Below are 57671 nucleotides of genomic sequence, written 5' to 3'. Positions count from 1 at the left end.
AAGAGGAAGAGCCAGAACGCGAACGCGTTCAGACGCGGGAACGCCACGTCGGGGGCGCCGATCTGAAGGGGCAGCAACGCGTTCGCGAAGCCCGCGAACAGCGGCGTCGCGAACATGAGCAGCATGATCGTGCCGTGCATGGTGAACAGCTGGTTGTACTGCTCTTTGGTCGGGATGATCTGCATCCCGGGCTCGAACAGCTCGGCGCGGATGATGAGCGCCATCACTCCACCGAGCATGAAGAAGATCACCGAGGCGATCAGATACATGTACCCGATGGTCTTGTGGTCGGTGGAGGTGATCCACTTGACGACCAGGTTGCCCTTCTGCTCCACACGCGTGGTGCTCAGCAGTGCGGCTTGACGCGGCGGGAGAGTCGTCGGGCGCGAGGGCCCGGTCCCCTGGAGCGGAAGCGTCGTGGCCATGATCACTCGTTCCCTTCGACGCCGGTGGTCAGGTTCTGCAGACGCGACAGGTCGCTGATGTCGCCCACGTCGCCGGCGCGGCGCAGGGAGTTCAGGTAGTCGTTGTACTCGGTCTCGCTGACGACCTTGACGTTGAAGAGCATCGCCGAGTGGTACTCGCCGCAGAGCTCCGCGCACTTGCCTTCGTAGGTGCCCTCGCGAGTGGGCGTGAAGGACCACTCGTTGTCGCGACCGATGTACATGTCTTTCTTGTAGAGGAAGTCGATGATCCAGAAGGAGTGGATGACGTCGCGCGAGCGGAGGTCGATCTTGACCGTCTTGTTCACCGGCAGGTACAGCGTCGGCACGTCGTCGAGGTCGTAACCGTCGGCGGTGGCCTTCGCCTGGACACCCATCGAGTAGACGGCGTCGGAGTTGTCTTCCTTCTCGCCGTTGTACTGGAAGTCCCACGCCCACTGCTTGCCGTAGGCCGTGATGGACACGTCGGGGTCTTCGTACTGGGTCTCGAGCGTGTTCTGGTCGCGCGCCGTGAAGGCGAAGAAGCCGACGACCAGGATGAGCGGCACGATCGTGTAGAAGATCTCGATCGGCATGTTGTACCGCAGCTGGACGGGCAGACCCGACTGGCCGCGACGACGGCGGTAGGCGATGACCGACCACAGCATCAGGCCCCAGGTGACGACACCCACGGCGAGGAGCACGATCCACGAGTTGACCCACAGTCCGGCGACCATGTCGGTGTGGTTCGTCGCGGCCGGGCCGTCATCGACGAAGCCGGGCAGGAATCCGTGCAGCTGGGAAGTGGTGCAGCCCGAGAGGAGTGCGACGGACGCGATCCCGAGAGGGAGCGCGGCCCAGCGAAGGCGACGTTTGGAGGGCACAATGCACCTTTCCGGGTCGTGGATAAAGCTTTGACAGTCTACGGCAACCTCTCACCGTTCTCTGGCCATTCGTCCAGTGCCGAGACATCGGAAACCCCCGGGTTCCACGGTGCGAACCGTGGCCCCGGGGGTCCGTGACGCCGACGTCGGAGGACGCCGACCGAGCTCAGTGGAAGCTGTCGCCGCAGGCGCAGGAGCCCTGCGCGTTGGGGTTGTCGATCGTGAAGCCCTGCTCCGAGATCGTGTCCTTGAAGTCGATGTTCGCACCGTCGAGGTACGGGACGCTCATGTCGTCGACGATGACCTCGACACCGTCGAAGTCGACGACCTTGTCGCCGTCGAGGTAGCGCTCGTCGAAGTAGAGCTGGTAGATGAGGCCGGAGCAGCCGCCGGGCTGCACAGCGACGCGCAGGCGGAGGTCGTCGCGGCCTTCCTGCGACAGCAGGCTCTTGACCTTGTCGGAGGCGGCCGCGGTCAGGCCGACGCCGTGCTCGCGGGTCTCGGCGGAGGACGACAGAGTGGTGTCGGTCATGGCGATGCCCTTCGGGTTGATCGGTCGCGGGGACGAGGCAAGTCTACGCCTGTCCCGTCCCCGCGGCCCCGATCAGACGGTCCGGTCGTTCAGTCGCGCCAGCAGCAGCGCTTCCGAGACCAGGGCGTTGCGGAACGTGTCGAGGTGCAGCGACTCGTTCGGGCTGTGCGCGCGCGCGTGCGGATCCTCGACGCCCGTGACGAGGATCTGCGCGGCGGGGAACTCGCGGACGAGGTCGGAGATGAAGGGGATGGACCCTCCGATTCCGACGTCCACCGACTCGACGCCGTAACCGTCGGCGAACGCCGCGCGTGCTTCTTCGACGGCCCACCCTCCGGTGTCCACGAGGAAGGAGTCGCCGCAGTCCACGTCGCTGAAATCGAGCTGCGCGCCGAACGGCGCGTGAGCACGCAGGTGCGCCTGGACCGCGGCGAAAGCCTCTTCGGCATCCTGACCGGGGGCGACGCGCGCGCTGATGACGACGCTCGTCTGCGGCGCGAGGGTGTTCGACGCGGCCTCGACGGGGGTGGCGTCCCAGCCGGTGATGGTGATCGACGGCTTGTTCCAGATGCGGCTCAGGATCGAGTCGCGTCCGATGGGGCTGACGCCCTCGAGCAGGCCGGACTCGGCGCGCAAAGTGGCCTCGTCGTAGTCGGGCGTGTCGGCGTCGCGGGTGGCGAGACCCTCGACGGCGACGGCGCCGTCGTCGTCCCACAGCGTGGCGAGCAGCTTCACGGTCGCGAGCATGGCATCGGGGACGGCTCCGCCCATCATCCCGGAGTGCGAGGCGTGGGCCAGCGTGCGCACGGTCAGCGTGAAGCGCGCGTTGCCGCGCAGCGACACCGTCAGGCCGGGCGTGCGCTCGTCCCAGTTGCCCGAGTCCGCCACCACGATGACGTCGGAACGCAGCGCTTCGGCGTTGTCGGAGAGGAACTGGCCGAAGGAGCGCGAGCCGTACTCCTCCTCCCCCTCGATGAACACGGCGAGGCCGAGGTCGAGGTCGTCGCCGAGGACCTCGGACACGGCCCGGATCGCGCCGACGTGCGCCATGATGCCGGCTTTGTCGTCGGCGGCACCGCGTCCGTACAGGCGCCCGTCGCGCAGCGTCGGCTCGAAGGGCGGCGAGTCCCACAGCGCCTCGTCTCCCGGGGGCTGCACGTCGTGGTGGGCGTAGAGCAGCACGGTCGGTCGGCCATTGCGGGCGGCGCGCGTGGCGAGCACGGCCGGCTGCCCCATCTCGTCGGTGCCGGGGATCCGGGCGCGGGTCACCGCGACGGAATCGAACACGCCGGTGCCCTGGAGGAGGGCGGCGACCGCGTCGGCGCTCTTGACCAGAGCGGTCTGATCGAAGGCCGGCCAGGCGATCGACGGGATGCGGACGAGGGAGCCGAGATCGGCCAGGGCGGAGGGGATGCCGGCGTCGGCTGCTTTTTGCACAGCCTCCTGCCGGGACAGGTCGAGGGTCATGCGGGTAATCTTAAGTCTCCCGACCAGCGAATCACCGAGGTTTCCCGTGGCCAAGTCTCCCGCACCCGCCCCCAACGACACCCCCGTCGACTCGACGGCGCTCGGATCGGGCAAGGGCCGAGCGACGCCCTCGCGCGCCGAGCAGGAGGCCGCCCGCAAGCGCCCCCTCGTCCCCGACACCAAGGAGGCGAAGGCCCGCGCCCGCGCCGAGTTGGCGGCGCAGCGCGAGAAGGCCCGCATCGGCATGGCAGCCGGCGAGGAGCGCTATCTTCCCGTCCGCGACCGCGGGCCGCAGCGTCGTTTCGCTCGTGACTTCGTGGATGCCGGCTGGCACCTCGGCGAGGGCGTCATGCCGTTCATGGTGCTCGTGATCGTCGCGACGCTCATCCCCGTGCAGTTCTTCCAGTACTGGTCGTTCGTCGCGCTCTGGATCTTCATCCTCTTCGTCATCGGCGACATGATCATCACCTCGATCCGCGTCAAGCGCGCGGCGAAGGAGAAGTTCGGCGAGAGCCGCCTCGAGAAGGGTCTCGGGTGGTACGCGGCGATGCGCACCGTGCAGATGCGTTTCATGCGCCTGCCGAAGGCTCAGGTCAAGCGCGGTCAGTACCCCGCCTGATCCCCCGCTTCGCGGAACGGCGCACCGGAAGGTGCGCCGTTTCGTCGTTCTCGGGTCGGATGCCGTGTCGTCCTCCGCGCGCAGGCGGCCGACCGGCGCCTACGCGCGGTGCACCGCCACGTCGACGAGCCAGCGGCCGGTCAGGAACGGGTCAGCGCGAGCGGGCGAGACCGCGATTGATCTGACGCGCCCAAAGGGGTCCGCGGTAGAGGAACGCCGTGTAGCCCTGCACGAGGGTGGCACCGGCGGCGAGACGATCGCGGACGTCGTCGGCGGTGTCCACTCCCCCGGCGGAGATCACGACGAACTCGGCCGGGACCGCCTCGCGCACCAGGCGGAGCACCTCGAGCGCGCGCTGCTTCAGCGGCGCACCGGAGAGCCCGCCCGCACCCGCGGCCTCGACGGTCGCGGCATCCGTCGTCAGACCGGAGCGGGCGATGGTGGTGTTGGTGGCGATGAGGCCGGCCAGGCCCGCGTCGACGGCGAGACGGGCGATGTCGCGCACCTCGTCGTCGTCGAGGTCGGGGGCGATCTTGACCAGGAGCGGGGTGCCCCCCGCCGCGTCGCGCACCGCGGTCAGCAGGGGGCGGAGCGTCTCGACGGCCTGGAGCCCCCGGAGGCCGGGCGTATTGGGGGACGAGACGTTGACGACGAGGTAATCGGCCAGCGGCGCGAGCAGCCGAGCGCTGCGGACGTAGTCGGTCGTGGCATCCTCGACGGCGACGACCCGGCTCTTGCCGATGTTCACGCCGATGACCGGGCGACGACGGGCTCGGCGCAGGCGGCGCAGCCGCGCGGCTGCGGCGGCGGCACCGTCGTTGTTGAACCCCATGCGGTTGATCACCGCGCGATCGGCGACGAGCCGGAACAGGCGCGGCTTGGGATTGCCCGGCTGGGGCAGCGCGGTGACCGTGCCGACCTCGACGTGGCCGAAGCCGAGCGCGCCGAGCCCGCGGCCCATCGTGACGTTCTTGTCGAAGCCCGCGGCCACCCCGAACGGCGAATCGAAGGTCAGGCCGAGCGCCTGCACCCGCTGGTCGGCGCCGGGGGCGGTGGCGCGACGGACGACGGATGCCAGGGGCTCGACCCCGGCGACCCGGATGACGAGCGCACCGAGGTGGTGCGCGAACTCGGGGTCGAGACGCGAGAGGACCGTGCGGAAGAGAAGGGGATACATCCCCGCCAGGCTACTGGACGACGTCGCGGTCGTCGTTCGCCGGGCGTTCCGCGTGGTCGGCGCGCAGTTGGGCGATCGCCGCGTCGAAATCGTCGAGCGAGTCGAACCCCTGGTACACGCTCGCGAAGCGCAGGTACGCCACCTCGTCGAGTTCGCGCAGCGGTCCGAGGATCGACAATCCGATCTCGTTCGCCTCGATCTGCGACGACCCCGTCTGACGGATCGCCTCCTCGACCTGCTGCGCCAGCACCGCGAGATCGGCGTCGGTGACGGGGCGGCCCTGACAGGCTTTGCGGACGCCCGACATGACCTTCTCGCGACTGAACGGCTCGACCACTCCCGACCGCTTGATGACGTTGAGACTCGCCGTCTCGACCGTCGAGAACCGACCACCGCACTTGGGGCACTGACGTCGACGACGGATGCTCAGCCCGTCGTCACTCGTTCGCGAGTCGATGACGCGGGAGTCGGGGTTGCGGCAGAAGGGGCAGTGCATGGGTTCTCCCTCAGTCGTCGAACCGCGCGGTCACGGCCTCGCCGTGCGCGGGGAGGGCCTCGGCGTCGGCGAGGGTCACGATGGCATCCCGGACTCGGGAGAGCGCCGAACGGTCATACTCGACCACCTGCTGGGGGCGCAGGAACGTCGCTGCGGAGAGGCCCGCGCTGTATCGCGCCTGTCCCCCGGTCGGCAGCACGTGGTTGCTCCCGGCGAGATAGTCGCCGAGGCTCACCGGCGTGTAGGGACCGACGAAGACGGCTCCCGCGTTGACGAAGTCCTCGGGACGCGGGTCGGCCAGGTGCAGTTCGAGGTGCTCGGGCGCGTAGGCGTTGCTGAAGGCGGTCGCTTGTGCGATGTCGTCGACGAGCACGACCGCCGACTGCGGCCCGTGGAATGCTGCGGTGACGCGCTCGGTGTGACGGGTCGAGGCGACGCGCGCCGGGAGGGCCGCGCGTACGGCCTCGGCCAGTGCGGGCGAGTCGGTCACGAGGACGGCCGACGCCTGCTCGTCGTGCTCGGCCTGGCTGACGAGGTCGGCGGCGACGAGAGCGGGGGTCGCGGTGGCGTCGGCCACGACGAGGATCTCAGTGGCACCGGCCTCCGAATCGGTGCCCACGCGCCCCGCGACGGCGCGCTTGGCCGAGGCGACGAAGTTGTTGCCCGGGCCGGTGACGACGTCCACGGGATCGAGGCCGATCTCGGCGACACCGTGCGCGAACGCGCCGATCGCGCCGGCGCCCCCCATCGCGTAGACCTCGGTCACACCGAGCAGACGTGCCGCGGCGAGGATGACCGGGTGGACGCGCCCGCCGAAGTCGGCCTGCGGCGGGGAGGCGAGGGCGACCTCGCGGACACCGGCGACCTGCGCCGGGACGGCGTTCATGACGACGCTCGAGGGGTAGACGGCCTTGCCGCCGGGCACGTAGAGGCCCACGCGACGCACCGGCTGCCAGCGCTGCGTCACACGGGCACCGTCGCCGAGCTCGGTCACGACCGGGACCGGGACCTGCGCCGCGGATGCCGTGCGCACGCGCGAGATGGCCTCGTCGAGGGCGGCGCGGATCTGCGGATCGAGGTCGCGCAGCGCCTCGTCGAGGTGATCCGCGGGCACGCGGATGGCGTGGTCGCTGACACGATCGAAGCGCGCCGCCTGCTCGCGGAGAGCCTCTTCGCCCCGGTGGGCCACGTCGGCGACCAGACGGGCGGCGGTGGCGAGGGCCTCGTCACGCGCGGCATCGGCGCGCGGGACGACTGCGAGGAGCTCGGCCGGCGAGAGGACGCGGCCGCGGAGATCGATCGTGCGGAGCATGGCTCCAAGGCTACCGGCCGAGCAGGAGCCCCTCCGCGCAGTCCACAGGCTCGCAGCGGGCGCTCAGCCTGCCCACCGGCGGAGCCCTCGCATCCCCCCCCCGGTTCGGCCCGTACGCACCGGCCCGCGGGTCTGAGCGCCCCCACGCGAAAGGGCGGGGGTCGTGAGACCTCCGCCCTCTCCCGATGTCAGCTTCGGGTCACGCCCGAGTCCTCAGCCCCGGGTCACGCCCGACACGTCGTGCAGATAACCGATCCGGCCGTCGTCGTGACGAACGACGAAGGTCTCGCCGCGATCCTCGATCACGAGCGCCCACGCCGTCGACCCGATCCGGAAGATGGGCGTGCCGTAGTCGTCGACGATCTCGCGCTCTTCGGGCGCGAGCGCCCAGAACGCCTGCGCGTGCGGGTGGTCGTCGCCCTCGGGCGCACCCCGGGAATCGTCGGACGCCTCGCGACCGGTCTCGCGTCCCGTGTCGTACGTGCTCACGGCTCCGGTGTCGGCGTGCAACGGCGCGAAGATGTCGGTGGCCGTGTCGTCGCCGCGCGTCGCGGGGAGCACCGAGGTCGCCGGCGCCGCGTCGTCATGCGGGAGGTCGGTCGAACCGGTGTAGCTGCCGGGCGTGGGAGCCTCGGCCTCGGGCGTCGCGGCGCCGGCGTCGGGCCCGGTGACCGGACGCGGGGCCCGCGGCGCGCGCGGACGCGGGACGACCGGGCGGATGGGACGGGCGTTGCGGTGCGCGGGGATCTCCTCGCGACCGCGGAAGTCAGCCGAGAACGGCGGGATCACCGGGGCGAAGACGGTGAGCACGACGCCGGCCAGCAGCACGACGGCCTCGACCCAGATGACCCAGGAGCGCGTCCAGATGCCGGTCTGGTCGAAGACCGCCACGGTGTCCCACACCCACGAGACCCAGATGAGGGCCGACACCGTGAACGCCACCGAGGCGAACTGGTCGATGCCGAGCGAGCCGACCCGGCGGATGCCCTGCGGCGACAGACGCCGCAGCACGAGGAGGCCGACCGCGACGGTGGGCAGAGCCACCGCGGGGATCCACCACAGTCCGGAGAGCCACACGTTGCCGCCGCCGATGAGGACGCCCGACGGCGAGTCGAGGATGTTCGTGCGGAAGAACGAGACGAAGAACGCCACCACCCAGACACCCAGCAGGGCGACTTCGCGCACGGAGAACGGACCGACGCCGTACGACACGGTGCCCGTGCGAGCGGGTGCCGACGCATCGGTGTGCGCGTGAGCAGACGCGGAGGACGTCTCCGGCGCCGGCGGGGCCACCGGGGGGTGATCGGCGGAGGCGGTCGAGTCCGCGCCGCGGACCGCGGAGGGGTCGGCCTCATCGGACACGGACGGCGCACCGGATGCGGTCGTCGGGTCGGCGTGATCGTGATCGCGGTCGGGCTCGGAGGTGTCGTGGGGGTACTGATCGTTCACGGGGGTCCTTTCACCCAGGGCGCCGCAGCGCCCGGACATCGTAACCGGCGGGTCTTCAGCGTCTGCTGGGGTTGCGACGCTCGAGCGGCGCACCGATCGTGGGGTCAGCCGAGGCAGTTGGGCCCGAGCAGGCCCTTGAGCTCGCCGAACAGGTCGGCGGTGACGCGGACGGGCATCGGGACTTCGAACACCTTGGCCGTGCCGCCCTTGTGCAGTTTGAGAAGCACCTCGGTCGAGCCGGAGTGGCGACGCAGCATCTGCGCCAGCTCGCCGACCAACGCCTCGTTCGCGCGCTGCTCGGGCACGACCAACGTAAGTCCGCCCGTCTCGTCGAGCCCCTCGAGATCGGGGGCGAAGGCGCTCTGGGCGTGCAGATTGAGTCCGTCGTCGCGTCGCGAGACGCGTCCGCGCACGACCAGGATCGAATCGGCCTGCAGCACCGGGGCGAACTCGGCGTACGTCTTCCCCATGAACATGACGGTCACCTCGCCGTTGAAGTCCTCGACGGTGACCATGCCGTAGGGGTTACCGCTCTGCTTCGCGACGCGGTGCTGCACGCTGGTGAGCAGACCGGCCACCGTGACCTGATCGCCATCCTGCACGTCTTCGGACGCGAGGAGATCGTGGATCGACGTCGAGGCGTGCTTGGCGAGAGGCACCTCCAGGCCCGCGAGCGGGTGGTCGGAGACGTAGAGTCCAAGCATCTCGCGCTCGAACGCGAGCTTGTCCTTCTTGGTCCACTCCGGACGCTCGGGCACCTTCACGACCTGCTGCGGTTCGTCCCACAGCGAGTCGAAGTCGAACCCGACCTCGCCGTTGGCCTCCCGACGCTTGTCGAGCACCGCGCCCTCGCACGCGTCCTCGTGCACCTCCACCAGCGCTCGACGCGTCGACCCGAGCGAGTCGAACGCGCCCGCCTTGATCAGCGACTCCACGGTGCGCTTGTTGGCCACGTGCATCGGAACCTTCGACAGGAAGTCGTGGAACGACGTGTACTTGGCATCCTGTCGGGCAGACACGATGCCGTCGACCACGTTGGTGCCGACGTTGCGTACCGCGCCGAGACCGAAGCGGATGTCTTCCCCGACGGCGGCGAAGAAGCGGATCGATTCGTTGACGTCGGGCGGCAGCACCTTGATGCCCATGCGGCGGCACTCGTTGAGGTACACCGCCATCTTGTCTTTCGAGTCGCCGACGCTGGTCAGCAGGGCGGCCATGTACTCGGCGGGATAATGCGCCTTGAGGTAGGCCGTCCAGTACGACACGAGACCGTAGGCCGCGGTGTGCGCCTTGTTGAAGGCGTAGTCGGCGAACGACTCGAGCACCTTCCACAGCGTTTGCTGCGCGACCTCGCCGAACCCGCGTTCGGTCATGCCGCCGAAGAAGATCTCCTTCTGCTTGTCGAGCTCGCTCTTCTTCTTCTTGCCCATCGCGCGGCGCAAGAGGTCGGCCTGGCCGAGCGTGTAGCCGGCGACGCGCTGGGCGACCGCCATGACCTGCTCCTGATACACGATCAGGCCGTAGGTCGTGTCGAGGATGTCGGCCAGCGGCTCCTCGAGCTCGGGGTGGATCGGCTCGATCTCCTGCTGCTTGTTCTTGCGCAGCGCGTAGTTGATGTGCGAGTTCACACCCATGGGACCGGGGCGGTAGAGCGCCAGCACGGCCGAGATGTCCTCGAAGTTGTCGGGGCGCATGAGCCTGAGCAGAGACCGCATGGGCCCGCCGTCGAGCTGGAACACGCCCAGCGTGTCGCCGCGCGCGAGGAGCTCGTAGGATGCCGCGTCGTCGAGGTCGAGGTCTTCCAGCACCAGGGGATGCCCGCGGTTGGCCGCGATGTTGTCGAGGGCGTCGTTGATGATCGTGAGGTTGCGCAGCCCCAGGAAGTCCATCTTGATCAGGCCGAGCGACTCGCACGCGGGGTAGTCGAACTGCGTGACGATCTGGCCGTCCTGCTCGCGGCGCATGATCGGGATGATGTCGATGAGCGGCTCGCTCGACATGATCACGCCGGCCGCGTGCACGCCCCACTGGCGCTTGAGGTTCTCGAGTCCGAGAGCGGTGTCGAAGACCGTCTTGGCCTCGGCGTCGGTCTCGATGAGGGTGCGGAACTCGCTCGCCTCTTTGTAGCGCGGGTGCTCGGGGTTGAACATGCCGTCGAGCGGCATGTCTTTGCCCATGACGGCCGGCGGCATGGCCTTGGTGAGCTTGTCGCCCATGCTGAACGGGAAGCCGAGGACGCGCCCGGCATCCTTCAACGCCTGCTTGGCCTTGATCGTGCCGTAGGTGACGATCTGCGCGACGCGCTCGTCGCCGTACTTCTCGGTGACGTACTGGATCACCTCGCCGCGGCGGCGGTCGTCGAAGTCGACGTCGAAGTCGGGCATCGAGACGCGGTCGGGGTTGAGGAAGCGCTCGAAGATCAGGCCGTGCTGCAGCGGGTCGAGGTCGGTGATCTTCATCGCGTACGCGACCATCGAGCCGGCTCCCGACCCACGCCCGGGCCCCACGCGGATGCCGTTGTTCTTGGCCCAGTTGATGAAGTCGGCGACCACGAGGAAGTAGCCCGGGAACCCCATCTGCAGGATGACGTCGGTCTCGTACTCGGCCTGCTTGCGCACCGCGTCGGGGATGCCGCCGGGGTAGCGGTCGTGGAGACCGTTCTCGACCTCTTTGATCATCCAGCTGCCCTCGGTCTCGCCCTCGGGGACGGGGAAGCGCGGCATGTAGTTGGCGGAGGTGTCGAACTCGACCTCGCACCGCTCGGCGATGAGCAGCGTGTTGTCGCACGCCTCGGGGTTGTCGCGGAAGACCTGGCGCATCTCGGCGGCGGACTTGACGTAGTAGCCGTCGCCGTCGAACTTGAAGCGCTTGGGGTCGTCGAGCGTCGAGCCCGACTGCACGCACAGCAGGGCCGCGTGGCTCGTCGCGTCGTGCTGGTGGGTGTAGTGGAGGTCGTTGGTGCCGACGAGCGGGATGTCGAGCTCTTTGGCGATCTTCAGCAGATCGCCCATGATGCGCCGCTCGATCGACAGGCCGTGGTCCATGATCTCGGCGAAGTAGTTCTCTTTGCCGAAGATGTCTTGGAACTCCGCCGCGGCGGCCTTGGCGGCGTCGTACTGGCCGAGTCGCAGGCGCGTCTGCACCTCGCCCGAGGGACAGCCGGTCGTGGCGATCAGACCCTTGCTGTAGGTCTGCAGCAGCTCGCGGTCCATGCGGGGCTTGAAGTAGTAGCCCTCCATGCTCGCGCGCGACGACAACCGGAAGAGGTTGTGCATGCCCTCGGTCGTCTCGGACAGCAGGGTCATGTGCGTGTAGGCGCCCGAGCCCGAGACGTCGTCGCTCTGCTGCTCGGGGGTGCCCCACCGCACGCGGGACTTGTCGGAACGGTGGGTTCCGGGAGTGACGTAGGCCTCGATGCCGATGATCGGCTTGATGCCGGCGTCTTTCGCGGTCTTGTAGAACTCGTAGGCCGCGAAGGTGTTGCCGTGGTCGGTGACGGCGATGGCCGGCATGCCCTGCTTGACGGCTTCTTGGACCATCGGCCCGATGCGCGCCGCGCCGTCGAGCATCGAGTACTCGCTGTGCACGTGAAGGTGAGCGAAGGAGTCAGCTGCCACGCGTCGAGTCTACGTTCGGCCTCCGACATCGGCCGTGGATGTTCGGGGCGGACGCCCAGTCGGCACCGCCCTCCCGGGCGCGTCGCCGTGCGACCGCGCGAGCAGAGCACGGACCGCGACATGCGGAGGGGTCGGCGAGCGGGGCCACGCGTGGCATCCGTCCCGGATCGGCCCCTGCGACCGACCGCGCAGCACGCGACGCCGACCCGCTCGGCGCGGTATCAGACGCCGTCGCCGAGGATCTCGAGTGCCCGCGCCAGGTCGGCCGGGTAGGGCGACTCGAACTCGACCCACTCCCCCGTGCCGGGATGCGTGAAGGCGAGCCGGTGGGCGTGCAGCCACTGGCGGGTGAGCCCCAGGCGCGCGGAGAGCGTCGGGTCGGCACCGTAGAGCGGGTCGCCGGCGCACGGATGCCGGTGAGCGGCCATGTGCACGCGGATCTGGTGCGTGCGCCCGGTCTCGAGATGGATCTCGAGCAGCGACGCGCGGGGGAAGGCCTCGAGGGTCTCGTAATGGGTGACCGAGTCCTTGCCGTCGGGGGTGACGGCGAACTTCCACGAGTGGTGCGGGTGGCGACCGATGGGCGCGTCGATGGTCCCGGCGAGCGGATCGGGATGCCCCTGGACCACCGCGTGGTAGATCTTGTCCACTTCGCGCTCTTTGAACGCGCTCTTGAGCAGCGTGTAAGCGCGTTCGGTCTTCGCGACGACCATCAGACCGCTCGTCCCCGCGTCGAGACGGTGCACGATCCCGCGTCGCTCGGCCGGACCGCTCGTGGCGATGCGGAAGCCCGCCGCGGCGAGGGCGCCGAGCACGGTCGGCCCCTCCCATCCGAGGGACGGGTGCGCCGCGACCCCGGCGGGCTTGTCGACCACGACGATGTCGTCGTCGTCGTGCACGATGCCGAGATCGGGAACCGCGACCGGCACGATCTCGGGCTCGCGTTTGGGTTCCCACTCCACCGTGAGCCACGAACCGGCACGGAGGCGGTCGGATCGTCCGGCCGTCCGGCCGTCGACGCTCACGCCCCCGGCGTCGGCCACCTCGGCCGCGAAGGTGCGGGAGAATCCGAGCATCTTGGCCAGAGCCTGGTCGATGCGCGTTCCGTCGAGCCCGTCGGGGACGGGGAGGCTGCGGGAGTCCATGTCAGCGCGGGCCGGGATCGGACGACGCGTCGACGTCACCGGCGGCCTGCGCCTCGGCGGCGCGCGATGCGCGCGTCTCACGAGTGCCGTCGAGGCGGAGCCCGAAGAGCACGAGGATCGCGACGGAGATCATCATCGACACGATGAAGATGTCGGCGACGTTGTAGATCGCCGGCATCATCCACGGCGTCGAGATGAAGTCGACGACGTGCCCGACGGGGAAACCCGGCTCGCGGAGCAGGCGGTCGGTGAGGTTGCCGAGGACCCCGCCCAGCAGCAGGCCGAGCACCACGGCCCACAGGCGCGATCGCACACGGCGGAGGGCGAGGAAGACGATGATGGCCGCCACGACCGCGAGGGCGATCGTGAACACCCAGGTCACCCCTTCGCCGAGCGAGAACGCGGCGCCGGGGTTTCGGACGAGGTAGAACTGTAGGGCGTCACCGAGCACCGGCACGACGCGCTCCGCGGGGAGGTTGTCGATGGCGACGGTCTTCGCCAACTGGTCGGCGGCCAGCACCACCACCGCGAGGATCGCGATGACGATGCCGGCCGCCGCCGGTCGCAGAGGAGATCGACTGCGCAAAGAGTTTGTCGACTTACAGGCCGATCGCCGACACGGGCGTGGAGCCCGACGACGACGCGGTGGTGTCGAGGTCGCGGAGCTGACCCTCGATGTACGAACGCAGCTGCGAGCGGTAGTCGCGCTCGAAGTTGCGCAGCTCGGTGATGCGGCTCTCGAGCGTCACGCGCTCCTTCTCGAGACGGGCGCGCTCCTCGCGGCCCTTCTGCTCGGCCTCGGCGACGATGGATGCCGCCTGCGCCTGCGCCTCGCCGATGAGCTGGTCGCGCTGGGCCTTGCCCTCTGCGACGTGCTCGTCGTGCAGACGCTGCGCGAGCTCGATGATGCCGGCGCTCTGCGCGGCGGGCTCGGCGTCGGAGGACACCGGGGCGGCGGGGGCCGGCGCGGGGGTCTCGACCGGAGCGGGCTCCTCGGCCTTGGGCTCCTCGGCCACCGGAGCGGCGACCGTGGCCGGAGCGGCCTCACCGGACTCGAACGCGGCGAGCTTGGCCTTCAGCTCCTCGTTCTCGGCGATGGTCTTGCGCCACTCGACGACGATCTCGTCGAGGAAGTCGTCGACCTCGTCGGGGTCGAAGCCCTCCTTGAAGCGCACGTGCTGGAACTGCTTGGTGACGACGTCATCGGGGGTCAGTGCCATGGTGTTTCCTCTTTCGAGAGCTCTGATTCGGAACTGTTGGGGGTGTCGCACCGGGGCGTACCGCTTCGGAACAGCATAGCCGCCGCCCTCCGTCAGTGTCGAAGGGCACTGTCGAGAGGACGGCGGCGGGCGCTCACGCGGCCGCGAGGGACCGCGTCACGCTCAGCAGCATGAAGCAGACGAACATGACGATCGCGAATCCGAAATCGATCGCGATCCCCCCGATGCGCAGGGGTGGGATGATGCGGCGGACCAGCTTGATGGGCGGATCCGTCACGGTGTAGACGATTTCAGCCAACACGAGCGTGGCACCGCGCGGGCGCCACTCCCTATTGAACATGGGGATGTACTCGAGCACGAGGCGCGCGAGCAGCAGCACGATGTAGATGAACAGCAGCGCGCTGAGGATGGAGCCGACCAGGCTCAGGACGGCCACGATCGCTTACTGGGACGCGAACGGCGCAGCCTCGGGGTCGGCCTGCGCGATCGCACCGTCGCCGGACACGGCGATGTTCTCGGGCGAGAGCAGGAAGACCTTGCTCGTCACCCGCTCGATGCGGCCGTACAGCCCGAGCGAGAGTCCGCTCGCGAAGTCGATCAGGCGACGCGCGTCGGCGTCGCTCATCTGCGACAGGTTGATGATGACCGGGATGCCCTCGCGGAAGTTCTCCGCGATCGTCTGGGCGTCGCGGTACTGCTTGGGGTGCACCGTGAGGATCTCGCTGACCGGACCGGCCGACGGCTGGCGCACCACGGCGGGGCGGTGCAGCGGGGTCACCGGAGCGGCCTTCTCGAGGGGAGCAGCGGTGGGTGCCGTCTGCTTGCGCGCGATGGGCTGCGGCGCCGTCTCCTCGTAGGTCTCTTCCTCGTCGGCGAGGCCCAGGTACACCATCGTCTTCTTCAGCGGGTTCGACATCGCATCCTCCGTTCGATCGTCTGGTCCGAGGCTAGTCGCGCACGGGCCTCGGACCCGTGATTGCGGAGCCGATCCGCAGGTGTGTCGCGCCCATCGCGATCGCCTCGGGGAAATCGCCCGTCATGCCCGCGGAGATCCACACGGCGTCCGCGACGACGGCGCGGACCGCATCGGCCGAACGCCGGAGCCGCTCGAAGGCCCGCGCGGGCTCCTCGTCCAGGGGAGCGACCGCCATGACCCCGCGCAGACGAAGGCTCGGCAGAGCGGCGACGTGCGTCGCGAGAGCCTCCACCCCGTCGGGGGCGACGCCTCCGCGGCCGGTGTCGTCGGTGAGATTCACCTGCAGCAAGACATCGAGCGGCGAGTCGCCGCCCGCCGCATCGAGCGCGTCGGCGATGCGCTCTCGATCGACCGAGTGCACGGCATCGGCCGCCGCCCGCACGGCGCGGGCCTTGTTCGTCTGCGCCTGACCGATGAAATGCCAGGTCAGATCCCGGATGCCATCGAGCTCTGCGCGCTTGGCGGTGAGCTCCTGCTGCCGGTTCTCGCCCACGTCGCGCACCCCCAAGGCGTGCAGATCGATCACGAGGGACGCCGGGTGGAATTTCGTCACCACGATGCGGGTGATGCCGGCGGGATCGCGGCCCGCGGAGCGGGCGGCATCCTGAATGCGCGCGTCGACGGCGGCGAGCCGATCGGCGAGAGCGGTGTCCATGCTGCTCCTTCGACGACGAGAGCGGGCCCGGTGGAGACCGGACCCGCTTTCGTCGGAGAGTTCGTGCGTACTCGGGTGGTGCTTACTTCAGGAAGTCGGGCACGTCGAGGTCGTCGTCGGCGTAGCCGTTGTCGTACGAGGTCTCGGGCACGCGCGCGGTGACGGGCGCGGGCTCGGGGCGACGCTCGGGAGCGCGCTCCGTGGCGGCCTTCTGCTCCTCCGCGGCGTCGAGGTCGCGAGCCACGTCGTCGGCGGGGATCACCGGCACCACCGGCGCCGAGGCCGGACGCTGCGCGCCGACGGCGTCGATGCGCAGGGAGGGCTCTCCCCCGTCGAAGCCGGCTGCGATGACCGTGACGCGCACCTCGTCGCCGAGGGTGTCGTCGATGACCGTACCGAAGATGATGTTGGCCTCGGGGTGCGCGGCCTCCTTCACCAGCTGCGCGGCGTCGTTGATCTCGAAGATTCCGAGGTTCGATCCGCCCTGGATCGACAGGAGCACGCCGTGGGCGCCCTCGATCGAGGCTTCGAGCAGCGGCGACTCCACGGCGAGCTCGGCCGCCTTGATCGCGCGGTCGGCTCCCCGCGAGGAACCGATGCCCATGAGCGCGGAGCCGGCGCCCTGCATCACCGACTTGACGTCGGCGAAGTCGAGGTTGATCAGACCCGGGGTGGTGATGAGGTCGGTGATGCCCTGGACACCGGCGAGCAGCACCTGGTCGGCCGTGGCGAAGGCCTCGATCATCGAGATGCCGCGGTCGCTGATCTCGAGCAGGCGGTCGTTGGGGACGACGATGAGGGTGTCGACCTCTTCCTTCAGGCGCCCGACGCCCGCCTCGGCCTGGCTCTGGCGACGGCGACCCTCGAAGGAGAAGGGCTTGGTGACGACACCGATCGTCAGCGCGCCGATCGACTTGGCGATCTTGGCCACGACCGGGGCGCCACCGGTGCCCGTACCGCCGCCCTCACCCGCTGTCACGAAGACCATGTCGGCCCCGCGAAGGGCCTCCTCGATCTCTTCGGCGTGATCCTCGGCGGCACGACGGCCCACCTCGGGATCCGCACCGGCGCCCAGGCCGCGCGTGAGCTCGCGGCCCACGTCGAGCTTGACGTCGGCGTCGCTCATGAGCAGCGCCTGCGCGTCGGTGTTGATCGCGATGAACTCCACGCCGCGCAGGCCGAGCTCGATCATGCGGTTGACGGCATTGACGCCGCCCCCGCCCACACCGACGACCTTGATCACGGCGAGGTAGTTCTGGTTGTGGCTCATGCCGGCCTCCATTTGTCCCCGAACCCGAAACTCTAAACCTCATGTTGAGGGTTAAAGAATTGCCCGGTATGCAATTCCTTAGTCCGAAGGTAGGTCGCCGAACCGACACGGCTCGCTCGACACGCGGAGTGTCGGACGATCGCCTTCGAGATCAGCGGACGACGCCCGCCTCGGGCGAGGTGACGTCGTACTCCTTGGCGCGATCGGGCGGGCTCTGCGTCATCAGACGGTCGAGCACGATCGCCTTCTCGGCCGACCGGTCGGCGCTGCCCCACACCACGCGCGACCCCGTCGCGCCGAGGGTGAGCGTGACGTCGTCCGGAGTGGATGCCGTCACGCCGGTGACCTGCGCGCGCACCGCGTCGGGCAGGGCGCGCATGACGCGACCGGCCGCGTGGAAGGCCGCCGACGCGGTGCCGCCGTCGATCTCGAGCAGGGGCTGCCCCGCCGGGGCGTCGGGGGTGGTCGACAGCGCGACGCCGGCGGCATCCACCACGGTGAAACCGGCCGGTGTCTGCAGGGCGCCGATGGGCGTGCGCTCGACCACGTTCACGACCAGGTCGTGCGGCGGTCGGGCCTCGAGCGTGTACGACTCCACGAGGGGGAAGCGCACCAGCGCGGCCTTCACCGCGCTGTCGTCGACCATCGCCAGCGGCGTTCCGACCTGGGCGCTCAGAGCGTCGGCGACCGCGGCCGGGTCGAGCTGCGAGGTGCCGACGACGTCGATGCGCTCCACCGCGAACAGCGGGCTGTAGGCCGCTCCGGCGGTGCCGAGCACCATGACGAGGAAGGCCGCGCCCACGCCGATCCACACGCGCCGGCGACGACGCTGGCGCACGGTGAAGCGCTTGACCTCGGCCGACAGGGCTCGGCGTCGAGCACGCGAGGCCCGCCACACGTCGCGCAGACTCGCACCCTCGGCATCCGCCGCCGATCGTTCGGGGGCGAGCGGCTCCCGGGCCGTCGAGGCGTCGGCGGCGCGGACGAGCGGGAGGACCGGGGCGGTCTCGGACGCGGGATGCCGCGCCTCGGGTGCGCGCCGGTCGTCGCCGGTGGTGGAGTCCCGCCGCTCGTCGCGGACGCCCTCGCGCGACTCCGTCGCGGACGAGCGCTCGCTCCGGGCTCTCGCCGCGGCGCGCTCGGACTCCGGGGGCGGAGGCAGGGGCGAGGGCCGACGCACGTTCAGACCGCCGGCGCCTCGGCGCGGGACAGGGCCTGAAGCACCTGCGGGATGATCTGGTAGACGTTGCCGCAACCGAGGGTGATGACGTAGTCGCCGGGGCGGGCGATCTCGGCGGTGTAGTCGGCGGCGGCCTGCCAGTCGGGCACGTAGTGCACGTGCGAAGGGTCGGCGAAGGCACCGCTGACGAGCTCCCCCGTCACCCCGGGCACGGGATCCTCGCGCGCGCCGTACACGTCGAGCATGACGGTGTGGTCGGCGTGCGACTCGAGCACCTCGGCGAACTCGCGGAACATCTCCTGCGTGCGCGAGTAGGTGTGCGGCTGCTGGATCGCGATCAGGCGCCCCTCCCCCACGACCGTGCGCGCGGCCGACAGGGCGGCCGCCACCTCGGTCGGGTGGTGCGCGTAATCGTCGTAGACGCTCACGCCGTGCTCGACGCCGTGCAGCTCGAAGCGTCGCACCGTGCCGCCGAAGCCCTCCACGGCGCGCGCCGCGTCGGCGAGCGCATGACCGAGAACGCGCAGCACCGCGACGGCGCCCGCGGCGTTGACGGCGTTGTGGGCGCCCGGAACGCGCAGACGCACCTCGACGCTCTCCTCGCCCGCGGTCAGCGTGAAGGCGACGGGGCCCTCGGTCCGGATGCCGCTGAGCCGCACGTCGGCGCTCTCGTCCTCGCCGAAGGTCACGACGTTCGCGTGCGTGATGCGCTCGCGGACCGCGCGGGCTCCGGGATCGTCGGCCGAGATGACCACGGCCTCGCTCGCGGCATCCGCGAAACGGGCGAACGCGGCGTCGAACGCGTCGCGCGAGCCGTAGTGGTCGAGGTGGTCGGGGTCGACGTTGGTGATGAGGGCGACGGAGGTGTCGTACAACTCGAAGGTCCCGTCGGACTCATCGGCCTCGATGACGACGAGGTCGTCGGAGCCGGTGCCGCTCGAGGCGCCGAGATCGGCGATGACGCCGCCGTTGACGAACGTCGGGTCGAGTTCGAGCGCGCGCAGGGCGGTGACGATCATGCCGGTGGACGTGGTCTTGCCGTGGGCTCCGGCGACCGAGACGAGGCGGCGCCCGCCGATCAGCCAGTGCAGCGCCTGAGAGCGGTGGATCACGTGCAGTCCCCGCTGCTTGGCGGTGACGAACTCGGGGTTCTCGGGCCAGATCGCCCCGGTGTGCACGACCGTGTCGGCATCGCCCAGGTGGGCGGCGTCGTGACCCACATGGACGGTCGCGCCGCGGGCGGCGAGGTCGCGCAGGGCGGCGCTGTCGGCCCGGTCGGAGCCGGAGACTCGGATCCCGCGGTCGAGGAACATACGGGCGAGGCCGGACATGCCCGATCCCCCCACGCCGATGAAGTGCGCGGAGGTGATGGTCTCGGGGATGGGGAGGCTCAGGTCGGGTCTGATCATGGCGTGAGTGAGTTTACGTCGCCGATCCTGCGCAACGCCTCCGCCGCGCTGGCGGGCGCGGGGCTTCGCGATCGGCACCCGCCGGCGAGGACGTGCCCGGCACGAACGGCATCCCCCTCGGCCCCGCCGCGTCGCGACGGGGGCTCAGCGGGCCAGGGCCTCGTCGATCATCGCGATGACGTTCTCGGTACCCGTGCGGATGCCGGTGCGCGCGGCCGCGTCGCGCATCGCGGTGCGACGCCCGTCGTCGGTGAGCAACGGGACGACCTCGGCGCGCACCCGGTCGGGGGTGAACTCCGCGTCGGGGATGAGCAGCGCCGCGCCGGCACGGACGGAGGCGGCGGCGTTCAGGCTCTGCTCGCCGTTGCCGACGGCATAGGGCACGTACACGGCGGGGATGCCGAGCGCGTTGATCTCGCTGACGGTGGCGGCGCCCGAGCGCGACACGACGAAATCGGCGAGGGCGAAGGCGAGGTCCATCCGGTCGACGTACCGGACCACGGCGTAGCCCTCGGCACCCGGGTCGGGCATGTCGGAGTTTTGTCCGGTCACGTGGAGCAGCTGCCATCCGGCGTCGAGCACGTCGCGCCACGCGCCCTCGAACGCGGTGTTGAGCCGCAGAGCGCCGAGGGAGCCGCCGAAGACGAGCAGCGTCGGACGGTCGGCGGCGAGACCGAAGTGCGCGGCCGCCTCGGCCCGGAGGGCGGAGGCGTCGAGCTCGACGACCTCGCGGCGCAACGGCATCCCGACCTCCCGCGCCCCGCGCAGCGGCGTCCCGGCGAAGGCGACGCCCACTCCGGCCGCCGCGCGGGCGCCCAGCACGTTGGCGAGGCCCGGCTTGGCGTTGGCCTCGTGCACGATGAACGGCACCCGCTCGCGGCGCGCGGCGATGTACGCCGGCGCCGCCGCGTAGCCGCCGAAGCCGACCACCGCGTCGACGCCGCGCCCGCGGATCAGACGCCGCACGTCGGCGACCGCGCGCAGGAAGCGAGCGGGGAAGACCGCCGCGGCGCGGTCGGGACGCCGCGGGAACGGGACCTTCGCGATGGTGAGCAGCTCGTATCCGCGGAGCGGGACCAAGCGCGACTCGAGGCCCTCGCGGGTACCGAGCACGAGGACGTCGGCGTCCGCGTCGCGCGCGCGCAGGCCGTCGGCGACCGCGAGCAGGGGGTTCACGTGCCCGGCGGTGCCGCCGCCGGCGAGGAGGTAAGTCGTCACTCCACGACCCTAACCAGGTCGCGAGCGCGGTTCGGCCGCCTCGACACGGGCATCGCGCCCGGCGGCGGGTCGAGGTGCGCCCTCAGCCGCCGCGCGCGGACCGCGACGGCAGGCGCTCAGCCCCGACGACCCGGGCGTCGCGCCGGAGCGGCGCGTCGGGCCGGGCGCGCGTCCGCGACCTCGCGCTGATCGGGAAGGGTGCGCGCGCACGACAGCAGCACACCGCACGCGATGAGCACCGACAGCAGCGACGTTCCGCCCTGCGACATGAACGGCAGCGGCACACCGAGCACCGGGAAGATGCGCAGCACGACGCCGATGTTCACCAGGGCCTGACCGACGATCCACAGGGTGATCGCGCCGGCGACGATGCGCACGAAGCTGTCGTCTGTCCGCCGGATGATGCGGAACGCACCGACGGCGAAGACAGCGAACAGCACGAGCACCACGATGCAGCCGACCAGGCCCAGCTCCTCGCCGATGATGGCGAAGATGTAGTCGTTTGCGGCCGCCGGGAGCCAGTCGTACTTCTCCTTCGAGTTGCCCAGGCCGAGCCCCAGCAGGCCCCCGCTGGCGAGCCCCCAGATGCCGTGCAGGGACTGATAGCACGAGGTGTAGTAGCACGAGGCGTCGTCGGGATTGAACAGGCTCGCGATGCGGGCCATGCGATTCTCGCTGCCGACGGCCGACAGCAGCACCACCGCGAGAGCCAGCACCGCGGGCACGATGAACATGCGCAGCTTGATCCCGGCGAAGAACAGCGCCCCGAGCACCACGAGCACGAGGATCATGACGGTACCGAGGTCTTTGCCGCCCAGCACCGTGCCGATCACCAGCACCGAGACCGGAACGACGGGGATGAAGACGTGCTTCCACGAGGTCAGCAGTCGACGCTTGCGGTAGAGCACCGCGCCCATCCACAGCGCGAGCGTGAGCTTGAGGAACTCGGCGGGCTGGAACTGGAAGCCGGCGATCTGCACCCAGTTGCGGTTGCCGTACGAGGCGATGCCCAGCCCCGGGACGTAGACGAGCATCTGGAACATGGTCGCGAGGATGAGCGCGGGCCACGCGATCTTCTTCCAGAAGCTCATGCGCGCGCGGCTCAGCACGAACATCAACGGGATGCCGACGACCGCGAACACGCCCTGCTTGATGACGTGGTCGAAGGGGCTCTGTCCGCCGTCGAGGGCGGAGGTCGCCGACAGCACCATCACGAGCCCGAAGCCGGTCAGCAGCAGCGCCGCGGAGGCGATGAGCAGGAACTCTCCCGCGACGGGTCGGAACGCCCGGCCCAGTGAGACGCGCGCGATGAGACCGCCGCGCTCCGGCTGCTCGTCGGGGGTCTGCCGAGGAGGGGGTGCCGTCGTGGTCACGCGTGGTCCCCTCAGTCGGTCGGTCGAGCTGCTCCGTCGTCCTGGCCGGCGATCCACGCCCGCACCGCATCGGCGAAGCGATCGCCGCGGTCGGAGTAAGAAGCGAACTGATCGAAGGATGCCGCCGCGGGAGCCAGGAGAACCGTGTCTCCGTCCCGGGCCACACCCGCCGCCAGTTCGACGACCTGCGCCATGACGTCTTCAGTCTCGGCGTGGTCGACCTCGAACAGCGGCACCGCGGGGGCGTGTCGCGCGAACGCCGCGACGATGTCGGTGCGCTCGGTGCCGATGACGATGACGGCGCGCACTCCCGCGCCGCGCGCCCGGACGAGATCGGACAGGTCGACGCCCTTCAGCAGGCCGCCGACCACCCACACCGCGCCGGGGTAAGCCGCGAGCGACGAGGCCGCCGCGTGCGGGTTGGTCGCCTTGGAGTCGTCGACCCACGTCACGCCGGCGTGCGCGCCGACGACCTGGATGCGGTGCGGATCGAGGCGGAAGCGTTCGAGCGTGTCGAAGATGTGCGCCGGGGTGGCTCCGAGGGATCGGGCGAGAGCGGATGCCGCGAGGATGTTGGCGACCATGTGCGGCGCCGCGAGTCCGCGAGCCGCCAGGTCGGCGACCGTCGTGAGCTCGAGGGCCGAGGTCGCACGTTCTTCGAGGAAGGCCCGGTCGACGAGGATGCCGTCGACGACGCCGAGGTCGCTCGGCCCCGGCACGCCGAGGTCGAAGCCGATGGCACGGGCACCCTCGACCACTTCGGCGTCCTCGACCATCTCGCGCGTGGCGACGTCGGCCTTGTTGTAGACGCACGCCACGCGGGTGCGGGCGTAGACGCCCGCCTTGGCGTCACGGTAGGCGTCGGCACCGCCGTGCCACTCGAGATGGTCGTCGGCGAGGTTCAGGCACACCGCCGCGTGCGGTGACAGGGCATCGGGCCCGGTCTGCAGGTTGAGGTACCAGAGCTGGTGGCTCGAGAGCTCGACCACGAGCGCATCGAAGCCCCCGGGGTCGCGCACGGCGTCGAGCACCGGCGTACCGATGTTGCCCACGGGCGCCGCGCGCAGGCCCGCAGTCACGAGCATCTCGGCGGTCAGCCGGGTGGTGGTGGTCTTTCCGTTCGTGCCGGTGATCAGCACCCAGTCCGCCGGTCGGCCGTCGGCCCGCACGACCTTGTCGCGCACGCGCCAGGCCAGCTCCACGTCGCCCCACAGGGCGATGCCCTGCTCGCGCGTCCACCGGATCACGGGGTGGTGAGGGGGGAACCCCGGGGAGGCGATGACCACCTCCGGGGCAAACGCGCTCACCTCGGCGGGAATGGTGTCCAGCGGTCCTTCGTACAGGCCGACGCCCAGCACCGGCAGGAGCCGGCCGTACTCGGCATCCGCCCGCTCGGTGGCCACGAGCACCTCGGCGCCGAGCTCCGAGAGCGTGTCGGCCACCGAGAAGCCCGTCACCGACAGGCCGAGAACGACGACGCGCAGACCCTTCCAGTCGGCGTGCCAGCTGGTGAGGGAAGAGAGGTCGGTCATACGCGTGCGAGCCATTCGACGTAGAAGAATCCGATGCCCGAGACGGCGAGCAGCCCGGCGATGATCCACATGCGCACGACGATGGTGACCTCGGGCCACCCCCGCATCTCGAGGTGATGATGCAAGGGACTCATGAGGAAGAGTCTCTTGCCCTTGGTGATCTTGAAGTAGGCCCGCTGGAGGATCACCGAGCCCGAAGCGATGACGTAGACGCCGGCGATGAGCACGAGCAGCAGCTCGGTGCGGGTGAAGATCGCCAGCGCCGCGATGACACCGCCGATCGCCATCGAGCCGCAGTCGCCCATGAAGACCTTGGCCTTGGGGGCGTTCCACCAGAGGAACCCGACGAGCGCCCCCACGAACGAGGCCGACACGATGGCGAGGTCGAACGGATCGCGCACGGCGTAGCATCCGGCCTGCACGGTCGGGTCGAGCACGTCGGCGCACATCTGCTTGTTCTGCCAGAACGCCATGAGGCTGTAGGCGCCGACGACGAAGATGCCCGAGCCCGCCGCGAGTCCGTCGAGTCCGTCGGCGACGTTGACCGAGTTGGATGTTGCGGTGCCGATGAGCGAGATCCAGGCGAGGTACAGCAGCCACCCGAGGATCGGACCCAGCGCGAAGAGCGAGAGCACCTGGATGTCGCGGAAGACGGAGATGTACTCCGACGCGGCCGTCTGACCGAAGGAATTGGGGAAGTTCAGTGCGACGACGGCGAACGGCACCACGACCAGCACCTGGCCGAGGATCTTGCGCCAACCCGACAAGCCGAGGCTGTTCTGGTGGCGCACCTTCATGTAGTCGTCGATGAAGCCGACGACGCCGAAACCGAGCATGAGCCACAGCACGAGCAGCCCCGAGACCGTGGGCGGGTTGTTGCCGGCGTACGAGCCGATGAAGTAGCCCACGATCGTGCCGGAGATGAAGATCGTGCCGCCCATCGTGGGCGTGCCGCGTTTGGCTCCGTGCGAGGGGTTGTGCACGTTCTCGGGGGTGCGGATGACCTGCCCCCAGCCCCATTTGCGGAACCACCGGAGGAACACCGGCGTCAGGAAGAGGGTGAAGGCGAGCGAGATAGCCGCCGACGTCAGAAGTGATCTCACGCGAACAGCTCCCCGAGTCGATCGCCGAGGTGACGTAGCCCCGCCGAGTTGGACGACTTCACCAGCACGCGGTCGCCGTCGCGCAGCTCGGTCGAGAGGTAGTCGTACGCGGCGTCGGCGTCGGCGAAGAAGACGGCCTCGCCGTCCCACGAGCCCTGCGCGATCGCCTCGAGGTACATGCGGCGCGCCTCGGGCCCGATGACGACGATGCGCTGGATGCGCAGCCGCACGGCGAGCAGGCCGACCCGGTCGTGCTCCTCGTCGGCGTACTCCCCCAGCTCGCTCATCGCGCCGAGGACGGCGACGGTGCGTTCGTCGGGCCCGGTGATCTGCGCGAGGGTGCGCAGGGCGGCGGCCATCGAGTCGGGGCTGGCGTTGTAGGCGTCGTTGATGATGCGCACCCGGTCGGAGCCCATCGGCTGCATGCGCCAGCGCTCCGCGATCTCGAGCGTCTCGACGCGCGCGATCGCGTCGGCGGCGGAGACGCCCAGGGCGGTCGCCGCGGCGATCGCGGCGAGGGCGTTCATGACGTGGTGCTCGCCCAGCACCCGCAGGGTGAGGGTGTGGGCCTGCCCGTCGACCATGAGGTCGGCTCGGGTCCCGGATGCCGTGACCTCGACGTCGAGGGCGCGCACCACGGCCCGCTCGCCGCGACCGAACCAGCGCACGTCCTGCCCGCGCTCGCGCGCGATCGGCTCCATCGCCGCCACGCGCGGGTCGTCGGCGTTGAGCACCGCGAGCCCGCCCTCGCGGGTGGCCTTCACGAGCTCGCTCTTCGCGTGGAACGTCGACTCGATGCCGCCGAAGCCGCCGGCGTGCGCCATACCCACCATGAGCACGACGCCGACGTCGGGGGTCACCAGACCCGCGAGCCGGGCGATCGCGCCCGGGGCGCTCGCGCCGAACTCGCTGACGAGGAAGCGGGTGTCCTCCTCCACGCGCAGCATCGTCAGGGGCGCGCCGACCTCGTTGTTGAACGAGGCGCGCGGGGCGACCGTCGGCCCCTCGTCTTCGAGGATGCGCGCGAGCATGTTCTTGGTCGTCGTCTTGCCGTTCGACCCGGTGATGCCGACGACCTGCAGAGCGCCGCCCGCCCGGACGCGGGCCACGTTGTCCCGCGCGAGGGCTGCGAGGGCCTCGACGACGTCGCCGACGACGATCTGGCTCACCTCGTCGTCGAGCTCGCGCTCCACGAGGGCCAGAGCGGCTCCCCGCTCGATCGCCGTGCCGACGAAGAGGTGCCCGTCCGTGGTCTCACCGGGCTTCGCCACGAAGACGCCGCCGGGCTCGATGAGGCGCGAGTCGGTGTCGACCAGGCCCGAGACCGTCGTGTCGCGGGTGTCGTCGCGACGGAGCACGAGGCGCCCGCCGAGCACGTCGGCGAGGTGGGAGAGGCTGGTGGAGATCATTGCTGTGCGGACGCCCTTTCCGTGTCGCATTCGTTACCGAGACGAGACCGGCGTCGGCGGTGTCTCAGCCGAACTTGGGCAGTTCGGGGGTCGTGGTTCCCGACGGGATGACACGGTAGGTCTTGAGAACCTGCGTCATCGCCTTCTGGAACGCGGGGGCGGTGGCCGCCGACGATTTTACCGTCCGCGGTTCGTCGAGGTTGACCGCGACGACGTACTGCGGGTCGTCGGCGGGGGCGAAACCGATCATCGTGGTGAAGTACGCGTCGGGCTTGTAGGCACCGGTGTTCTCGTCGACCTTCTCGCCGGTTCCGGTCTTGATCGCGAGGCGGTAGCCCGGGATGGCGATCTTGCTGGCCAGTTCGCCCTGGGTGGCGACGTTCTCGAGCATGAGGCCGACCTCTTTCGCCGTCGCGGCGGAGATGACCTGCGTCCCCTCGGTCGAGGGCGCGTCGGTGACGGTGCCGTCGGCCGCCGTGCAGCCCTCCACCAGCGACAGCGGGATCTTCACGCCGCCGTTCGCGATGGTCTGGTAGGCGCCGACGAGCTGCGGGACGGTGACCGACAGGCCCTGCCCGAACGCGGTGTTGTAGAAGGTCTGCGTGTCCCAGTCGCCGACGGGGTGCAGGATGCCGGCCGACTCGCCGGGGAAGTCGATCGAGCTGAGCGAGCCCATGCCGAACTTCTGCAGGTAGTCGAAGCGCGTCTGCTTCGGGATCATCTCGGCGAACTTCGAGATGCCGACGTTCGAGGAGTCGATCAGCACGCCCGTGGGCGTGTAGGTGTTCGGGCCGTGCGAGAATGCGTCGGACACGCGGGCGTCACCGCCGAGAACCTCGCGCGACGAGGCCGTGACGGTCGTCTCGGGGGTGTACGACCCGCTGTCGAGGCCGATCGCCGTGGTGAGCGCCTTGAAGGTCGAGCCCGGTTCGAACGGGCTCGAGAACGCACGGCTCCCCCGGTCGTCCACGGGGGTGGCCGTGGGATCGTTGGGGTCGACCGAGGGATACTCGGCGAGGGCCCGGATCTTGCCGGTCTTCGCCTCGACGACGGTGATCGTCCCGCGCAGCGATCCGGTGTTCTGCACCTGCTCGGCGATCAGCTGGCCGAGGTACCACTGCAGGTCGCGGTCGATGGTGAGCTTCAGCGTCCCGCCGTCCACGGCAGGCTGGGTGACCACCTCGGTGCCGGGCAGCACGACGCCGTCACGGCTCTGCTGGAAGACGACCTTGCCGTTGGTGGAGGCGAGGCAGTCGTTGTCGGCGTTCTCGAGACCGGCGAGGGGCTGACCGTCGCTGCCGACGAACCCGAGCAGGTTGCCGCCGACCGCGCCGTCGGGGTAGACCCGGCCCGACTGGGGCGGGAAGCTCAGGAACGGCAGCTTCAGCTCGGCCAGAGCGCGGTACTGCTCGGTCGAGACGTTCTTGGCGATCATCGCGTAGCGGGAGTCGGGGTTGTCGGCCACGGCATCCGTGACGACCTTCTCGACCTCGGCGGCATCCTGTCCGGTGACGGCTGCGATCTGGGCCGCGAGTTCGGGCCAGGCGGTGGTGGTCCCCGAATCGTCGTCGCCCCCGGCGTCGACGGTGGTGATGCCTTTGGCCGCCAGCATCGGGTCGACCTGCACGTCGTAGCGGTTGACGGCGGAGGCGAGCACCACGCCGTTCTCGTCGACGATCGAGCCGCGCGAGGCGTATTCGATGCGGGAGTTCTCCAGGCCCATCGCGAGGGAGTCGCTCACGTGCGTCCGGGCGTTGACCACCTGGATGTCGACGAGGCGCACGACGAAGGCGACGAGCACGATCAGCACGATCGAGAGGGCGACGACGGTCCGACGCCGCGGGGAGCGGGAGATGGTGGTCGTCATGGGTCTCATCGTGTCGCGGGAGTCGGCAGACCGTCGCTGATCGACGGGGGTGTCGTCGATTCGGTCGTCGTGGTCGCCGCGTCCGGCGCCGAATCGGCGGGCGCGGTCGTGGCCGCGGTACCGGTCTCGGTCGTTGCCGCCGAAGGGTCGGTCACCAGCGGCACTCCCGCGATGAGGGCGTTGCGCACGGACCCGCGGCCCATGGCATCCACCGATGAGATCGTGTCGGCCGGCTTGCCGGAGCCGATCACCGCGCCGTCGCTCAGACGCAGGTAGGTGGGCGATTCGTCGATGACCATGCCGAGCGCGGCCGCGTTGGCCGCGAGGTACTGGGGCGAGCTGAGTCCGGCGCTCTCGTCGTTCAGGATCTGCTTCTGATAGGTCAGGTCGCGCTGCTGCTGCGTGAGGGCGGCGATCTCGAAGGAGCTCTGCGTGGTGAGGATGCCGAGCCCCATCTGCACGAGGACGATCACCAGCGCGCCCGCGACGGCGATGACGCCGAACAGTCGGCGCGGTGCCCGTCGACGCGCGGCCGACGGGACGACGGCCAGTCGCCGCTCGCGGACGGGCGACGGCAGATCCGGGGAGACGGCCCGGGGGTCGATGGCCGTGGATGCGCTCATGCGTCCTCCTGGATCCTCTCGGCCGCGCGCAGGCGCACGGGGGTGGCACGGGGGTTGGCGGCTCGTTCCTCGTCGCCGGCGAGTTCGGCTCCCCGTACGAGGAGGCGGAACTTCGGGGCGTGCTCGGGGAGCTCGACGGGGAGACCGCGGGGAGCGGTCGAGGTCGAGGCGTCGGCGAAGACGCGCTTCACGAGGCGGTCTTCGAGCGACTGGTAAGACAGCACCACGATGCGTCCGCCCACCCCGAGCACGCTCAACGCGGCCGGGATCGTGCGTTCGAGAACGGACAGCTCGGCGTTGACCTCGATGCGCAGGGCTTGGAAGACGCGCTTGGCGGGATGCCGCTCGCGCAGCACCGCCGCCGGCGTCGCCGCCTGCAGCACGTCGACGAGCTGGCCGGAGCGCTCGAGCGGTGCGACGGCGCGCGCGGCGATGATGGCCCGCGCGTAGCGCCCGGCGAGCTTCTCCTCGCCGTAGCGCTCGAAGATGCGGCGGAGGTCGCCTTCGCCGTACGTGGCGAGCACCTCCGCGGCGGTGATGCCGGTGGTCTGGTCCATCCGCATGTCGAGCGGGGCGTCCTGCGCGTAGGCGAAGCCGCGAGAGGCCTCGTCGAGCTGCAGCGACGACACGCCGAGGTCGAACAGGATGCCGTCGACCTTGTCGACGCCGGCGGCGGCCACCGCCTCGGCGATCCCGTCGTAGACGGTGTGCACCAGGGTCACGCGGTCGCCGAAGCGGGCGAGCCGCTCCCCGGCGATGCGCAGGGCGTCGGTGTCGCGGTCGAGGCCGATCAGGCGGGCGTTCGGGAAGCGCTCGAGGAACGCCTCGGAGTGCCCGCCCATGCCGAGCGTGCCGTCGACGAAGACGGAGCCGGGCTTCTGCAGGGCGGGCCCGAGCAGCTCGGCGCAGCGCTCGAGGAGGACGGGGGTGTGGATGTCGCGGATGTCCATGATGATCGGGGCCGATCCTTCGGCTCTGATCCCCACCCGCATCGACCTGGCACCGGGGAAGTGTGACAGGGCGAGCGGCTGGGCATCACAGCCGGAGGGTCAGAACAGTCCCGGGATCACCTCCTGCTCCATCTCGGCGTACGTCTCTTCGTTGCTTTCGGCGTAGGTGTTCCACGCCTCGGCGTCCCAGATCTCCGCGTGGGCGCCGACACCCGTGATCACGAGCTCGCGACCGAGGCCGGCATAGGTGCGCAGCGCTGGGGGGACGGTGATGCGGTTCTGGCTGTCGGGCTTCTCTGCGCTGGCCCCCGAGAGGAACATGCGCAGGAAGTCACGGGCCTGCTTGTTGCTGAGCGGAGCCTCGCGGATCCGCTCGTGCACGCGCTCGAACTCCTCGGTGCTGAACACGTAGAGGCAGCGGTCCTGCCCCCGGGTGATCACCACTCCGGCGCCGAGATCGTCGCGGAACTTCGCGGGCAGGATGACGCGCCCTTTGTCGTCGAGCTTGGGAGTGTGCGTGCCGAGCAGCATTCGGGCGTCCACCCCCTTCGTCCGGCCTGCGAAGTTTCCCCCACTTTACTCCACCACCCTCCACTTCGCCATCGAAAAGAGGGGTCTTCTGGGCGAGCGCTCCCCCGTGTACGCTGTTCCGCTCATCCATCGAGTCCGGAAGCGACCGCGTCTTTCCGCGGCGAATGCCGTCGACGCGTCCTCCGGTGGAGGGAAAGGGAGGGATTCCGCGCTCCCCCGGCCCGCACGGCCGAGAGACGGCATCCCCACGATCAGGACGCGAGATCCTGCAACAGGGCCGTCGGCGGGATGCCGCTGCGCCATGTCATCGCGCGCCGGGACGCCCGAGCGGCGGGTACGCGGCGTCTCGCGGCGTGGCGTCGAGAAGCGAGGCCGGGACGCCCGAGCAGCGGGTACGCGGAGTCTCGCGGCGTGGCGTCGAGAAGCGACGCCGGGACGGCCGAGCAGCGGGTACGCGGAGTCTCGCAGCGTGGCGTCGAGAAGCGGGGCCGACGCGGGCGCACGAAAAAAAGCACCGGCTCCGAGGAGCCGGTGCTTTCAGAAGAGACGGAGGAGGCTTACGGGCCTTCGCGACGTCGGTCCCAACGGTCGTTCATGCGGTCCATGAACGACGAGCCCGCGGCGCGAGGCGCACGAGCCTTGGGAGACTGCTTCGAGAGGGGAGCGGAGCCTCGCGTGGGGGTGACGGCGAACACCACGCCGCCCACCATGAGGAGGAAGCCCAGGACGCCGACCGCGATGCCGAGGAACCCCGTGTTGAAGCCGATCGAGACACCCACCACGAGGGCGCCGAGACCGGCGAGGACGAGGATCGACCCGAGGACGATGTTGCGGTAGCTGAGGGCGCGACTGGGAGCGGAAACGACATCGGTGTCGTTGCTCATGAGATGGCGCTCCATCTCATCAAGCAGGCGCTGCTCCTGTTCGGAGAGTGGCATGCATCCCCCTCTATGGTGTGGTGCGGACGATTCTACGTGCGGCGTGGATCACTAGGCTAGGCCCGTGACGACCTCCCCGGAACCGATCGAAGCTGTTTCCCAGCGACTCGACAAGTTCCTCTCCGAACAGCTATCGTACGCCTCGGCCCTGGGGCCTGAGGCCGAGACCCTCACCCGCTCCGGAGCGTCCGCATTGCGCGGCGGCAAGCGTCTGCGCGCACGGTTCTGCCTCACCGGATGGCACTCCGTCGCGGGCGGCCCACGACGCTTCGACGACGCCGCCCTCGCCGTGGCGACGGCGCTCGAGATCTTCCACGCCGCAGCCCTCGTACACGACGATCTCGTCGACAACTCCGACACCCGCCGAGGGCAGCCGGCCGCCCATCGCGCCCTGCAGAACGGCCACCGCGCGGCCGGCTGGACCGGCGACTCCGATGCTTTCGGTCGCTCGGGTGCCATCCTCCTGGGCGACCTGCTCGTCGCCTGGAGCGACGACCTGCTCGAGGAGGGGCTCGCCGACGCCCCGACGGCGGCGGCGACCCGACGGGCCTACGCGCAGATGCGCCGCGACGTCACGATCGGCCAGTTCCTCGACGTGGCCGAGGAGTCCGCGTACACCGTCTACCCCGACGACACGCACGCCGACCGGGCGCTGCGGGTGGCCTCGTACAAGTCGGCGCGGTACAGCATCCAGCAGCCCCTCCAGATCGGCGCGGCCCTCGCGGGTGCCGATGACGCGCAGCTGGCCGCGCTGGGCCGCTTCGGACACGACGTGGGCATGGCGTTCCAGTTGCGCGACGACGTGCTGGGCGTGTTCGGCGACACCGCCGAGACCGGCAAGCCCGTGGGCGACGACCTCCGCGAGGGCAAGCGCACGGTGCTGGTCGCCTACGCCCGCGAGCGCCTCGCGCCCGAGGACCGGCGAGACGTCGACGCGCTGCTCGGCGATCCGGCGTTGGATGCCGAGCAAGTCGGCATCCTGCAGCGCACCATCGTCGACACCGGCGCACTCGCGCGCACCGAGGAGCTCATCGCCGATTACGCCCGCCGCGCGGACGACGCCCTCGCCGACGCCCCGCTCGGCGCCGAGGCGGTCGCGGAACTGCGCGCGCTCGCGACGGCGGCCACTCAGCGCACCGCCTGAGCGCCCGCTCGGCCAGCGCTCGCGTCGATGCGGCGGCGTCCCCGTGGGCGACCGCGCGGCGATGACGCCACGTCGAGCGACCGCCCGAAGGAGCGCTCAGACGCTCAGACGCTCAGACGCTCAGGCCCTCAGTCGCTCAGGCCCTCAGTCGCTCGGCTCTCAGGCGCTCAGGCGCTCAGGCGCTCAGGCGCTCAGGCGCTCAGGCGCTCAGGCGAGGGTCGCGGCGACCCGTCGCACCTCGCTCTTGCGACCGGCCAGGAGCGCCTCGATGGGCGCCATGCCGATGGTCTCCTCGGGGGTGAGGAGCCAGTCGATGGTCTCGTCGGGGTCGAAGCCCGCGTCGTGCAACACGATGATCGTGCCGCGCAGCGCCGGCAACGGACGCCCGTCCGCGAGGAACACCGCGGGGATCTTGAACACGCCGTCGCGGCGCGAGCCCACGAGATAGTTCTCGTCGATCAGCCGGCGCACGCGCCCCAGGGACTCGTCGAGGAGTTCCACCAGGTCGGGGATCGTCAGCCAGTCGGTGGGGTAACGGGAGGTGTCGGTCACAGAGCCATGATCTCATCCCTCGTGGCCCGGTTCCCGCGGCGGCGTGACGACGAGCCGCTTTCACATCCGTCACAGGAGCCTCATGCGTTGACATCCGTCACGACGCGTGTCACGGTGGCGGGCAGTCGGAAGAACGGAATCCCCCCACCATGAGACGACTCCCGCTGTCCCCCCTGCCCTCTCGGCGCGCGAGCTCCTGGCCCGCCGCCGCGGTGTGGCCGGCCGCCGTGGCCGGAACCATCGCCCTCACCCTGACGGGGGAGAACGCGGCGCACGCCGCTCCCCCGGCGCCGGCGCTCGCCGTCATCCCTCCCGCACCGCGCGCCGTCGGACCGATCGCTCCGCTCGCCGCGACGATCGCTGCGGCGACGTACACCGTCCAGCCCGGCGACACCGTGTGGGCGATCGCCCGAGCGCACGGTCTCGACCCCGCGGCGGTGAGCGCGGCGAACGGCCTCGGCGCCGACGCGATGATCCGCCCCGGCCAGGTCCTCGCCCTCACGGTCGCCGCAGCCGCCCCGGTCGCCCCCGTCCCGCCCCAGGCCCCGGCGCTGACGGCGCACGAGGTGCGCCCCGGCGACACCGTCTCGGCCATCGCCCGCGCCGGCGGCGTGTCGGTCGACGCCGTGCTCGCGGCGAACGGCCTCACCCGGGCGTCGATCATCTACCCGGGCGACGTCCTGCAGATCCCCTCCCCCGCGGCCTCCCCGGCCCCCGCTCCGACCCCGGCCTCCGTCGGCCCCGCGACCGCTCCGGGACTGGATGCCGAGCAGAGCGAGAACGCGCGCCTCATCATCCGCATCGGACGCGAGCTCGGCGTCTCCGACCGCGGCATCCTGATCGCCCTCGGAACCGCGATGCAGGAATCGTGGCTGCGCAACCTCGACTGGGGCGACCGCGATTCCCTCGGACTCTTCCAGCAGCGACCCAGCGCCGGATGGGGCAGCGCCGAGCAGATCCTCGACCGCGAGCGCTCGACACGGGTGTTCTACGGCGGGTCGAGCGATCCCAACGGCGCGGCGACCCGGGGGCTGCTCGACATCCCGGGCTGGGAGTCGCTGCCCTACGCCGACGCCGCCCAGGCGGTGCAGATCTCGGCCTACCCCGACCGCTACGCGCAGTGGGAGCAGCCCGCGACCGTCTGGCTCGCCGTTCTGGGATGAGGTCGGGGTGAGCCGCTCCCCGGGCTCACAGGGGGCCGTCCGTAGACTCGACCTGTGAGCACGAGTCAGCAGGCAGACCCGCTGATCGGCCGTCTCGTCGACGGCCGGTACCGGGTGCGCGCGCGCATCGCGCGGGGCGGCATGGCGACCGTGTACGTCGCGACCGATCTGCGGCTGGAGCGCCGGGTCGCCCTGAAGGTCATGCACGGCCACCTCAGCGACGACACCGTGTTCCAGAGCCGGTTCATCCAGGAGGCCCGCTCGGCCGCGCGCCTGGCCGATCCCCACGTGGTCAACGTCTTCGACCAGGGCCAGGACGGCGAGATGGCCTACCTCGTCATGGAGTACCTGCCCGGCATCACGCTGCGCGAGCTCCTGCGCGAGCACCGCCGGCTCACCGTGGACCAGACGCTGACGATCATGGACGCCATCCTCTCGGGGCTCGCGGCGGCTCACCGCGCGGGCATCGTGCACCGCGACGTGAAGCCCGAGAACGTGCTGCTCGCAGAAGACGGACGCATCAAGATCGGCGACTTCGGCCTCGCCCGCGCGACCACCGCCAACACCGCCAGCGGGGCCCAGCTGATGGGCACCATCGCCTACCTGGCCCCCGAGCTCGTCACGCGCGGCACCGCCGACGCCCGCAGCGACATCTACTCGCTCGGCATCATGCTGTACGAGATGCTCGCCGGAGAGCAGCCCTATAAGGGCGAGCAGCCGATGCAGATCGCCTATCAGCACGCGACCGACTCGGTGCCGCGCCCGAGCGTGAAGAACCCCGCGGTGCCCGAGCAGCTCGACGAACTGGTCCTGTGGGCGACCGAGCGCGAGCCCGACGACCGTCCGCTCGATGCGGGCACGATGCTCGAGCGCCTGCGCGCCATCGAGAAGGATCTCGGCCTGGCCCCCCAGGTAGCCCGGGCCGTCTCGGTCGGCACGGCGGGTGCCGCCTCCCCGGCCGAATCGCGGGAGCTCACGAAGGTCCTGCCGCAGACGGCCGCGGTCCCCTCGGCCACGGTCGACGAGCCCGACAACGCCGCTCGTCTGCGCTCCCGTACGCGGCGCCGCACCGCCCGCGGCGCGTGGATCCTCGTGCTCGTCCTCCTCCTCGCCGGCGGTGCCGGGCTCACGGGCTGGTACTTCGGCTCCGGTCCCGGCTCGCTCGTCGGCGTCCCCGACGTCTCGGGCCGCAGCTACGACGAGGCGCAGGCACTCCTCGCCCAGGAGCAGCTGCAGGCGCAGCGACAGGACGTGAACGATCGCGAGATCCCGGCCGGAACGACGGTGGGATCCGATCCCGCCCCGGGCGAGCGACTCGATAAGGACACGGTGGTGACCGTGCTGGTCTCGATCGGACCCGCCACCCACCAGATCCCCGCGCTCAGCGGACGCAGCGCCGACGACGTTCGCGCGGTCTTCGAGTCCGCCTTCGTCGGCGTCGGCGACGACCCCGCGCGTGAATTCACCGACGCGGCGGACGGCACCGTGCTCAGCGCGTCGATCGTCCCCCGCTCCGGCGGCGACGCCTTCGCCTGCACGGACGGTTGCACGGTCTACGAGGGGGATGCCGCGACGCTGGTCGTGTCGCTCGGACCCATCCCCGACGTCACGGGCGAGACGCGGTCCGCCGCTGAACGCTCCCTCGACGGCGTGGGTCTTTCGACGTCGGTGTCGGAGGAGTACAGCAACAGCGTGGCATCCGGTGTCGTGATCGGCATCGGCGACCGCGACGGCGGCGGCAACTGGCGCCCCGGCGACACCGTTCCGCTGCGCGTGTCGATCGGCCCCAAGCCCGTCGAGATCCCGGGGAACATCGTCGGGATGTCGATCCGCGACGCCGTCGCCGCCCTCGACGCCCTCGGGTTCGAGGTCAACGCCGGCATCGACGACGGCACCCTGCCCCTCGGCTTCAAGTACTGGGACATCTATAAGGTGCGGGCGACGAACCCCAAGGCCGGGACCACCGCGCCGCAGGGCTCGACCATCACGCTCACCCCGACCCTGTAGGCATCCGGCATCCGGCATCCGGAAACGACGATGCCCCCGTCCGCAGCGGGACGGGGGCATCGGTCGTATCGGATGCGGATCAGCGCTTCTCGAGCTCCTCGGCCACGAGGAACGCCAGCTCAAGGCTCTGCCGGTGGTTCAGTCGCGGGTCGCACAGGCTCTCGTAGCGCGTCGCGAGGGTGGCCTCGTCGATCTGCTCGGAGCCGCCCAGGCACTCGGTGACGTCGTCGCCGGTGAGTTCGACGTGGATGCCGCCGGGGTGCGTGCCGACCGAGCGGTGCGCCTCGAAGAATCCGCGCACCTCGTCGACGACGTCGTCGAAACGACGCGTCTTGTAGCCGGTGGGCGTGGTGATGCCGTTGCCGTGCATCGGGTCGGTGACCCACAGCGGCGTGGCGCCGGAGTCGCGCACGGCCTCGAGCAGCGGGGGCAGGGCGTCGCGGATCTTGCCCGCACCCATACGCGTGATGAACGTCAGACGCCCGGGCTCGCGCTCGGGGTCGAGCTTGTCGATCAGCGCGAGCGCCGTCTCGGCCGTGGTGGTGGGGCCGAGCTTGACGCCGATGGGATTGCGGATCTTCGAGAAGTAGTCGACGTGCGCGCCGTCGAGCTCGCGCGTGCGCTCGCCGATCCACTGGAAGTGCGACGAGGTGTTGTAGGGCAGGCCCGTGCGCGAGTCGATGCGGGTCATCGGGCGCTCGTAGTCCATGAGCAGGCCCTCATGACCGGTGTAGAACTCCACGCGCGTCAGCTCGTCGAAGTCGGCGCCGGCCGCCTCCATGAACTTGATCGCGCGGTCGATCTCGGTCGCCATGCTCTCGTACGCCTGGTTGGCGGGCGTGCTCGCGAAACCCTTGTTCCAGCTGTGCACCTCGCGCAGGTCGGCGAAACCGCCCTGCGTGAACGCGCGGATGAGGTTCAGGGTCGACGCGGCCGTGTGGTAGCCCTTGAGCAGGCGCGCGGGGTCGGCCTTGCGGGACTCCTCGGTGAAGTCGTAGCCGTTGACGATGTCGCCGCGGTAGGCGGGCAGGGTCACGTCGCCGCGCGTCTCGGTGTCGCTCGAGCGGGGCTTGGCGAACTGCCCGGCCATGCGGCCCATCTTCACGACGGGCATCGACGCGCCGTACGTGAGCACGACCGCCATCTGCAGGACCGTCTTGATGCGGTTGCGGATCTGTTCGGCGGTCGCACCGGCGAACGTCTCGGCGCAGTCACCGCCCTGGAGGAGGAACGCCTGACCGGCGGCGGCACGAGCGAGACGATCGCGCAGGATGTCGACCTCACCGGCGAACACCAGCGGCGGGAGGGTCGCGAGCTCTGCGGATGCCGCGGCCACCGCGCCCTCGTCATACCACTGGGGCTGCTGCTTGATGGGCAGGGATCGCCAGTGGTCGAGGTCGTGGAGCTGCTGATTCACCCCTGAAGTCTAGTGGCGCGACGACGGCGCCTTCGCCGCCTGCGCGGTGGCGAGACGGTCCTTCACGGTCGAGGCGTAGACGTCTTCGTAGCGCTGCTCGCCGAGGCGCTGGAGGGCCACCATGATCTCGTCGGTGACCGAGCGCAGGACGTAGCGGTCGCCCTCCATGCCCTCGAAGCGGGAGAAGTCCAGGGGCTCCCCGATCACGATGCCCACGCGACCCACGCGAGGCAGACGCTGACCGATCGGCATCACCGCACCGGTGTCGACCATCACGACGGGGACCACCGGCACCCGGGCCTCGAGCGCCATGCGCGCGATGCCCGTGCGTCCGCGGTAGAGCGTGCCGTCGGGGCTGCGGGTGCCCTCCGGATAGATGCCGAGCAGCTCGCCGCGCCCGAGGACGCCGAGGCCCGTGTTCAACGACGCCTCCGACGCCTTGCCCCCCGAGCGGTCGATGGGCAGCTGGCCGGTCGCCTGGAAGAACATCCGGGTGGCCCAGCCCTTCAGGCCCTTGCCGGTGAAGTAGTCGCTCTTGGCGAGGAACGCCATGCGACGGTCGATCATGAGCGGCAGGAAGATCGAGTCGGAGAACGACAGGTGGTTGCTGGCGAGGATCGCCGCCCCCTCCGCGGGGATGTTGCGCCGGCCCACCATCCACGGCCGGAACACGGCCTTGATGACCGGTCCGATGACCACGTACTTCATGAGCCAGTAGAACATCGTCAGCGCTCCTTCCCGGCGAGGTCGGCGACCCCGATGAGACCGGCGTCGTTGCCCAGGCGCGCGATCGCGAATTCGGCGACCGGACGTTCACCGTACCCCGGCAGCGACGTCTCGTACGCGAGCTTCACCGGTTCGAGCAGGTCGGCGCCCAGCTGCGCCACTCCCCCGCCGATCACGAACATCTCGGGGTCGAGCACGGCCTGGAAGCCGCCGCACGCCTCGCCCAGGGCGGTCGCGACCCGACGCAGGGCCTCGACGGCGCCCGGATCGCCGGCCAGCACGAGACGCGAGACCGCGGGACCGGGGATGGCGCCCCTCTCGGCGCGGACGGCCGCCAGAGCGGCGCCGATCCCGCCTTCGTCGGCGATGGTGTTGGCTTCGCGCTGCAGCGCGCGCCCGGAGGCGTACTGCTCCAGGCACCCGTTCTGTCCGCAGCCGCACGGGTGGCCGCCCCGGACGAAGCGCATGTGCCCGAGCTCGGCACCGATGCCGTGGCCGCCGCGGAACAGCTCGCCGTCGGTGACGACGGCGCCGCCGACGCCCGTCCCCATCGTCAGCATGACCATGTCGCGGACGCCCCGACCCGCACCGAAGCGGTACTCGCCCCAGCCCGCGGCGTTCGCGTCGTTCTCGATCGTGACCGGGGCGTCGAGGCGCTGCTCGAGGCGTGCGCGCAGAGGTTCGTCGCGCCAGTCGATGTTGGGGGCGTAGATGACGGTGCTGCGGTCGCGGCTGATGAAGCCCGCCGCGGCGACGCCGATGGCGTGCACCTCGTGCGCGCGGCGCAGGTGGTCGGCCATGTCGACCACGGCATCCACGAGGGCCGAGGGGTCGATGGGGGTGTCGACGCGGAGCTTCTCGATGATGGTGCCGTCGTCGTCGACGACGCCGCCCGCGATCTTCGTTCCCCCGATATCGATGCCGACGTTGCGCACCGCACTCCCTTCCGGGCCCACCGAGAGGGTGGCCCGGAGCAGTCTAGCCATGCCGGGCGGCGCGCGAGCCTCGCCCCGCTCCCGGGGCGGCGCGCGAGCCCCGCCGTGCTCCCGGGCCGCCGCGAGCCGTGCCGATAGACTGATGGACCGCTCGACGTTCTTTCCGGTGCCGAAGGAGTTACCGTGATCCAGTTCGACCTTCCCCCAGTCGTTCCCGCCGATCCCGACGCCAACGCGTCCGATCTGCTCGCCGACCGCGTCCGCGCGACGCCCGACCGGCCCCTGTTCGCCGTCCCCGAGGCCGGAGGCTGGCGCGACGTGACGGCGGTCGAGTTCGAGCGGCAGGTCATCAGCCTGGCGAAGGGCTTCATCGCCGCCGGCATCCAACCGGGCGAGAAGGTCGGCTTCATCGCCCGCACCACCTACGACTGGACGCTGGTGGACTTCGCGCTCTTCTACGCCGGCGCCGTCATGGTGCCGGTGTACGAGACCAGCTCCCCCACGCAGATCTCGTGGATCCTGTCGGATTCCGGTGCCATCGCCGTCGTGGTGGAGTCCGCCGAGCACTCCGAGCGGCTCGACGAGGTGCGCAGCGACCTGCCCCTCGTCCGCGAGGTCTGGGCGATGCACACCGGCGCCCTCGACGCGCTCGTCGCGGGCGGCACGCACATCACCGACGAAGAGGTCGAGCGCCGCCGTCACCTCGCGAAGGCCTCCGACATCGCGACCCTCATCTACACCTCCGGGTCGACCGGGCGCCCCAAGGGCTGCGTCCTGGTGCACAGCAACTTCGTCGAGCTCGCGCGCAACTCGGCCAAGGCCCTGCACGAGGTGGTCGAGACCCCCGGAGCCTCGACGCTGCTGTTCATCACCACGGCGCACGTGTTCGCGCGGTTCATCTCGCTGCTCAACGTGCACGCGGGCGTCAAGACGGGCCACCAGCCCGACACCAAGCAGCTGCTGCCCGCCCTCGGGACCTTCCAGCCGACCTTCCTGCTCGCCGTGCCCCGCGTGTTCGAGAAGGTGTACAACTCCGCGGAGCAGAAGGCCGAGGCGGGCGGCAAGGGCAAGATCTTCCGCGCCGCCGCCGACGTCGCGATCGAGCACTCGCAGCGCCTGCAGGAGGGGAAGAAGATCTCCCTCCCGCTCAAGCTGAAGTTCGCCCTGTTCGACAAGCTCGTCTACTCCAAGCTCCGGGATGCCATGGGTGGACGCGTCGTCTACGCGGTGTCGGGATCGGCCCCGCTCGGACCGCGCCTGGGCCACTTCTTCCGCAGCCTCGGCGTCGTGATCCTCGAGGGCTACGGCCTGACCGAGACCACCGCGCCCGCGACGGTGAACCTGGCCACGAAGTCGAAGATCGGCACCGTCGGACCCGTCCTCCCCGGTGTGGGGGTCCGCCTCGCTAATGACGGGGAGATCCAGGTGCGCGGCATCAACGTCTTCCGCGAGTACTGGCAGAACCCCGAGGCCACGGCCGAGGCCTTCGACGGCGAGTGGTTCAAGACCGGCGACATCGGCGCCTTCGACAGCGACGGCTTCCTCGCGATCACGGGCCGCAAGAAGGAGATCATCGTCACGGCCGGTGGGAAGAACGTCGCCCCCGCCGCGCTCGAGGACCCCATCCGGGCGAATCCGATCGTCGGCCAGGTCGTCGTCGTGGGCGACCACAAGCCGTTCATCGCGGCCCTCGTCACGCTCGACCCCGAGATGCTGCCGACGTGGCTGGCCAACAACGGCCTCCCCGCCGACATGTCGCTGGAGGACGCGAGCACGAACGACAAGGTGCGCGCCGAGGTGCAGGGCGCGATCGACCGGGCCAACACGCGCGTCTCGCGCGCGGAGTCGATCCGCAAGTTCACGATCCTCCCGACCGAGTGGACCGAGGCCAGCGGCCACCTGACCCCGAAGATGAGCATCAAGCGCAACGTCATCGTCGCCGATTTCGCCGACGCGATCGAGGACATCTACGCCGTGCCCGTGAACACGACGAACGTCTCGCTCCCCTGACGACGTGGATGCCGAACGGCCCGGGTCCCCACGGGGGCCGGGCCGTTCCGTCTCTCCGCGTGCATTCCGGGCGAACGCGCGACGTCAGCGGCGCGGTCCCTCAGCCGTCCGCGCCGCCTCGCCATCCGCCCGAGTGCCTCCGCGCGCAGGCGCAGCGACGCGCAGGCCCTCCGGCATCCGCACTCCGCCCGCACCACCGCGAGTCGCCGCGGGCAACCGCGTCGAGCGGCGCGGCCCCTCGGGTCAGAACCAGTCGCTCTCGCGCACCTGTCGCATCGCCTCGCGGCGGGTGTCGGCGGGCAGGCGCGAGAGGTAGAGCATTCCGTCGAGGTGATCGGTCTCGTGCTGCAGAGCCTGCGCGAGCAGTCCCTCGCCCTCGAGCACGATCTCCCGGCCGTCGAGGTCGATGCCGACGACCTTCGCCCACGGATACCGGATGGCGTCGTGCCACAGGCCGGGCACCGAGAGGCAGCCCTCCCCCACCGCCTGGGGTTCGCCGCGCGTCTCGACGAGGACGGGGTTGATCACGTACCCGATGTCGCCGTCGATGTTGTAGCTGAACGCCCGCAGCCCGACCCCGATCTGCGGAGCGGCGACACCCGCGCGTCCGGGCAGTTCGACCGTGTCGAGCAGGTCTTGGATGAGCGCGCGGACACCGTCGTCGATCTCCTCGATGGGCGCGCTCGGCGCGCGCAGCACCGGATCGCCGAACAGGCGGATGGGACGGACGCTCATGCGGTGGCCACCGGGGCGCGAAGACCCTCCACGACGGCGGCGGCGAGCTCGCGCGCGGCCTGCCGCGTGCCGGGCTGCAGGTCACGGAACGTGATCGCGCTGCCCGCGGCGATCCGCGCGTCGTACGGCATGCGGATGACGGTGCGCACCCGCGACCGGAAGTGCGACTCCAGTTCGCTCTCGCGCACCAGCGGCGCGCCGGGGCGGGAGTTGTTCAGCACCACGACGGCGTCGCGCACGCGCGCTGCGTAGCCGTTGGTCTCGAGCCACGTGAGCGTCTCGGACGCCAGTCGCGCCTCGTCGACGGAGAGCCCCGCGACGATCACGAGCGTGTCGGCGAGCTCGAGGGTGGCACCCATGACGGAGTGCACGATCCCGGTCCCCGTGTCGGTGAGCACGATGGAGTAGTAGTGCGCGGCGACGTCGGCGACCTGACGGTAGTCGTCGTCGCTGAAGGCCTCCGACTGGCGCGGATCCGAATCGGATGCCAGCACGTCGAGGCGCGTGGCATCCCGGGCGACGATCGACGAGACGTCGTTGTAGCCGGCGACGTCGTCGTGGGCGCGCACGAGGTCGCGCACGGTGCGGCCGTTGGGGCGGCCGACGCGGTCGGCGAGGGTGCCGCGGTCGGGGTTCGCGTCGACGGCGATGATGCGGTCGTCGCGCGCGTCGGCGAGGGCCATTCCCAGCAGCGAGGTGACGGTGGTCTTACCGACCCCGCCCTTTCGCGAGAGCACGGGCACGAAACGCGCCCCGCCCGCGAGGGGAGCCGAGATGCGGCGGTCGAGGTCTTTGCGCTGGCGTGCACGACGCCCGTCGCCGAGGTTGATGCGGTGACGCGACGCCGAGTACACCAGCTGCTGCCACAGGCCCTCGGGCTCCGGACGACTGATCTGCTTCGGGTCGAGCAGGCGGTCGGCCGTGAGCAGGTCGGCGCTCTCGCGGGAGTCGTCGATCTGTCCGATGCGCTTCGAGGTCAGCGCGACCTCGGGCGCGGGCGTGCGCACGCGTTCCATGGCGTGGGCGCGATCCACCCGCGCGGCCTCCTCGGCGCTGCGGGCGGCGTCGTCGGCCTGGTGGGCTCGACGGCGGGTGAGCGGAACCGTCCCGATCACACCGGTCGCGGCGCGCTCGGCGCGCGTGGTCGGAACGCTCCCGGTCGAGGTGGCGGCTGCCGCCGCGGTGGCGGCCGCGGCTGCCGCGGTGGTCGACGCCGGGACGGTGGTCGCGCCGGTCCGCGGCCGAACGTCGTCGGCCGGAGCGGATGCCGACTCCTCGGCGACGCGGGCCGTGAGCAGCATCGCGTCATCGGTGGCGTGCGCGTCGCCCTCGCTCGCGGAGGCGGAGGCCGCCTGCCGGTCGTCGTGGACGGCATCGCTGTGGAGGGCGTCGACGTCAGGGGCCTCGTCGTCGATCGCGGCCTCGACGATCTCGTCGTCGGCCTCGTCGGACGAAGCGGTCTCCGCGCTGTCGGCGGGGACCCACGGAGCGTACGTGAGCGGTTCGACGGACACGTCGATCGTCTCTTCGTCGAGGGGCTCGGCGGCATCAGCCTCGAAGAGCTCGACGTCGTCGACGATCTCGACGTCGTGGAGGTCGTCGGAGACGGCTTCGGCTTCGGCTTCGGCTTCGGCCGGAGCCGGCTCGACGGTGTCGGAGGCGGCGTGCGCGGAATCGTCCGGCGCTGCGGCGTCCGGGGCGAGCGTCCAGTCGGCGGGCTCGTCACGCGCGGGTTCGTCCTGCGTGGGCTCGTCATTCGCGGGCTCGTCGTTCGCGGGCTTGTCGGCGGGGTGCGAGTCCGGCTGCGCGAGGGGCGCGTCATCGTCGGAAGCGGCGGCATCCTCCCGAGAGGCGTCGTCGATCACCACGTCGGCCTGCGCCGCGTCATCTGGGGTCGCGTCATCTTGCGTCGCGTCATCGCGCGCCGCGTCGTCGCCCCACTGCTCGTCGTGCCCGGCTTCCTCCGCCGATTGTTCCGCCGCGAGCGGCTCGCGCTCGGGGTGGGCGGGCTCGTCGTGCGACGGCGCGTCATCGGCGGCTCGAGACGACGTCTGGTCGGGATCGGCCGCGTCGTCGCCGGAGTGGTCGGTCACCGAGAACCCTCCGTCGACGTCCTCGTCCGCCGAGGCGCGATCGTGCTCGCCGCGGGGGTTCTCGCCGTGTTCGGCGCTCTCCGCACCGCCGTCATCGGGCACGTCCGCGTCGGGCACGTCCGCGTCGGACGCGTCGGCGGAGGCGTTCGCGTCGTCGTCCGCCGCGTCGCGGTGAGGCACGGGCTCCTCGACGGGTTCCGCGTCCCGATGCTCGCCGTCGTGGTGCACGGGCACGGCATCCTGCTCGTCACCCTCGAGGTCGTCGGCGACCGGCCCAGCGGACGCGTCGTGCGACTCGTCGCCCACGACCTCGGCGTCGTGCACGTCGTCGTCGACCGACGCGGCGCCGTGGCGCGGATCGTCGTCGTGCGGGTCGTCGTGGCGCGGGTCGTCCCGGTGCGGGTCGTCCCGGTGCGGTTCGTCGTCGTGCGGTTCGAGGATGATCTCGTCGGTCGACAGCTCATCGACCTCGTCTTCGGGGCGGTCCTCGGGGTCGGAAGCGGACTCGTCGCGCTCCTGGGGGGCGTCCAGCGCGGCGAGGTCGGCATCGTCGAAGGGGATCTCGTCTTCGATCACGTCATCGTCGAGGTCGTCGTCGTCGGTGGCCACCGGCAGGTCGACACTGACCTGTGCGATGTGTCCACCGAGGATGGTGATGCTGGCCGTGTCGAGGTTCCCGTTCTCGTCGAGCACGCCGTGCTCGGCGTTCTCGTCGGGGTTCGCGTCGGTGCGGTCGGGGGTCACTGCAGTCTCCAAACGGGAAGAGGGCGCGAAAGCGCCCCCTCCCAGGCTACTGCGCGGGGCGGATCACCAGCAAAAGATCCCCCGCCTCGACCTGCTGCGTCGTACCGATCGCGACACGCTCGACGACGCCGTCGACCGGTGCCGTGATCGCCGCCTCCATCTTCATCGCCTCGATCGATGCGACCGCCTGCCCCGCCTGCACCCGGTCGCCCGGAGCGGCCTTCATGGTCACCACGCCCGAGAAGGGGGCGGCGACCTGGCCGGGCTTGGACGTGTCGGCCTTCTCGGCCTGGCGCGCTTCGACGTCGATCGAGCGGTCGCGAACGAAGACCGGACGCAGCTGGCCGTTCAACGTCGTCATGACGGTGCGCATGCCCTTGTCGTCGGCATCGCCGACCGCCTCGAGCCCGACGAACAGCTGCACGCCCCGCTCGATCTCGACGGTGTGCTCTCCGCCCGGGCGCAGGCCGTACAGGTAGTCGGCGGTATCGAGGACGCTCAGGTCGCCGAAGCGCTCGCGCATCTCGAGGTAGGTGCGCGTCGGAGCCGGGAACAGCAGGTGGTTCAGCCGTGCCCGCCGCTCCGCGGACTCCCCCGACAACGCCGCGGTGTCGGCCTCGGTGAGCGGGGTCACGCCCGTCTTCGCCTCCCGACCCGCCAGCACCTTCGACCGGAACGGCTCGGGCCACCCGCCCGGCAGGTCGCCGAGTTCGCCGGCCATGAACGACACGACCGAATCGGGCACGTCGTACTTCTCCGGGTTGCGCTCGAAGTCGGCCGGGTCGGCTTTGACCGCGGCGAGGTGCAGGGCCAGATCGCCCACGACCTTCGACGACGGTGTGACCTTGGGCACGCGTCCCAGGATGCGATCCGCCGCGGCGTACATGTTCTCGATGAGCTCGAAGTCGTCGGCGAGTCCCAGCGCGATCGCCTGCTGTCGCAGGTTCGACAGCTGCCCGCCCGGGATCTCGTGACGGTAGACGCGTCCGGTGGGGCCCGCCAGGCCCGACTCGAACGGACGGTACAGGTGACGCACGGCCTCCCAGTACGGCTCGAGGTCGCTCACGGCCGCGAGATCCACCCCCGTGTCGCGCTCGGTGTGCGCGAGGGCGGCGACCAGAGCCGACAACGAGGGCTGGCTGGTCGTTCCCGCCATCGGTGCGGCGGCGGCGTCGACGGCATCCGCTCCGGCCGCCGATGCGGCGAGCAGCGTCGCGAGCTGACCGCCCGCGGTGTCGTGCGTGTGCACGTGAACCGGGAGGTCGAAACGCTCACGGAGGGCCGAGACGAGCTTCGCCGCCGCCGCGGGGCGCAGCAGCCCCGCCATGTCCTTGATCGCGAGGATGTGGGCGCCCGCGTCGACGATCTGCTCGGCGAGGCCGAGGTAGTACTCGAGCGTGTAGAGGTTCTCCGCGGGGTCGAGGAGGTCGCCGGTGTAGCAGAGCGCGACCTCCGCGACCGCGGTGCCCGTCCTCAGGACGGCGTCGATCGCGGGCCGCATCTGCGAGACGTCGTTGAGCGCATCGAAGATGCGGAAGATGTCGACCCCGGATGCCGCGGCCTCGGCCACGAAGGCATCGGTGACCTCCGTCGGGTAGGGCGTGTACCCGACCGTGTTGCGCCCGCGCAGCAGCATCTGGATGGCGACGTTCGGCAGCGCCTGCCGCAGCGCGTCGAGACGCGCCCACGGGTCCTCACCGAGGAAGCGCAGCGCGACGTCGTAGGTCGCGCCTCCCCAGGCCTCCACCGACAGCAGCTCCGGCGTCATCCGGGCGACGTAGGGCGCGACCCGCGCGAGGTCGCGCGTGCGGACGCGGGTGGCGAGCAGCGACTGGTGCGCGTCGCGGAAGGTGGTCTCGGTCACGGCGAGGGCGGTTTGCTCGCGCAGCGCTCGCGCGAAGCCGACCGGACCCAGCTCCTGCAGACGCTGGCGCGAGCCCGCGGGCGCGGCATCCGCCAGGTCGATGCGCGGGAGCTTGGCGCCCGGGTCGATCGAGAGGGGGTTGTCGCCGTTCGGGCGGTTCACGGTGGTGTCGACGAGCCACGACAGGATCTTCGTGCCGCGATCCTTCGACTCGCGTCCCTTGAGCAGTTCGGGACGCTCGTCGATGAACGAGGTACTGAGGTCGCCCGCGACGAACGCCGGGTCGTCGAGCACGGCCTGCAGGAAGGGGATATTGGTGGAGACGCCGCGGATGCGGAACTCCGCGAGGGCCCGACGGGCACGCGCGACGGCCGCCGGGAAGTCACGGCCGCGGCACGACAGCTTCGACAGCATCGAGTCGAAGTGCGGGCTCACCTGGGATCCGGCCGCCGTCGTTCCGCCGTCGAGACGGATGCCGGCCCCGCCCGGGGAGCGGTAGGTGGTGATCTTGCCGGTGTCGGGGCGGAAGCCCTGCGTGGGGTCTTCGGTGGTGATGCGGCACTGCAGCGCCGCCCCGCGCAGGTGGATGTCGTCCTGCTGCAGGTGGAGGTCGGCCAGAGTCTGCCCCGCCGCGATGCGCATCTGCGACTGCACGAGGTCGACGTCCGTGACCTCCTCGGTCACGGTGTGCTCGACCTGGATCCGGGGGTTCATCTCGATGAAGACGACCTCGCCGGCTCGGGGACCCGCGGTCTCGAGCAGGAACTCGACGGTGCCCGCGTTCTGGTACCCGATCGACCGGGCGAACGCGACGGCGTAGCGGTGGAGGTCCTGCCGCACGGCGTCGTCGAGGTTCGGCGCGGGCGCGATCTCGATGACCTTCTGGTGCCGGCGCTGCACCGAGCAGTCGCGCTCGAAGAGGTGGACGGTCTCGCCCGCGGCATCCGCGAGGATCTGCACCTCGACGTGGCGCGGACGCTGCACGGCCTGCTCGAGGAACATCCGCGGGTCGCCGAAGGCGCTCTGCGCCTCGCGCATCGCCTCGGCCAGAGCCGGCGCCAGCTCGCCCATGGCCTCCACGCGGCGCATGCCGCGTCCGCCTCCTCCGGCGACGGCCTTGGCGAACAGGGGGAAGCCGATCTGCTCGGCCTGCGCGAGCAGGGCGTCGATGTCGTCCGACGCCGGCGTCGAACGCAGCACCGGAACGCCGGCGGCGATGGCGTGCTCCTTGGCGGTGACCTTGTTGCCCGCCATCGACAGCACCTCGGCGGGAGGGCCGATGAAGGTGATCCCGTTCGCCGCGGCCTTCTCGGCGAGCTCGGGGTTCTCGGAGAGGAAGCCGTAGCCGGGATAGATGGCGTCGGCTCCGCACTCGCGCGCGACGCGGATGATCTCGTCGACGTCGAGGTAGGCGCGCACCGGGTGACCGCGCTCGCCGATCTGGTAGGCCTCGTCGGCCTTCAGACGGTGCAGCGACGCCCGATCCTCGTACGGGTAGACCGCGACGGTGCGCGCTCCGACCTCGTAAGCGGCACGGAAAGCGCGGATGGCGATCTCTCCGCGATTGGCGACCAGGATTTTCGAGAACATGCGCACCTCACGTCAAGCTGGCGGAGCTGAATGTGCTCACAGCCTAGGGGACGGTAACGTGGACTCTCGTGCACGTACTCTCCGTCAGCTCTCTCAAAGGCGGGGTCGGCAAGACGACCGTGACGTTGGGGCTGGCTTCGGCCGCCTTCGCGCGTGGCGTTCGCACTCTCGTCGTCGACCTCGACCCCCAGTCCGACGTGTCGACCGGGATGGACATCCAGGTCGCCGGTCGGCTCAACATCGCCGATGTCCTGGCGAACCCCAAAGAGAAGGTCGTGCGCCAGGCGATCACCTCGAGCGGGTGGGCCAAGGTGCACCCCGGCACCATCGACGTGCTGATCGGCAGCCCGTCGGCCATCAACTTCGACGGTCCGCACCCGAGCGTGCGCGACGTCTGGAAGCTCGAAGAGGCCCTCGCCACGATCGAGAGCGAGTACGACCTCGTGCTGATCGACTGCGCTCCCTCGCTCAACGCCCTCACGCGCACCGCGTGGGCGGCGAGCGACCGCGTCGTGGTGGTCACCGAGCCCGGGCTCTTCTCCGTCGCCGCCGCCGATCGTGCGCTGCGCGCGATCGAGGAGATCCGCCGTGGTCTCTCGCCCCGTCTTCAGCCCCTCGGCGTCGTGGTCAACCGCGTGCGCCCGCAGTCGATCGAGCACCAGTTCCGCATCAAGGAGCTGCGCGACATGTTCGGTCCGCTCGTGCTCAACCCCCAGCTGCCCGAGCGCACCTCGCTGCAGCAGGCACAGGGCGCGGCGAAGCCCCTGCACGTGTGGCCGGGCGACTCCGCGCAGGAGCTGGCCGCCGACTTCGACGCGCTGCTCGACCGCATCGTGCGCACCGGCCGGATTCCGGTCGACAATGAGGCCCCGCAGGCCTGACTCCTTCTCGAGACGCCGTCCCGCTGCCGCGCAGCCGGGGCGGCGTTTCGCTTCGGGTTCGCGGAGGACCCTGAGCCCGTCGAAGGGTCCGGGCGTCGCCGCCACCGGTGGCTTCGACAGGCTCAGCCACCTCACAACTCAGGACCCTGAGCTCGCCGAAGGGTCCGGACCCGCGCCACCACCGGTGGCTTCGACAAGCTCAGCCACCTCCCGGCTCAGGACACAGAGCCCGGCGGGGTGGTCGAAACCAGAATCCCGGATGCCGTGGCATCCGGGATCGCGAAAGGAAAGCGCGTCAGGCGGTGCGGGCGGCGCGACGGGCGGCGAGCTCGTCGACGGCCTCGGTCGTCGCGGCCTCGAAGTCGACGAGCGTCGACTCGACCTCGCGGAGAACCTTGCCGACCGCGATGCCGAACACGCCCTGACCGCGGCTCACGAGGTCGATGACCTCGTCGTTCGAGGTGCAGAGGTACACCGAGGCTCCGTCGCTCATGAGCGTCGTGCCCGCGAGATCACGGATGCCGGCGGCGCGCAGCTGGTCGACCGCGGTGCGGATCTGCTGCAGCGAGATACCGGTGTCGAGCAGACGCTTGACGAGCTTGAGCACGAGGATGTCGCGGAAACCGTAGAGACGCTGCGAACCCGACCCGCTCGCTCCGCGGACCGTCGGAACGACGAGCTCGGTGCGGGCCCAGTAGTCGAGCTGCCGGTAGGTGATGCCGGCGGCGCGGGCGGCCACGGCACCGCGGTAGCCGGTGTCGTCGTCCATCTCGGGCAGACCATCGGTGAAGAGGAGGTCGGTGGCGAACCGGGGTTCACCGAGTGCGTCGCCAGCGTTCATGCTCGCGTCCCTCCTCATCGGCTCGTTGGTTCCACGCTAGATCAGCGAGGGTCCCCCGGCAATGACATCCGCTCCGAGGGCCGCGGCGTGTCGCGATCAGGACAGCATTCGCTCGATCGCGTCGCGGACGAACAGGGTGCGGACCTCGTCGAGACGGCCCGCGAGCTCGGGCGCGAGCTCGCTCGCACGGGCCCGCGAGGCCGCATCGGGGCGACGCAGGAGTGCCGAGAGGGCCGACTCGACGAGCGACACCTCGCGCTCGGCGCTCTGGCGCAGCGCGCGGACGTGGCGCGGTTCGATCCCGTGGCGGTCGAGGGCGACGAGGGCCCGCAGCAGCGTCACGGTCTGCTCGGAGTAGGTCTCGGCGCCCGCGATCACACCGGTGCTCACGGCGTCGTTGAGCAACTGGGGGCCCGCTCCCGCGGCCGCCAGCAGCTCGTCTCGGCGGTACCGACGCGGCGCGGAGGTCATCGACGGGATCGACGTCGGCGGCGCGGGGTTGCGCCCGGCGTCGAGGTCTTCGAGGTACTCGCGGATGACGACGAGCGGCAGGTAGTGATCGCGCTGTAACGTCAAGGCCAGGCGGAGTCGCTCGAGATCGGCCGGCGAGAACTTGCGATAGCCCGAGTCCGTGCGGGTGGGCGAGACGATGCCCTGCACCTCGAGGAAGCGCAGTTTGCTCGAGGTCAGCGCCGGGAAGTCGGGGGTCAGGCGCGCCAGCACCTGTCCGATGCTGAGCAGCCCCGCAGCCGCCTGACGACCACGGGAGGGGGCTGCCGCCATCAGTGCTCTGCCGCGGGCAGGTCGACCGGCGAACCGAAGAAGTTTAGACGGAACTTGCCGATACGCACCTCGGAGCCGTTGACGAGGGCGGAGCGGTCGACGCGCTCCCCGTTGACGTAGCTGCCGTTGAGGGAGCGCTGGTCGACGATCTCGAACGCCGAGCCCGAGCGGATGATCTCGGCGTGGCGTCGCGAGACGGTCACGTCGTCGAAGAACAGATCGGCCTCGGGGTGACGCCCGACGGTGGTGACGTCGGTGTCGAGCAGGTAGCGGGCCCCGGTGGTGGGACCGGACCGCACGATCAGCAGAGCCGCCCCCGAGGGCAGCGCACCGATCGCCTCGAGCTCGGCCTCGGTGAGGTCGGCTCCGAAGGGGACGAACGACAGATCGGCGTCGTGGGTCTGGGTCGTGTCGTGCGAGCTGTCACGGGCGGCGGCGTCGGCCGCGCGTCGGATCTCTTCACGATCGAATCGGCTGGTCTCGTCCACGGCTTCTCCTTCATATTCACCATAACCGATCGGTCCGAAACGAACGGGGGGCGACCGACCGCGAGCAGGTCATGGTGATGCGTGATGTGTCTGTTTTCGTCGACACCGGACACCGCGGTTCGGGGCGCGGAAGCGGCCGACGAGACACTCGAACCTATCGACCCGGAGTCCGCTGTGTCGAGTCCACTGACACGACGGGTGTGGCGGGTGAGAACAGCGGCGGAGCGGTCGAGGGGTCGCCGAGACCTTCCGGCGGGCTCAGCGTCCCGGCGCGCGAAGCGGGTGCGGCCCTCGACGCCACCGGAATCTACGCCGGTCGCGGACCCTTCGACAGGCTCAGGGCCCTGGCGCGCGAAGCGGGTGAGGCCCTCGACGCCACCGGGATCCGCGCCGGTCCCGGACCCTTCGACAGGCTCAGGGGCCTCGCGAGGGAGGGGGGAAAAGCCGGAGCACGAACGTGGGGCGGCCCGTCGCCTCGAGGCCGTCGTTAGGGTCGAAGGATGACGTCCTCTTCGGCGCCGCGTCGGCGCAGCCTCCCCGCCGCCCTGGCATCCCTCCTGTTGGCCGCCGCCGTCCTGCTCGTACCCGCCTCGCCCGCCTCCGCGCACGACGAGCTGGTCTCGACCGACCCGTCGGCCGACGCGGTGCTCGAGACCCTGCCCGAGCGGATCACCCTCACCTTCAGCGCCGACGTCCTCACCGACGCGGGGGCCACGGTCGTCGAAGTGACCGACGCGGCCGGGACGTCTCTCGCGGACGGCGCCCCCGAGCCGGCGGGCGCCGAGGTGACCCAGGCGCTGGCGGGGCCGGCATCCGGTGCCGTCACCGTGAAGTGGCGCGTCGTGTCCAGCGACGGACACCCGATCGACGGCTCGTTCGCCTTCACGGTGCCCGAAGCCGCCCCCACCCCGACCTCGACGCCGACGACACCGGCGTCGACGTCTCCCTCCCCCGCCGCCTCCGCCTCCGCCGCCCCCACGGAGGCCGCGACGCCCACCGCGGCACCGGTCGAGGAGTCGTCGGCGGCCTCTCCCCTACCGTGGATCCTGCTGGCCGTGGCCCTGGTGATCGTCGCGGGCGTGCTCGTGTACGTCTTCGCCTCTCGCGGGCGCCGGAACACCGCCGGTGGCGGCACCGCCGGGCGATAGGCTGGAACCATGCCTCATTACGATCTGGTCATTCTTGGTGCGGGTCCCGGCGGGTACGTCGCCGCTGTCCGCGGTGCGCAGCTGGGACTGTCGGTTGCGATCGTCGAAGAGAAGTACTGGGGCGGTGTGTGCCTCAACGTCGGCTGCATCCCCTCGAAGGCGCTGCTGCGCAACGCCGACCTCGCCCACACCTTCCACGCGAAGGCCGACCTGTTCGGCATCTCGGGCGACGTCACCTTCGACTTCGGCAAGGCCTTCGACCGCAGCCGCAGCGTGGCCGCCGGTCACGTCAAAGGCATCCACTACCTGATGAAGAAGAACAAGGTCACCGAGTACGAGGGTCGCGGCTACTTCGCCGACGACCACACCATCGACGTGACCAAGACCGACGGCTCCAAAGAGCAGCTCACCTTCGACAACGTCATCATCGCCACCGGCTCCACGGTGCGCCTCCTCCCCGGCGTCACCCTCAGCGAGAACGTCGTCACCTACGAAGAGCAGATTCTCACCCGCGAGCTGCCCGAGTCCATCGTCATCGTCGGTGCCGGCGCCATCGGCATGGAATTCGCGTACGTCATGACGAACTACGGCGTGAAGGTCACGATCATCGAGTTCCTCGACCGCGCCCTCCCCAACGAAGACGCCGAGGTCTCGAAGGAGATCCAGAAGCAGTACAAGGGCTACGGCGTCGACATCCTCACCTCGACGAAGGTCGACTCCGTCACCGACCACGGCGACAAGGTCGCCGTCGCCTACACGGCGAAAGACGGCTCGACCGGATCGATCGACGCCGACCGCGTGCTCATGTCGATCGGCTTCGCCCCCAAGGTCGACGGCTTCGGTCTCGAGAACACGGGCGTGAAGCTCACCGAGCGCGGCGCCATCGACATCGACGACCACATGCGCACCAACGTGCCGCACATCTACGCGATCGGCGACGTCACCGCGAAGCTGCAACTCGCGCACGTGGCCGAGGCGCAGGGAGTGGTCGCCGCCGAGACCATCGGCGATGCCGAAACGCAGACGCTCGGCGACTACCGCAACATGCCGCGCGCCACCTTCTGCAACCCGCAGGTCGCCTCGTTCGGTCTCACCGAGCAGCAGGCGCGCGACGCCGGCCACGACATCAAGGTCGCGAAGTTCCCCTTCTCGGCCAACGGCAAGGCGAACGGCCTCGGCGAGCCCGTCGGCTTCGTCAAGCTCGTCGCCGACGCCGAGACGCTCGAACTCATCGGCGGCCACCTCATCGGCCCCGACGTCTCCGAGCTGCTGCCCGAGCTCACCCTCGCGCAGAAGTGGGACCTCACCGCCCTCGAGGCGGCCCGCAACGTGCACACCCACCCGACGCTGTCGGAGGGCCTGCAGGAGGCGTTCCACGGCCTCGCGGGGCACATGATCAACCTCTGATCGACCGATCAACGACGAAGGCCCGCTCGGTTCATCCGGGCGGGCCTTCGTCGTGGGCGAGGGGCGACGGCGTCAGTGCCCCAGGGTGCGGGCCAACTTCGAACCGGATGCCGCGGGGCGGCCCCCGGCGGCGAACACCGCCGCGTCGACCGCCGCGAAGAACGCCTCACGGCCCGCGTCGTCCGTCGGGGCGGCGGCGCCGAGCTCGACCTCCCACTCCCGCCAGGAGGACTCCACGCCCCGGCGCTCGTCGCGCGCACGGACCCGGTCGTCGACGAACTCGGCGACCTCTCGGCCCTCGGCATCCCGGAGCGAATAGGCCGTGCGGTGGTTGCGCAGTCGCGCGAGGGCGACGAACGGCGGGCGGGCGATCGCGGCGACGGCATCCTGGACCGCGGGGGGCACGACCGGGTCGGCGTCGGGGTCGGCGTCGGGGTCGACCTCGGCGTCGAGCGGCCACTGCGTCTCGGTGCGGCCGGCGCCCTCGGCGGGGCCCTTCACGTGCCAGCCCGCGTCGGGGCCTCCCGTGCGGCGGCGCATCGCGACCCCCGCACGGGCCAGGTCGGCCGCGGGGGTGTCGAGGTAGCGCGCGTCGAGATCGCGGGGCTCGGGGTCACCGACGGCGACCACCCCGGGGACGGCCGACCAGTCGGGCAGGGGCGTGTCGTCGTCGACGTCGTACTTCGCCTCGACCTCGACGTTCGACGACCCGTTCGGGCCTGCGCTCAATCGTCGCGTCCGTCGGCGTCGGGGTTGATGTCTTCGGTCTCCTCGCTGAAGACGAAGACCGCCTGGGTCGGGCCGTCGGACTCGCCCGTGTTCGTGGGCTCGCCCTCTCGGCGGTAGACGAGCTGACCCTCGCTGTAGGGCATGATCAGCGTGTCGTCGGACTCGTTCTCGAGCGGGATCACCTGCCCGTCGAGCGGGCCTCCGGTCAGTCGTGCAATAGCCATGCCGCCAGCGTAGACCGCGTCGGCGACGGCGCCCCGCGCCTTGACAGCGTCGGGTCCGTGCGGCCTCGCCACCGACGCCCTGCCGCCCTCGCCCGCGCCGTCGGCACCGGTCGCCGTGGTCGCTCCCGAGCCTCGCCCGCACCGCCCGGCGGCCGTCCCGCGCTCGCCTAGACTCGCTCGGGTGAGCGCGACGGATCTGCCCGGTGACCGCCCGTTCGTGCTGCTCGCGACGCGTGCCGAAGACGGTCCGGCCGACGAGGAGTACGCGCTCTTCCTGCGCTACACCGGCCTGCCGCCGCACCGCCTGCGCCGCGTGCGTCTGGAGCGCGAGGCGATGCCCGCCCTCGATCTCGACGAGGTGTCGGGCGTGCTCGTCGGCGGGAGCCCGTTCAACGCGTCCGACCCGCTCGAGCGAAAGTCCGCGGTCCAGCGCCGCGTCGAGGCCGAGATGGCGCAGCTCGTCGCCGAGGTCGTCGCGCGCGACGCGCCCTTCCTCGGCGCCTGCTACGGCGTCGGCACCCTCGGCACGCACATCGCAGCACCCATCGACGGGACCTACGCCGAGCCGATCAGCGTGGTCGAGGTCGCGCTGACCCCCGAGGGACGCGCCGATCCCCTGGCCGAGGGGCTCCCCGACTCCTTCGCCGCGTTCGTCGGGCACAAAGAGGCCATCAGCGACCTCCCGGCCTCGGCGGTGCTGCTGGCGTCGTCCGCCACGTGCCCGGTGCAGATGTTCCGCGTGGGACGCAACGTCTACGCTACGCAGTTCCACCCCGAACTCGACGTCGACGGGATCGTCACCCGCATCCACGCCTACGCCGGGTACGGCTACTTCGCTCCGGATGAGCTCGATCTCACCCTCGCGGCGGTGCGGCGGGCACCCGTCACGGCACCGTCGCGCATGCTCCGCACCTTCGTCGAACGCTACGCCCGCTGAGGGGCGGCCGGCGACGCGCCGGCCCTACGCGTCGGCGAGGGATCCGGGCGATTCGACCCGCACGATCTCGATCGGCGCCGTCATCGCCGGGTGCGCCCGTCGCAGGTACGGCTCGAGTCCGAGGTCGACCAGGTGCACCCGCCCGGCGAGCTCCGGGCCTCGGCCCCGCACGAGCCCGGCCTTGAGCGCACCGAAGGTGACCGTGACGTCGGCGGGGAGCACGGCGGCATCCGCGGATCCGTCATCGGGGTCGAGCCCGCTCGGGAGGTCGACGGCGACGATGCGCGGGCGACGCTCTCGGGCGAGCAGGCACTCCACGATCGCGCGGGCGCTGCCGCGCATCCGCCGGTCGGCGAGACGACCGATCCCCAGGATGCCGTCCAGCACGAGGGTGTAGCCCTCGATCGAGGCGCAGACCTCCGACGCCGGACGCACGACGGCCCCGGCCGAGACGGCGGCGTCGAGGGCGGCGCGATGGACCCGGTCGCGCACGAGCACGACGTCGATGCGGGAATCGGCGGAACGCGCCAGCTCGGCGGCGGCGTACAGTGCGTCTCCCCCGTTGTCTCCCGCGCCGACGAGGACCAGCACCGGTCCGGGCGTGGTGTCGCGCTCGACCGAGACGACCGCGGCGAGGGCGTGAGCGGCCCATCGCATGAGCGGCCGCCCCTCGGCGAGGAGGGGCGCCTCGGCGGCGCGGACGGCGTCGGCGGTGTAGGCCGCGACGCGCTCGGGATGGGACGACGCCGACTCCCGCTCAGACACGGGACTCCGCCTCGGCCTCGTCCGCGCGTGTGGCGGCGGCGGGATCGTTTCGGGCGAGGGTCTCGCGCTCCTTCTGCTCGGCCGTGCGGGCGGCATCCAACTCCCCCGTGGCGGCGCGGACGGCCTTCTCGGCACGACGCACGCGGAACTGGATCAAGGTGGAGGCGCCGTACTTCGCGCGGACGCGGTCGTGGTCCTCCTCGGTGGCGACGGTGATGTACGCCCCCGCGATCAGGATGACCTGGCTGGACAGGTTGAGCCACAGCAGCAGCGCGATGAGAGAGGCGAACGTGGTCAGCAGGGGGTTGTTGCCCGCACTGCCGACGAACAGCCCCGACAACTGCTGCAGCACGACCAGACCGACGCCCCCGAGCAGGGCACCGCGCCACAGCGTGGGGCGACGGGTCTTCAGGCCCGACAGCACCGCGAACGCGACCGCCACCGCGGCGGTGTCGAGGGCGAGCACGACGATCGTGGAGAGCGACCAGGTCAGCACGCCGGTGAGCCACGAGTCCGCGGAGATGCCGAGGAGGCCCCGGACGAAGGTGAGACCGGCCGTCGCGAGGAACGTCACCAGGGCCGCGCCGACGAGGGCGACACCGATGCCGATGGCGACGGCGAGATTGCGGAGGATGACGAGCACGGGCAGCGTGTCGTCGGTGGCCACTCCCGCGATCTGGCGAAGGGCCGTGCGCAGGGAGCCGATCGCCCCGATCGCCGCACCGAGCAGACCGATCGTTCCGATGACGCCCGCGATGGTGAACTCCGTCGGCGCCTTGATCTCGCTGACGTCGAGGAGTCCGTCGGGGCCGACCAGTCCGGGGACGACGTTGTTCACCGAGCGCTCGAGTGCCGCGAGACCCTCGGGATTGCCCGACAACCAGACCGCGGCCGCGGAGAAGCCGAGCAGCACCGCGGCGAACAGGCTGAACAGCGTGCGGTAGGTGACGCTGTCTGCGAGGACGGGGCCGCGTGCCCCCGAGTAGACGAGGAAGGCGCGCACGAGGCGGAGCGACAGGGCCCACGCGGTGACGCGACGGATGAGGTCGGCCATGGGCTCAGGCTATCCGTGCGGCGACGAGATGTCGGACGGGCTTGACCCACCGTTCGCTGC

The 57671-nt window shown here is 70.7% G+C and carries 51 protein-coding genes (1 of these 51 only partly in view); 9 read left to right on the top strand and 42 right to left on the bottom strand.

Annotated features, from left to right (window positions below):
• From ctaD to Q0818_RS13050, 4 genes are all read right to left on the bottom strand, one after another.
• On the bottom strand, positions 1-425 hold the 5' portion of the coding sequence (gene ctaD, locus Q0818_RS13065; RefSeq protein WP_298875551.1) for a cytochrome c oxidase subunit I. Its footprint begins 1339 nt before the window's first position; only the first 425 of its 1764 coding nucleotides appear in the window; its start codon is at positions 423-425; its stop codon lies off the left edge, out of view.
• 2 nt (positions 426-427) lie between these two features.
• Positions 428-1306: a cytochrome c oxidase subunit II gene (coxB, locus tag Q0818_RS13060; RefSeq protein ID WP_298875549.1), complete on the bottom strand. Its 879-nt coding sequence runs from the start codon at positions 1304-1306 to the stop codon at positions 428-430.
• A 166-nt stretch (positions 1307-1472) separates the two neighbouring features.
• Complete coding sequence (gene erpA, locus Q0818_RS13055; RefSeq protein WP_056227791.1) at positions 1473-1838, bottom strand: iron-sulfur cluster insertion protein ErpA; 366 nt, start codon at positions 1836-1838, stop codon at positions 1473-1475.
• A gap of 72 nt (positions 1839-1910) precedes the next feature.
• Positions 1911-3305, bottom strand: a complete 1395-nt coding sequence (locus tag Q0818_RS13050; protein WP_298875545.1) for a dipeptidase — start codon at positions 3303-3305, stop codon at positions 1911-1913.
• Positions 3306-3351: 46 nt separating this feature from the next.
• Between Q0818_RS13050 and Q0818_RS13045 the strand changes: the two genes are divergently transcribed.
• Complete coding sequence (locus Q0818_RS13045; protein ID WP_298875542.1) at positions 3352-3924, top strand: DUF3043 domain-containing protein; 573 nt, start codon at positions 3352-3354, stop codon at positions 3922-3924.
• A gap of 151 nt (positions 3925-4075) precedes the next feature.
• Here the strand turns inward: Q0818_RS13045 and Q0818_RS13040 are convergent, their stop codons facing one another.
• The 24 genes from Q0818_RS13040 to Q0818_RS12925 form a co-directional block, all read right to left on the bottom strand.
• Positions 4076-5101: a quinone-dependent dihydroorotate dehydrogenase gene (locus tag Q0818_RS13040; protein ID WP_298875539.1), complete on the bottom strand. Its 1026-nt coding sequence runs from the start codon at positions 5099-5101 to the stop codon at positions 4076-4078.
• Between the two features lie 10 nt (positions 5102-5111).
• Positions 5112-5597: a transcriptional regulator NrdR gene (gene nrdR, locus Q0818_RS13035; protein ID WP_298875536.1), complete on the bottom strand. Its 486-nt coding sequence runs from the start codon at positions 5595-5597 to the stop codon at positions 5112-5114.
• A gap of 10 nt (positions 5598-5607) precedes the next feature.
• The gene (gene hisD, locus Q0818_RS13030; protein ID WP_298875533.1) at positions 5608-6909 is read right to left on the bottom strand and encodes a histidinol dehydrogenase; all 1302 of its coding nucleotides are present in this window, start codon (positions 6907-6909) and stop codon (positions 5608-5610) included.
• A gap of 213 nt (positions 6910-7122) precedes the next feature.
• Complete coding sequence (locus tag Q0818_RS13025) at positions 7123-8358, bottom strand: hypothetical protein (protein ID WP_298875530.1); 1236 nt, start codon at positions 8356-8358, stop codon at positions 7123-7125.
• Between the two features lie 104 nt (positions 8359-8462).
• Entirely contained in the window at positions 8463-11975 is a 3513-nt protein-coding gene (dnaE, locus tag Q0818_RS13020; RefSeq protein ID WP_298875528.1) for a DNA polymerase III subunit alpha, read from the bottom strand.
• A gap of 221 nt (positions 11976-12196) precedes the next feature.
• Positions 12197-13120 (bottom strand): RluA family pseudouridine synthase, encoded by a 924-nt coding sequence (locus tag Q0818_RS13015; protein WP_298875525.1) that lies wholly within the window; start codon positions 13118-13120, stop codon positions 12197-12199.
• Position 13121: 1 nt separating this feature from the next.
• Positions 13122-13706, bottom strand: a complete 585-nt coding sequence (gene lspA / locus Q0818_RS13010; protein WP_298875522.1) for a signal peptidase II — start codon at positions 13704-13706, stop codon at positions 13122-13124.
• A 13-nt stretch (positions 13707-13719) separates the two neighbouring features.
• The gene (locus tag Q0818_RS13005; RefSeq protein ID WP_298875520.1) at positions 13720-14340 is read right to left on the bottom strand and encodes a DivIVA domain-containing protein; all 621 of its coding nucleotides are present in this window, start codon (positions 14338-14340) and stop codon (positions 13720-13722) included.
• 133 nt (positions 14341-14473) lie between these two features.
• Positions 14474-14776: a YggT family protein gene (locus tag Q0818_RS13000; protein ID WP_298875518.1), complete on the bottom strand. Its 303-nt coding sequence runs from the start codon at positions 14774-14776 to the stop codon at positions 14474-14476.
• Positions 14777-14782: 6 nt separating this feature from the next.
• Positions 14783-15256, bottom strand: coding sequence for a cell division protein SepF (sepF, locus tag Q0818_RS12995; protein ID WP_298875515.1), 474 nt, complete (start codon positions 15254-15256; stop codon positions 14783-14785).
• A 31-nt stretch (positions 15257-15287) separates the two neighbouring features.
• Entirely contained in the window at positions 15288-15971 is a 684-nt protein-coding gene (locus tag Q0818_RS12990) for a YggS family pyridoxal phosphate-dependent enzyme (RefSeq protein ID WP_298875512.1), read from the bottom strand.
• A gap of 82 nt (positions 15972-16053) precedes the next feature.
• On the bottom strand, positions 16054-17241 hold the full coding sequence (gene ftsZ, locus Q0818_RS12985) for a cell division protein FtsZ (RefSeq protein WP_076674902.1): 1188 nt from the start codon (positions 17239-17241) through the stop codon (positions 16054-16056).
• A 151-nt stretch (positions 17242-17392) separates the two neighbouring features.
• Positions 17393-18421: an FtsQ-type POTRA domain-containing protein gene (locus Q0818_RS12980; protein WP_298875504.1), complete on the bottom strand. Its 1029-nt coding sequence runs from the start codon at positions 18419-18421 to the stop codon at positions 17393-17395.
• Positions 18422-18423: 2 nt separating this feature from the next.
• Positions 18424-19830, bottom strand: a complete 1407-nt coding sequence (murC, locus tag Q0818_RS12975) for a UDP-N-acetylmuramate--L-alanine ligase (protein WP_298875501.1) — start codon at positions 19828-19830, stop codon at positions 18424-18426.
• 144 nt (positions 19831-19974) lie between these two features.
• Positions 19975-21048 (bottom strand): UDP-N-acetylglucosamine--N-acetylmuramyl-(pentapeptide) pyrophosphoryl-undecaprenol N-acetylglucosamine transferase, encoded by a 1074-nt coding sequence (locus Q0818_RS12970; protein ID WP_298875498.1) that lies wholly within the window; start codon positions 21046-21048, stop codon positions 19975-19977.
• Positions 21049-21164: 116 nt separating this feature from the next.
• Positions 21165-22421, bottom strand: a complete 1257-nt coding sequence (ftsW, locus tag Q0818_RS12965; protein ID WP_298875496.1) for a putative lipid II flippase FtsW — start codon at positions 22419-22421, stop codon at positions 21165-21167.
• Positions 22422-22432: 11 nt separating this feature from the next.
• Positions 22433-23953: a UDP-N-acetylmuramoyl-L-alanine--D-glutamate ligase gene (gene murD / locus Q0818_RS12960; protein ID WP_298875493.1), complete on the bottom strand. Its 1521-nt coding sequence runs from the start codon at positions 23951-23953 to the stop codon at positions 22433-22435.
• A complete protein-coding gene (mraY, locus tag Q0818_RS12955) occupies positions 23950-25056 on the bottom strand; it encodes a phospho-N-acetylmuramoyl-pentapeptide-transferase (RefSeq protein WP_298875491.1) in 1107 nt (368 codons plus the stop codon). Before mraY ends, murD begins: the two co-directional genes overlap by 4 nt.
• Entirely contained in the window at positions 25053-26465 is a 1413-nt protein-coding gene (gene murF / locus Q0818_RS12950) for a UDP-N-acetylmuramoyl-tripeptide--D-alanyl-D-alanine ligase (protein WP_298875488.1), read from the bottom strand. The genes mraY and murF overlap by 4 nt, the downstream gene beginning before the upstream one ends.
• 64 nt (positions 26466-26529) lie before the next feature.
• Positions 26530-28332, bottom strand: a complete 1803-nt coding sequence (locus Q0818_RS12945) for a penicillin-binding protein 2 (RefSeq protein ID WP_298875485.1) — start codon at positions 28330-28332, stop codon at positions 26530-26532.
• A gap of 5 nt (positions 28333-28337) precedes the next feature.
• Positions 28338-28955 (bottom strand): hypothetical protein, encoded by a 618-nt coding sequence (locus Q0818_RS12940; protein WP_298875482.1) that lies wholly within the window; start codon positions 28953-28955, stop codon positions 28338-28340.
• The gene (gene rsmH / locus Q0818_RS12935; RefSeq protein ID WP_298875479.1) at positions 28952-29905 is read right to left on the bottom strand and encodes a 16S rRNA (cytosine(1402)-N(4))-methyltransferase RsmH; all 954 of its coding nucleotides are present in this window, start codon (positions 29903-29905) and stop codon (positions 28952-28954) included. Before rsmH ends, Q0818_RS12940 begins: the two co-directional genes overlap by 4 nt.
• A 99-nt stretch (positions 29906-30004) precedes the next feature.
• On the bottom strand, positions 30005-30436 hold the full coding sequence (mraZ, locus tag Q0818_RS12930) for a division/cell wall cluster transcriptional repressor MraZ (protein WP_298875785.1): 432 nt from the start codon (positions 30434-30436) through the stop codon (positions 30005-30007).
• A gap of 557 nt (positions 30437-30993) precedes the next feature.
• A complete protein-coding gene (locus Q0818_RS12925) occupies positions 30994-31374 on the bottom strand; it encodes a DUF3040 domain-containing protein (RefSeq protein ID WP_298875476.1) in 381 nt (126 codons plus the stop codon).
• 64 nt (positions 31375-31438) lie between these two features.
• Between Q0818_RS12925 and Q0818_RS12920 the strand changes: the two genes are divergently transcribed.
• Positions 31439-32518, top strand: coding sequence for a polyprenyl synthetase family protein (locus tag Q0818_RS12920; protein ID WP_298875474.1), 1080 nt, complete (start codon positions 31439-31441; stop codon positions 32516-32518).
• A gap of 207 nt (positions 32519-32725) precedes the next feature.
• Here the strand turns inward: Q0818_RS12920 and Q0818_RS12915 are convergent, their stop codons facing one another.
• A complete protein-coding gene (locus Q0818_RS12915) occupies positions 32726-33070 on the bottom strand; it encodes an Rv2175c family DNA-binding protein (RefSeq protein WP_298875471.1) in 345 nt (114 codons plus the stop codon).
• Positions 33071-33219: 149 nt separating this feature from the next.
• Here Q0818_RS12915 and Q0818_RS12910 point away from each other — a divergent pair, with 149 nt between their 5' ends.
• Together Q0818_RS12910 and pknB are read left to right on the top strand one after the other, a co-directional pair.
• Positions 33220-34233 carry a LysM domain-containing protein gene (locus tag Q0818_RS12910; protein WP_298875468.1) on the top strand — a complete coding sequence of 338 codons (1014 nt, stop codon included), beginning with the start codon at positions 33220-33222 and terminating at the stop codon, positions 34231-34233.
• 54 nt (positions 34234-34287) lie between these two features.
• Entirely contained in the window at positions 34288-36240 is a 1953-nt protein-coding gene (gene pknB / locus Q0818_RS12905) for a Stk1 family PASTA domain-containing Ser/Thr kinase (protein WP_298875465.1), read from the top strand.
• A gap of 79 nt (positions 36241-36319) precedes the next feature.
• On the opposite strand, the gene Q0818_RS12900 is transcribed toward pknB, so the two are convergent.
• Genes Q0818_RS12900 through Q0818_RS12890 form a run of 3 tightly spaced genes read right to left on the bottom strand, consistent with a single transcriptional unit; the run spans position 36320 to position 39318 of the window.
• Positions 36320-37657 carry a class II 3-deoxy-7-phosphoheptulonate synthase gene (locus Q0818_RS12900; RefSeq protein ID WP_298875462.1) on the bottom strand — a complete coding sequence of 446 codons (1338 nt, stop codon included), beginning with the start codon at positions 37655-37657 and terminating at the stop codon, positions 36320-36322.
• A 9-nt stretch (positions 37658-37666) separates the two neighbouring features.
• On the bottom strand, positions 37667-38380 hold the full coding sequence (locus tag Q0818_RS12895; protein WP_136587753.1) for a 1-acyl-sn-glycerol-3-phosphate acyltransferase: 714 nt from the start codon (positions 38378-38380) through the stop codon (positions 37667-37669).
• A 2-nt stretch (positions 38381-38382) separates the two neighbouring features.
• Complete coding sequence (locus tag Q0818_RS12890; RefSeq protein WP_298875782.1) at positions 38383-39318, bottom strand: ROK family glucokinase; 936 nt, start codon at positions 39316-39318, stop codon at positions 38383-38385.
• Positions 39319-39501: 183 nt separating this feature from the next.
• Between Q0818_RS12890 and Q0818_RS12885 the strand changes: the two genes are divergently transcribed.
• On the top strand, positions 39502-41328 hold the full coding sequence (locus Q0818_RS12885) for a long-chain fatty acid--CoA ligase (RefSeq protein ID WP_298875458.1): 1827 nt from the start codon (positions 39502-39504) through the stop codon (positions 41326-41328).
• A gap of 243 nt (positions 41329-41571) precedes the next feature.
• Here the strand turns inward: Q0818_RS12885 and def are convergent, their stop codons facing one another.
• The 3 genes from def to Q0818_RS12870 are packed head-to-tail and all read right to left on the bottom strand — an operon-like array spanning position 41572 to position 48354.
• The gene (gene def, locus Q0818_RS12880; RefSeq protein WP_298875457.1) at positions 41572-42063 is read right to left on the bottom strand and encodes a peptide deformylase; all 492 of its coding nucleotides are present in this window, start codon (positions 42061-42063) and stop codon (positions 41572-41574) included.
• Positions 42060-44900: a hypothetical protein gene (locus Q0818_RS12875; protein WP_298875456.1), complete on the bottom strand. Its 2841-nt coding sequence runs from the start codon at positions 44898-44900 to the stop codon at positions 42060-42062. The genes def and Q0818_RS12875 overlap by 4 nt, the downstream gene beginning before the upstream one ends.
• Positions 44901-44946: 46 nt before the next feature.
• Entirely contained in the window at positions 44947-48354 is a 3408-nt protein-coding gene (locus Q0818_RS12870) for a pyruvate carboxylase (RefSeq protein WP_298875455.1), read from the bottom strand.
• A gap of 68 nt (positions 48355-48422) precedes the next feature.
• Here Q0818_RS12870 and Q0818_RS12865 point away from each other — a divergent pair, with 68 nt between their 5' ends.
• Complete coding sequence (locus Q0818_RS12865; protein ID WP_298875452.1) at positions 48423-49235, top strand: ParA family protein; 813 nt, start codon at positions 48423-48425, stop codon at positions 49233-49235.
• Positions 49236-49530: 295 nt separating this feature from the next.
• Here the strand turns inward: Q0818_RS12865 and Q0818_RS12860 are convergent, their stop codons facing one another.
• From Q0818_RS12860 to Q0818_RS12850, 3 genes are all read right to left on the bottom strand, one after another.
• The gene (locus Q0818_RS12860) at positions 49531-50076 is read right to left on the bottom strand and encodes a MerR family transcriptional regulator (protein ID WP_298875449.1); all 546 of its coding nucleotides are present in this window, start codon (positions 50074-50076) and stop codon (positions 49531-49533) included.
• Positions 50077-50172: 96 nt separating this feature from the next.
• Positions 50173-50859 (bottom strand): MerR family transcriptional regulator, encoded by a 687-nt coding sequence (locus Q0818_RS12855; protein WP_298875447.1) that lies wholly within the window; start codon positions 50857-50859, stop codon positions 50173-50175.
• Complete coding sequence (locus Q0818_RS12850) at positions 50859-51314, bottom strand: FHA domain-containing protein (protein ID WP_298875779.1); 456 nt, start codon at positions 51312-51314, stop codon at positions 50859-50861. The genes Q0818_RS12855 and Q0818_RS12850 overlap by 1 nt, the downstream gene beginning before the upstream one ends.
• 533 nt (positions 51315-51847) lie before the next feature.
• Between Q0818_RS12850 and Q0818_RS12845 the strand changes: the two genes are divergently transcribed.
• Positions 51848-52495, top strand: coding sequence for a copper resistance CopC family protein (locus tag Q0818_RS12845; protein ID WP_298875444.1), 648 nt, complete (start codon positions 51848-51850; stop codon positions 52493-52495).
• A 9-nt stretch (positions 52496-52504) separates the two neighbouring features.
• Positions 52505-53902, top strand: a complete 1398-nt coding sequence (lpdA, locus tag Q0818_RS12840; protein ID WP_298875441.1) for a dihydrolipoyl dehydrogenase — start codon at positions 52505-52507, stop codon at positions 53900-53902.
• A 72-nt stretch (positions 53903-53974) separates the two neighbouring features.
• On the opposite strand, the gene Q0818_RS12835 is transcribed toward lpdA, so the two are convergent.
• Positions 53975-54631 carry a CYTH domain-containing protein gene (locus Q0818_RS12835; RefSeq protein ID WP_298875438.1) on the bottom strand — a complete coding sequence of 219 codons (657 nt, stop codon included), beginning with the start codon at positions 54629-54631 and terminating at the stop codon, positions 53975-53977.
• Positions 54628-54855, bottom strand: coding sequence for a response regulator (locus Q0818_RS12830; protein WP_298875436.1), 228 nt, complete (start codon positions 54853-54855; stop codon positions 54628-54630). The genes Q0818_RS12835 and Q0818_RS12830 overlap by 4 nt, the downstream gene beginning before the upstream one ends.
• Before the next feature lie 181 nt (positions 54856-55036).
• On the opposite strand from Q0818_RS12830, the gene Q0818_RS12825 reads away from it, so the two are divergent.
• Positions 55037-55792, top strand: a complete 756-nt coding sequence (locus Q0818_RS12825) for a glutamine amidotransferase (RefSeq protein ID WP_298875431.1) — start codon at positions 55037-55039, stop codon at positions 55790-55792.
• A gap of 24 nt (positions 55793-55816) precedes the next feature.
• Here Q0818_RS12825 and Q0818_RS12820 read toward each other — a convergent pair whose 3' ends face one another.
• Positions 55817-56557, bottom strand: coding sequence for an NAD(P)H-hydrate epimerase (locus Q0818_RS12820; RefSeq protein WP_298875428.1), 741 nt, complete (start codon positions 56555-56557; stop codon positions 55817-55819).
• A complete protein-coding gene (locus tag Q0818_RS12815) occupies positions 56550-57611 on the bottom strand; it encodes a YhjD/YihY/BrkB family envelope integrity protein (protein ID WP_298875425.1) in 1062 nt (353 codons plus the stop codon). The genes Q0818_RS12820 and Q0818_RS12815 overlap by 8 nt, the downstream gene beginning before the upstream one ends.
• Positions 57612-57671: the final 60 nt, after the last annotated feature.

The sequence above is a fragment of the uncultured Microbacterium sp. genome, from assembly GCF_947489255.1.
Classification (GTDB): domain Bacteria; phylum Actinomycetota; class Actinomycetes; order Actinomycetales; family Microbacteriaceae; genus Microbacterium; species Microbacterium phycohabitans.
This window is presented reverse-complemented; position numbering and strand designations above follow the sequence as displayed.

Excerpts from the sequence above, each read along its gene's own strand:
- erpA (WP_056227791.1), bottom strand. The coding sequence starts at position 1,838 with ATGACCGACACCACTCTGTCGTCCTCCGCCGAGACCCGCGAGCACGGC.
- Q0818_RS13050 (WP_298875545.1), bottom strand. The coding sequence starts at position 3,305 with ATGACCCTCGACCTGTCCCGGCAGGAGGCTGTGCAAAAAGCAGCCGAC.
- Q0818_RS13040 (WP_298875539.1), bottom strand. The coding sequence starts at position 5,101 with ATGTATCCCCTTCTCTTCCGCACGGTCCTCTCGCGTCTCGACCCCGAG.
- nrdR (WP_298875536.1), bottom strand. The coding sequence starts at position 5,597 with ATGCACTGCCCCTTCTGCCGCAACCCCGACTCCCGCGTCATCGACTCG.
- hisD (WP_298875533.1), bottom strand. The coding sequence starts at position 6,909 with ATGCTCCGCACGATCGATCTCCGCGGCCGCGTCCTCTCGCCGGCCGAG.
- Q0818_RS13015 (WP_298875525.1), bottom strand. The coding sequence starts at position 13,120 with ATGGACTCCCGCAGCCTCCCCGTCCCCGACGGGCTCGACGGAACGCGC.
- Q0818_RS13005 (WP_298875520.1), bottom strand. The coding sequence starts at position 14,340 with ATGGCACTGACCCCCGATGACGTCGTCACCAAGCAGTTCCAGCACGTG.
- sepF (WP_298875515.1), bottom strand. The coding sequence starts at position 15,256 with ATGTCGAACCCGCTGAAGAAGACGATGGTGTACCTGGGCCTCGCCGAC.
- Q0818_RS12990 (WP_298875512.1), bottom strand. The coding sequence starts at position 15,971 with ATGGACACCGCTCTCGCCGATCGGCTCGCCGCCGTCGACGCGCGCATT.
- ftsZ (WP_076674902.1), bottom strand. The coding sequence starts at position 17,241 with ATGAGCCACAACCAGAACTACCTCGCCGTGATCAAGGTCGTCGGTGTG.
- murC (WP_298875501.1), bottom strand. The coding sequence starts at position 19,830 with ATGATCAGACCCGACCTGAGCCTCCCCATCCCCGAGACCATCACCTCC.
- murD (WP_298875493.1), bottom strand. The coding sequence starts at position 23,953 with ATGACCGACCTCTCTTCCCTCACCAGCTGGCACGCCGACTGGAAGGGT.
- murF (WP_298875488.1), bottom strand. The coding sequence starts at position 26,465 with ATGATCTCCACCAGCCTCTCCCACCTCGCCGACGTGCTCGGCGGGCGC.
- Q0818_RS12945 (WP_298875485.1), bottom strand. The coding sequence starts at position 28,332 with ATGACGACCACCATCTCCCGCTCCCCGCGGCGTCGGACCGTCGTCGCC.
- Q0818_RS12940 (WP_298875482.1), bottom strand. The coding sequence starts at position 28,955 with ATGAGCGCATCCACGGCCATCGACCCCCGGGCCGTCTCCCCGGATCTG.
- rsmH (WP_298875479.1), bottom strand. The coding sequence starts at position 29,905 with ATGGACATCCGCGACATCCACACCCCCGTCCTCCTCGAGCGCTGCGCC.
- mraZ (WP_298875785.1), bottom strand. The coding sequence starts at position 30,436 with ATGCTGCTCGGCACGCACACTCCCAAGCTCGACGACAAAGGGCGCGTC.
- Q0818_RS12925 (WP_298875476.1), bottom strand. The coding sequence starts at position 31,374 with ATGCCACTCTCCGAACAGGAGCAGCGCCTGCTTGATGAGATGGAGCGC.
- Q0818_RS12910 (WP_298875468.1), top strand. The coding sequence starts at position 33,220 with ATGAGACGACTCCCGCTGTCCCCCCTGCCCTCTCGGCGCGCGAGCTCC.
- Q0818_RS12895 (WP_136587753.1), bottom strand. The coding sequence starts at position 38,380 with ATGTTCTACTGGCTCATGAAGTACGTGGTCATCGGACCGGTCATCAAG.
- def (WP_298875457.1), bottom strand. The coding sequence starts at position 42,063 with ATGAGCGTCCGTCCCATCCGCCTGTTCGGCGATCCGGTGCTGCGCGCG.
- Q0818_RS12870 (WP_298875455.1), bottom strand. The coding sequence starts at position 48,354 with ATGTTCTCGAAAATCCTGGTCGCCAATCGCGGAGAGATCGCCATCCGC.
- Q0818_RS12860 (WP_298875449.1), bottom strand. The coding sequence starts at position 50,076 with ATGAACGCTGGCGACGCACTCGGTGAACCCCGGTTCGCCACCGACCTC.
- Q0818_RS12855 (WP_298875447.1), bottom strand. The coding sequence starts at position 50,859 with ATGGCGGCAGCCCCCTCCCGTGGTCGTCAGGCGGCTGCGGGGCTGCTC.
- Q0818_RS12845 (WP_298875444.1), top strand. The coding sequence starts at position 51,848 with ATGACGTCCTCTTCGGCGCCGCGTCGGCGCAGCCTCCCCGCCGCCCTG.
- lpdA (WP_298875441.1), top strand. The coding sequence starts at position 52,505 with ATGCCTCATTACGATCTGGTCATTCTTGGTGCGGGTCCCGGCGGGTAC.
- Q0818_RS12830 (WP_298875436.1), bottom strand. The coding sequence starts at position 54,855 with ATGGCTATTGCACGACTGACCGGAGGCCCGCTCGACGGGCAGGTGATC.
- Q0818_RS12815 (WP_298875425.1), bottom strand. The coding sequence starts at position 57,611 with ATGGCCGACCTCATCCGTCGCGTCACCGCGTGGGCCCTGTCGCTCCGC.